Raw genomic sequence first — 57,671 nt, 5'->3', positions numbered from 1 at the left:
GTTGACCTCGCGGCGCCGGCGCGACAGCAGCACGCCGTTGGCGCGGTTGCGTTCGGCCAGTTCCTGCAGCTGCTCGCCTTCTCCGACCGGCGGCGCGCCTTCCAGCGCACGCAGCGCTTCCAGCTTGGCGCCAGTGGCCCGGATCAGGGCGTGCACGTCGTGCTCGACCAGGGCCTGGCGTTCAACGTCCAGGGCTTGGGCAAGACGCTGCAGCGGCTCGCTCATCGCCGCAGTCATCCGTGCAGCTGCTGGTCCAGCTCGAGCATGCGCGATGCGATCGCGTCCGGATTGATCTTGTAGGTGCCGTTCTGCAGCGCCTCGCGCACGGCGGCCACGCGCTGGGCGTCGATTGCCGGGGCGGTGGTCAGCTCACGCTCGATTGCCTGCAGATTGGTGGCCTCGCCGGTCAGGCGCAGGCTGTCGGCCGCCTCGACCGGGCGTGCCGCCGCATCGGTGCTTACACCGGGCTTGTTGGCCGGGGTCGTCACGCTGCGCAGGGCCTGGGGGACCTGCAGGTTGCCGTCGATTTTCTGGCTCATGGGGTGTCCTGGAGTTGCCGTTCACATGGGATAACGGCCGCAGGGCCGTGATCTTTAGGGATATTCTGCGGTAATTCAACGCGCCACGATTACGTCACCGGCGGCGTCGACCGTGCCCTGCACGATCCGCCGCGAGGACAGGTTCTCGACCGAGACCCGCTCGTTCTCACCCGCGTCACCCATCGCACGGCCTGCAATACGGACCTCGACCGAGCCGCGACGCGAGACCAGCGCCACATTGTCTCCTCGCTTGATGAGACGCTGCACCACCAGATCGTTGCTCGACAGCAGGGCCCCGGCCTGCAACGGACGGCGGGCGATGCGGCCGATCGCTGCGTTGGGATCGGCCAGCACCGCACCGGCAATCCGGGCAGCGTCACGCTGGGCAGTGGTGATATCGGCGGCAGTGAGGGTTTCTCCAGTGCCGATTCCGCGGTTGAGCACCAGTACGGTCTGGTTGCGCCGCACTTTCACTGGCACGAACAGGCGCCAGCCACCGGCGTCGGGACAGCTGACTTCCACCGTGGTGTTGGCGGTGGGCTGCACCTGCAGCGCGCCGCCACACTTGGGCAGGCGCAGCGCATCGGCCACCTGCGCCTCCCCCTCGCTGCCGGCAGGCAGCGTCGACAACGCCGCCGCGCGGATGCTGGCAACCGGCTGCCACTCTGCAGCGGCTGCCCATGGCGCGGCCGCGGCGAGCGCGATGGCCAATAGAGTTGTGACCCGGCGCATGGCGCCTCCTGTCGATGGAATCTGGCCCATCTGCGTGCAAGGTGTGTGCCAGAGACGAGGTCTCGGGATGGGGATGTGTAGAGTCGACTGTTAGTCGACTTTCGCGTCAGTCGACTTTCGCGCGAAGCGCGGGGTTTCCCGCGACCGGATAAGAGCAGTCGACCGCGAAGAGCAGTCTGCTAGAAGAGCAGTCTGCTAGAAGAGCAGTCGACTAACAGTCGACTCTACAGAAGCGGTGTGGAGCGCAGGCGGCAGAGCGCCCTCAAGTTTGGCGCCCAACACGCCGATACAGCAGCCATGTCCCATGACCTGCTCAACCGGATCGACCAGCGGACCCGCCTGGCCGGCCACAACCGCCTGGCGCTGCTGCTGTTCCGTCTCGGCGGACGTCAGCTTTTTGGCGTCAATGTCTTCAAGGTGCAGGAAGTCCTGCGTCGCCCGGAGCTGTTCCAGGTGCCCGGACTGCCCAGCCAGTTCTCCGGCGTGGCCGACGTGCGTGGCCGCTCGGTGCCGGTGCTGGACCTGGGCCTGGCCATCGGCCACCCCGAGCGCGAGCCCGATGCGGACACCTCGCCCGGCTATCTGGTCGTCACCGAATTCAACCGTTCGATCCAGGGCTTCCTGGTCAGCGGCGTGGAGCGCATCGTCAACATCGCGGTGGAAGACATCCACCCGCCGCCGGAACTGGGCGCCGAATCGAGCTACCTGACCGCGGTGACCCGCTTCCAGGGCGAGCTGATCCAGGTGATCGACGTGGAAAGCGTACTGGCCGACATCGCCCAGGTCCGTGGCGAAGCGGTGCTGGACCCGACCATGGCAATGCCGGCCGACGGCCCGCAGCTGCAGGTGCTGGTGGTGGACGACTCGCGCGTAGCCCGCCAGCAGATCCGCAGCGTGCTGGACCAGCTGGGGGTGGGCGCCACCCTGCTCTCCGATGGCAAGCAGGCACTGGACCACCTGCTGCAGATCCATGCCTCCGGCGAGAACCCGGCCGAGCGCTACGCCATGGTCATCTCGGACATCGAGATGCCGGCCATGGACGGCTATACGCTGACGACGGAAATCCGGCGCCATCCGGGCCTGGCCGGCCTGTACGTGCTGCTGCACACCTCGCTGTCGGGCGTATTCAACAACGCGATGGTCGAGCGCGTCGGCGCCAATGCCTTCGTCGCCAAGTACTCGCCGCACGAACTGGCTGACTTCGTGCTGGACCGCCTGCGCAAAGTCGCGATGGCGGCCTGACGTCCACTGATCCGGTAGTGCCGGCCGCTGGCCGGCAACCGCAGATCCATCGGGGAGCCGGCCAGCGGCCGGCACTACCCTCTCGAATTTGGCACACCCCTTGCAGCTTCCCGGGCAACGTTCCCGTGGGAGTGCACCGTGCGCAACCTGATTACCGACTACCTGGGCGTCCATGCCCAGGCCATGCCGTTGCGCGAACAGCGGATGAAGCTGATCGCCAGCAACCTCGGCAATGCCGATACTCCCGGCTACAAGGCCCAGGACCTGGACTTCGACGCCGCCCTGCGCCATGCCCAGGGGCAGGATGCCAATGGCCTGATGGCCACCACCCATGAGCAGCACTACGAAATCAGTAGCGGCCTGAACCCGTTCCAGATCGCGCGCGAAGGCGTGCAACCCAGCCTGGACGGCAACACCGTCGATCCCGATGCCGAGCGTGCGGCCTATGGCCGCGCCGCGCTCGAGTACCGCGCTTCGCTCAGCTTCGTCGAGAGCAAGGTGCGTTCCATGTTGACCGCGATCACGGGGCAATAAGCCATGAGCAACCTGCCGATCTTCGATATCGCCGGCTCCGCGCTGCAGGCGCAGTCGGTGCGCATGAGCACCATCGCCTCCAACCTCTCCAACGCCGATACCGTCGCCGGTTCCGTCGACGCGGTGTACAAGCCGCTGGAGCCGATCTTCCAGGCCGTCACCAGCAAGAACGATCCGAACATCACCTCGGTGAAGGTGAAGGAAATCACCCAGAGCGATGCGGCGCCGATCAAGCGCTATGAGCCGGGCCACCCGCTGGCCGATGGCGATGGCTACATCTACCAGCCCGACGTCGACCCGGTGGCGCAGATGGTCAACCTGATCTCGACCTCGCGCAACTACCAGGCCGGCGTGGAGATGCTGACCACCGCCAAGGAACTGGCCCTGGCCACCCTGACCATGGGCCGCTGAGGCCCGCAGTACCGGATACCGCCATGACCACCGCCGTCAACAACCAGACCAACCAGGACGTCTATACCGCACTTGGTCTGAACGCCCCGAACAGCAACGCCACCAAGAAGAAGAACACGCTGGACCAAGCCGATTTCCTGCGCCTGATGACCGAGCAGCTGCAGCACCAGGACCCGCTGAAGCCGATGGACAACACCCAGATGGTCGCGCAGATGGCGCAGATGTCCACCGTGCAGGGCATCACCGATCTGAACAAGACGGTGAAGGGCTTCCAGGAATCGATGGCCAGCGACCAGGTGCTGCGTGGCGCGGCACTGGTCGGCCACCAGGTGCTGGTGCCGTCGGAAAAGCTGGTACTGGAGAAGGAGGGCAGCGTCGAAGGCACGGTGGCCGCGCCGTCGGCCGGCATCATCACCGTGGACATCACCGATGCCAACGGCACCAAGGTCACCTCGCTGAGCGTGGAAGCCAAGGCCGCTGGTGAAACCGCGTTTCAGTGGGACGGCAAGGACGCCAACGGCAAGCGCATGGAACCGGGCAAGTACTCCATCGTCGCCAACCACGTCGACACCACAGGCAAGAGCACCAAGTTGTCCACCTTCGTGCAGGCCCCGGTGGAGAGCGTGACCGTCGGTTCCGACGGCCTGTACCTGAACCTCAAGGGCCTGGGCACGGCCCCGATCGACTACGTGCTCCGCGTCAGCTGAGCCGCACATTCCGCATCAACCAGGAGCATCCCATGGGCTTCAACGTCTCGCTGTCCGGCATCAATGCCGCCAACACCGACCTGAGCGTCACCGCCAACAACGTCGCCAACGTCAACACCGCCGGCTTCAAGCAATCGCGCGCCGAATTCGCCGACCTGTTCGCCTCCACCAGCTACGGCCTGTCGAAGAACCAGACCGGCTCGGGCGTCCGTGTTTCCAATGTCGCCCAGCAGTTCATCCAGGGCCACAATGAACAGACCGGCCGCAGCCTGGACATGGCGATCTCCGGTGAGGGCTTCTTCACCATGAACATGAACGGCTCGCGCGTGTACTCGCGTGCCGGCAATTTCCAGACCGATTCCGCCGGTTACGTGATCAACCCGCAGGGCGCGCGCCTGCAGGTGTTCGCGCCGAATGCCGATGGCACCAACTTCGATGCAGGCCGTCTGGTCGACCTGCAGCTGCTGACCACCGACAGCCCGCCGAAGCAGACCAGCGAAGTGAAGGTCGGCTTCACCCTGCCGGCCAACGCCAAGCAGCCGACGGTCGCAAATTTCGATCCAACCGACTCCAACAGCTACAACCATTCCAGCGGTGGCATCACCGTGTACGACTCGCTGGGCGTCAGCCATATCCAGGTCTCGTACTTCGTGAAGGGCGCCAATCCAAACGAGTGGACCGTGCACAACTACGTGGACGGCCAACCGGCCGGCACCCCGACCGCGGTCGCCTTCGATAACAGCGGCAAGCTGACCACTCCGGCCAACGGCAAGGTCAGCCTCGGCACGTTCACCCCGACCACCGGCGCCGGTCAGCTCAACATGACGCTGGATATCAGCGGCTCGACCCAGTACGGAGAGAAGTTCGCTCTGCGCAACACCCAGCAGGACGGCTACGCCGCCGGCAAGCTCAACGAGATCACCGTGTCGGAAACCGGCGTGGTCTATGCCCGCTATTCCAACGGTGACGACAAGCCCCTCGGCCAGGTCGCACTGACCACGTTCAACAACACGCAGGGCCTGGAGCAGAAGGGCAACAACCTGTGGGTGGAGACGTTCGAGTCGGGTACGCCGCGCACCGGCATGCCGGACACCTCCAACCTCGGCAAGATCCAGGCCGGCTCGCTGGAAGCGTCCACCGTCGACCTCACCGAGCAGCTGGTCAACATGATCACCGCGCAGCGCAACTTCCAGGCCAACGCGCAGATGATCACCACCCAGGACCAGATCACCCAGACCGTCATCAACATCCGTTGATGACGCGCTGACCCTGTCACGGAACTCCCCGCATGGATAAAGCCCTTTACGTGGCGATGACCGGTGCCCGCGCCTCCCTGCAGGCGCAGGGAACGCTCAGCCACAACCTCGCCAACTCGGACACCCCTGGCTTCAAGGAAGCGCTGGCCAACACCGAAGCCTTCCCGATCAAGGGCCCGGGCTTTGCCTCGCGGGTGGATGCGCTGCACGTCGACGCCGGTTTCAACCGCACGCCCGGCTCGCAGCACATCACCGGCAAGCCGCTGGATCTGTCCCTGCAGACCGGCACCTGGCTGGCCGTGCAGTCCAGCGACGGCAGCGAGGCGTACACGCGCGGCGCAGCGCTGTCGGTCACCCCGAACGGCCAGCTGGTGACCTCCAGCGGCCGTCCGGTACTGGATGACAACAACAACCCGATCGCCATTCCGCCCTACCAGGCGATGGAGATCGGTGCCGACGGCACGCTCTCGATCATCCCGCAGGGCGAAGGCCCGCAGACCATGGCACAGATCGGTCGCATCAAAGTGGTGCAGGCACCGGATGAACGCCTGGAGCGTGGCCTGGATGGCCTGTTCCGCAACACCGACCCACGCCAGCCGTTCGTACCGGCACAGGGTACGGCCGTGCACAGCGGCCAGCTGGAAGGCAGCAACGTGGACGCCGCTGGCGCGCTGGTGCAGATGATCCAACTGCAGCGCCAGTACGAAATGCAGGTGCAGGTGATCAAGCACGGCGACGAGAACGCGCGCAGCGCCAACAGCATGCTGCGCCTGGGCAGCTGACGGAATTCCGGCGCCGGCTGATGCCGGCGCTGGCACACCGCTTGCACACCCGCTACCAAGGGCCGCATCGCGCGGCCGGCTTCACCAGACAGGACACCGAAGATGAACCAGGCATTGTGGATCGCGAAAACCGGACTGGATGCGCAGCAGATGCGCATGTCGGTGGTTTCCAACAACCTCGCCAACACCAACACCACCGGCTTCAAGCAGGACCGCGCCAGCTTCGAGGACCTGCTGTACCAGCAGGTGCGCCAGCCCGGCGGCTCTTCGTCGGCGCAGACGCAGCTTCCGACCGGCCTGCAGCTGGGCACCGGCGTGCGCGTGGTCGCCACCGCCAAGAACTTTGAACAGGGCGGCCAGCAGCAGACCGGTCGCGCGCTGGACGTGATGGTCAACGGCCGCGGCTTCTTCGAAGTTCAGATGCCTGATGGCAGCTCGGCCTACACCCGTGATGGCTCGTTCAAGATCAACCAGGACAGCGAGCTGGTCACCAACAGCGGCTACCCGGTGCAGCCGGGCATCCAGATTCCCGAAGGCGCACAGTCGGTGACCATCGGTACCGACGGCACCATCAGCGTGAAGATGGCCGACGGTGCGGCGTCGGTGGAAGTGGGCGCGCTGACCCTGACCGACTTCGTCAATCCGGCCGGCCTGCAGGCCCGCGGCGAGAACCTGTTCCTGGAGACCACCGCGTCCGGTCCGGCACAGAACGGCAACCCCGGGCTCAACGGCCTCGGCACCGTGGTGCAGGGCGCGCTGGAAGGCAGCAACGTCAACGTGGTGGAAGAGCTGGTGTCGATGATCGAAACCCAGCGCGCCTACGAAATGAACGCCAAGGCGATCTCCACCACCGATTCGATGCTCGGCTACCTCAACAACAAGCTCTGACCGGCCAAACCGGGAAACTGCCATGTCGCCCATTTCCAACTTCGCCCGCACTGCCCTCGCCTGCGCCGTGGCCGCCCTGCTCGGTGGCTGCGTGATCGCCGGCGACGTGCGTCCCTACCCGACGATGGCACCGATCCAGCCGATCACGCCGCCGCAGGCACAGCCGACCGCGGGTGCCATCTATGCCGCCGGCCCGACCCTGCAGCTGTATTCGGACCGCCGCGCACGCGATGTTGGCGACCTGCTGACCATCACCCTGCTGGAAAACACCACCGCGCAGACCAGTGCGAATACCGCAACCAACAAGGAATCGAACCTGAGCCTGGGCACGCCGTCCATTCTCGGCGCGCCGGTCACCCTCGGCGGCAAGGACATTCTGAGTGCCACGGCCAAGGGCGCGCGTGACTTCACCGGCAAGGGCAACAGCGCGCAGAGCAACCGCCTGCAGGGCAGCGTCACGGTCACCGTGGTCCAACGCCTGCCCAACGGCAACCTGGTAGTACAGGGGCAGAAGAACCTGCGGCTGAACCAGGGCGATGAACTCGTGCAGGTGCAGGGCATCGTCCGCCCGGGCGACATCAGCCAGGACAACACCATTCCGTCCAGCCGCGTGGCCGAAGCCCGCATCGTCTACGGCGGCCGCGGCCCGGTCGCGCAGTCCAACGCGATGGGCTGGCTGAGCCGCTTCTTCAACTCCGGCCTGACGCCGTTCTGAGTATGGGCATGAAAGCTCTCTTCTCTTCAACGTGGCAGCGACGCATGGCGTCGCTCTACGGATCATTCTTCCTTCTGCTGGCAATGGCGGCCCCGGCCAGCGCCGAGCGCATCAAGGACCTGGCCCAGGTCGGCGGCGTGCGCGGCAATGCACTGGTGGGTTACGGCCTGGTGGTGGGCCTGGATGGCAGCGGCGACCGCACCAGCCAGGCACCCTTCACCGTGCAGAGCCTGAAAAACCTGCTTGGCGAGTTGGGCGTGAACGTGCCGCCGAACGTCAACCCGCAGCTGAAGAACGTGGCCGCCGTGGCGATCCACGCCGAACTGCCGCCGTTCGCCAAGCCGGGCCAGCCGATCGACATCACCGTGTCGTCGATCGGCAATGCGGTCTCGCTGCGCGGCGGTTCGCTGCTGATGGCGCCGCTGCGTGGTGCCGACGGCCAGATCTACGCCATCGCCCAGGGCAACCTGATCGTCGGCGGCTTTGGTGCGCAGGGCAAGGATGGTTCCCGTGTCTCGGTGAACGTGCCCAGCGTCGGCCGCATTCCCAACGGTGCCACGGTTGAACGCGCCCTGCCCGATCCGCTGGCCAACGGCGGTGACATCACCCTGAACCTGCACAACAATGACTTCACCACGGTCTCGCGCATGGTCGCCGCACTCAACAACGCCTTTGGCGAAGGTGCGGCGCGTGCGGTCGACGGCGTGACCGTGGCGGTCACCGCCCCAACCGATCCGGGCGCACGCATCGGCCTGCTGGCGCGCATCGAGAACCTCGAGCTGACCCCCGGCAGCGCGCCGGCCAAGGTGGTGGTCAATTCGCGTACCGGCACCGTGGTCATCGGCCAGCAGGTGCGCGTGGGACCGGCTGCGATCTCGCATGGTTCGCTGACCGTGACCATCCAGGAAAACACCAACGTCAGCCAGCCCAATGCCCTGTCCGGCGGCCGCACCGTGGCCAGCCCGCAGTCGACCATCACCGCCACCAACGACGGCAGCCGCATGTTCAAGTTCAGCGGCGGCACCACCCTGGACGAGATCGTGCACGCGGTGAACGCCGTGGGCGCAGCACCAGGCGATCTCATCGCGATCCTGGAAGCCCTGAAGCAGGCCGGCGCCCTGAGTGCCGAGCTCGAGGTGATCTGACATGCGCATCAATCCCGCATTCGATCTGCACCCGGCGCAACAGAACGATCCGGCCAGGATCGACAAGGTCGCGCGCCAGCTGGAAGGCCAGTTCGCGCAGATGCTGGTCAAGAGCATGCGTGACGCCAGCTTCGGCGACTCGCTGTTCCCCGGCGAAAACAAGATGTTCCGCGAGATGTACGACCAGAAGATTGCCGAGGCGATGACCCGCGGCAAGGGCCTGGGCCTGTCGGGCATCATCAGCCGGCAGCTGTCCGGCCAGGCCGCCGAGGGTCCGGCGCTGGATACCCGCGTGGACCCGGCCAAGGCCAGCCGTGCCTACCAGCTCAATGCACCGGCCAAACCGGCACCGTCGCTGCCGCTGGAAGACGGCAGCCAGGCCGTGCGTCTGCTGCAGCAGATGGCCGCCGGTGCGCAGCAGGGGGCACAGGCGGCTGTCGCGCCGTTGGAGCAGGCCCTGGACCTGATCGCCGGCCGTGAGAGCAGCAGCATGCACCGCTCGCTGGGCACCGAAGATCCCTACATCGGCAGCCTGCAGGGCGAGGACTGGGCTGCCAACAGCGACCAGTGGTCGGCCACCGCCAGCAATCGCGGCACCGCGATCAGCCCGGCCGATGCAATGGCCACCCGTACCGCCGTCGCCCAGCTCGGCGAGCACACACCGGAAGGCTTCGTCGCCAGTATCTGGCAGCACGCGCAGCGTGCGGCCAAGGAACTGGGCGTGGATGCCCGCGCCCTGGTCGCCCAGGCGGCGCTGGAAACCGGCTGGGGCAAGCGCCACATCAAGCACGCCGACGGCAGCACCTCGCACAACCTGTTCGGCATCAAGGCCAATGGCTGGAACGGCCAGCGTGCCGTGGCCGGCACCCATGAATACGTCGATGGCGTGCGCCGCAACGAGACCGCCAGCTTCCGCGCCTACAGTTCGCCGGCCGAGAGCTTCGCCGACTACGTGCGCCTGCTGAAGACCAGCCCGCGTTACCAGCAGGCCCTGCAGGCCGGCACCGACGTGCAGGGCTTCGCCCGCGGCCTGCAGCGCGCCGGCTATGCCACCGATCCGCGCTATGCGGCCAAGATCGCCGCGATCGCCGGCGGACCGACCATCGAGCGCGCCGTCAGCGCCGTCGCCGATGCCGGCTCGCGCCTTGGCCAGACCTTCGCCAGCACCGCAACCGCGGCGCTGGGTATCACTCGTCGTTGAGGAACCCCATGTCCAGCGTACTTTCCACCGGTACCGGTGCCCTGCTCGCCTTCCAGCGTGCGTTGGCGACCACCAGCCACAACGTGGCCAACCTCAATACACCCGGCTACAGCCGGCAGAAGGTCAACTTCGCCACCGCCGATCCGCAGAACTACGGCTATGGCACGGTCGGCAACGGCACCCGTATCACCGACATCCGCCGCACCGCCGACCAGCTGGCGATCTCGCGGCTGCTCGACAGCAGCGGTGAACTGGCGCGCCTGAAGCAGCTTTCCAGCATGGCCGACCGCGTCAACGCGCTGGTCTCCGATCCTGCCACCAACGTCTCCGGCGTCTGGTCGAACTTCTTCGATTCGGTCAGCGGCCTGTCCTCCAATGCCTCCGGCACCGCCGATCGCCAGAACATGCTCGACGGCGGCAAGGCCCTGGCCAACCGCTTCGTGCAGCTCAACACCCACCTGAACAACCTCAACAGCGAGGTCAACAACGGTCTGCTGGCCGGTGCCACCGAGATCAACCGGCTTGCGCAGGAGATCGCGCAGATCAACGGCGCCATCGGCACCAACATCGCCACGGCTGCACCCGACCTGCTCGACCGCCGTGACCAGCTGATCACCCAGCTGATCGGCTACACCGGTGGCACGGCGGTGATCCAGGACGGCGGCATCATGAATGTCTACACCGCCGGCGGCAACGCCCTGGTGGTAGGCACCACGGCAACCAAGGTCACCACCGTGGCCGACCCGTACCAGCCCGAACGCCTGCAGCTCGCCCTGGAGACCCAGGGCAACACGATCCGGCTCGACCCGAAGGCGGTCGGCGGCCAGATCGGTGGCCTGATGGAGTTCCGCGACACCGTGCTGACCCCGGCCCAGGCCGAACTGGGCAAGCTGGCCGTGGGCCTGGCCGAGACCTTCAACCAGGCCCACCACCAGGGTGTTGACCTGTACGGCAAGATGGGCGGCGATTTCTTCAACATCGGCAACCCGCGCGTCACCGCCAACAACAGCAATACCGGCACTGCCAGCCTCAGCGCGACCTATGGCGACCTGGGCAAGCTGGACGCGCAGAACGTGGTGCTGCAGTTCGATGGCACCAACTGGAAGGCCAGCCGGGCCGACACCGGCGCCAGCGTGCCGCTGACCGGTTCCGGCACCGCTGCCGACCCGCTGATGATCAACGGCGTCAAGCTGGTGGTCGGCGGCACGCCATCGGCCAATGATCGCTTCCTGCTGCAGCCCACTGCAGGCGTGGCCGGCAGCATGGAGATGGCCATCACCGATCCGTCGCGCATTGCCGCTGCGGCTGCGGTCAAGGGCGCCGCCGCGACGGCCAACACCGGTACCGGCAAGCTGAGCGGCGTGACCGTGACCGATGCGAGCAACGCCAACCTGCGCAACCCGGCGGCCATCGTGTTCACCTCGGCCACCACCTACACCATCGATGGTGGCCCGCCGCAGACCTACACCCCCGGCCAGACCATCAGCGCCAACGGCTGGAGCTTCGTGCTGGACGGTGCGCCGAAGGTCGGCGACACCTTCAACATCACCCCGACGCCGGCCGGCTCCTCGGACAACAGCAATGCCGCCAAGCTGGCCAAGGTCGAGAGCGCCAAGGCGTTCAACGCTGGCACGGTGACGCTGAACGGCGCGCTGGGTGGCCTCACCACCCAAGTCGGTGCCGCGGCCCGTTCTGCCGAGTACTCGCTGGACGCCCAGCTGGTGATCAACGACAAGGCGCAGGAAGCGCGCGATGAAGTGTCCGGCGTCAACTTGGACGAGGAGGCCGCCGACATGCTGCGCCTGCAACAGGCCTACCAGGCGGCCTCGCAGCTGATCTCCACCGCCGACAGCATGTTCCAGACCATCCTGGGAGCCGTCCGCCGATGAGCAGCCGCATCTCCACCAGCATGATGTACAACCAGTCGGTGTCGCTGATGATGGCCAAGCAGGCCAAGCTCAGCCACCTGGAGCAGCAGATCGCCACCGGCAGCAAGATCGTCACCGCCAAGGACGATCCGGTGGGCGCCGGCGCTGCGGTCGGACTGGACCGCAGCCTGGCCGCACTGGACCGCATGAAGCTCAACGCCGGCAACGTGCAGAACCGCCTGGGTGTGCAGGAAAACACCCTGGCACAGGTCAACGATCTGATGGGGCGGGTCAACGACCTGACCATCCAGGCCAGCAACCCCGCGTTGAGCGCGGCCGACAAGAAGATGCTGATCACCGAGCTGAACCAGATCCGCGACGGCCTGCTGTCGCTGGCCAACGCCGAGGACGGCACCGGCCGCTATGTGTTCGGCGGCACCAACGATGGTGATCCTCCGTTCGCCAAGATCGACGGCAAGGTGGTCTACCGCGGTGACCAGACCCAGCGCCAGATCGAGGTTGGCCCCGACACCTACGTCCGCGATGCCCTGCCCGGCAGCGAGATCTTCATGCGCATCCCCACCGGCGATGGCTTCGTCGATGGCGGTGCCGCCGCCGGCAACACCGGCAACGGCGTGCTGACCAACATCACCCGCGATGGCAGCGACAGCTGGAACAGCCAGAGCTTCAGCGTCCGCTTCACCGCCGCCAACCAGTACGAAGTGCTGGATGGTGCCGGCAATGTGACCGGCACCGGCACCTACAAGGCCGGTGATGATCTGGAAGTGAACGGCGTACGCCTGCAGATCACCGGTGCGCCTGCCGCAGGCGACAGCTTCAACGTGAAGCCGGCGAGCAGCCGCGACATCTTTGACACCATGGACAAGCTGATCGCCGCACTGGATGCCGACACCGGCACCACCGCGAAGATGAGCGCCCAGCAGAACGAACTGCAGAGTGCATTGCGTGACGTGGCGCGCGCGTCGGAGCGGATGATCGATTCGCGTGCGGCCGGTGGCGCGCAGCTGAAGGCACTGGACAACGCCGCCGACATGCGCGAAGCCAACAGCGTGACGCTGAAAACCACGCTGTCGCAGATGCGCGACCTGGACTACGCCGATGCGCTGAGCCAGTACCAGTTGCAGAGCACCGCGCTGCAGGCGGCACAGACAATCTTCTCGCAGATGCAGTCGATGTCGCTGTTCAACAAGATCGGCTGACAGCGCCCCCGCCTCAGCCCCGAAAGGCCGCGATGCTTGCATCGCGGCCTTTTTCGTTTCCGTGGCCCGTTGCCGCGAAGCATTCCAGACAGCGCTCGGCGGATTTTCCGTGATTACCCATCAAGCCCGGCCCACCCCGCCGATACCTTCATCAGCGCTGGTTGGGCCTGCCCAACCGCCCCTTCCGGGGGCGCCTTCACGCCCTTCGGGGTTGGAAAACCCCGGAAAAACAGCCTCCGGCAACGAATTACGACTTCAACGGAATTCACGGCTAAAGGTTGTTGACAAAGCGCCGTTATTCATTTGGCAACGGCGAAGCACACAGCCACACAAAAAAACCGGCGGCGCTTCGTTTCATTCACCAACGGGTTCCATATAAGAGGAGACGACCCCATGGCACAGGTAATCAACACCAATACGATGTCGCTCAACGCTCAGCGCAACCTGAGCACCAGCGGCAACTCGCTGGCCACCACCATCCAGCGCCTCTCGTCCGGCCTGCGCATCAACAGCGCGAAGGACGACGCCGCCGGCCTGGCGATCTCGGAGCGCTTCAGCACCCAGATCCGCGGCCTGGACGTGGCCATCCGCAACGCCAACGACGGCATCTCGCTGGCCCAGGTCGCCGAAGGCTCGCTGAGCGAAGTCGGCAACAACCTGCAGCGCATCCGCGAACTGGCCGTGCAGGCCTCCAATGCCACCAACTCCAGCAGCGACCGCAAGGCCCTGCAGGCCGAAGTGACCCAGCTGGTCAGCGAAATCGATCGCGTCGCCAAGCAGAGCGACTTCAACGGCACCAAGCTGCTGGACGGCTCGTTCACCAGCCAGCTGTTCCAGGTCGGCGCCAATGCAGGCCAGGCCATTGCGATCAACAGCGTGGTGGATGCAAAGGCTGAATCGCTGGGTGCCACCACCTTCGTCGATGCCGGCAGCGCCGCCCTTGCTGACGCAACCGTCGATACCGCGGCCGGCAAGCTGGCCAACATCACGGTTGGTGGCGTCAGCATCGGCGACGTCACGTTCGACTACACCGCCCCGCCGGGCGCACCGGCCACCCCGGCCGAGATCGCTGCGGTGCGCAAGGTCAATCAGGACAACGCCACCAAGGCATTGGCTGCCGCCCTGAACGGCAAGATCGGCGAAACCGGCCTACACGCTGCGCAGTCCACCACCCCCGGCGAAGTCACCCTGACCTCGGTCAAGGCCGACAACACCGTGGCTGGTGTCACCGTGAAAATTGGGCCGACCGCGACCGCAACCGCCCTGAACGCCCCCGCCGCCGGCACCACCGCCTCTCACGTAGCAGATATCAAGATCGACACCGTTGCCGGCGCACAGCAGGCACTGGAAGTTGTCGACAAGGCTCTGGAATCGGTCAACAGCGTGCGCGCCGACCTCGGCGCAATCCAGAACCGCTTCACCTCGGTGGTGGCCAACCTGCAGACCTCCTCGGAGAACCTGTCGGCCTCGCGCAGCCGCATCCGCGATACCGACTTCGCCAAGGAAACCGCCGAACTGACCCGCACCCAGATCCTGCAGCAGGCCGGTACGGCCATGCTGGCCCAGGCCAACCAGGTACCGCAGAACGTGCTCAGCCTGTTGCAGCGCTGACATGAGCCGCCCCCGGGGCACGTCGGGGGCGTCTAACCCAACTCACGTGCAACCGCTCAAGGACCTCTCCTCATGGCACAAGTCATCAACACCAACACGATGTCGTTGAATGCTCAGCGTAACCTGAGCACCAGCGGCAGCTCGCTGGCCACCACCATCCAGCGCCTGTCCTCCGGTTCGCGCATCAACAGCGCCAAGGACGACGCCGCTGGCCTGGCGATCTCCGAGCGCTTCGGCACCCAGATCCGCGGTACCGACGTGGCCATCCGCAATGCCAACGACGGCATTTCGCTGGCCCAGGTCGCCGAAGGTTCGCTGACCGAGATCGGCAACAACCTGCAGCGTATCCGTGAGCTGTCGGTGCAGTCGTCCAACGCCACCAACTCGGCCAGCGACCGCAAGGCGCTGCAGGCTGAAGTGACCCAGCTGGTCAGCGAAATCGACCGCGTTGCCAAGCAGTCCGAATTCAACGGCACCAAGCTGCTGGACGGCTCGTTCTCCAGCCAGCTGTTCCAGGTGGGTGCCAACGCTGGGCAGGCCATCGCCATTGACAAAGTGGTTGATGCAAAGAGCGACTCCATTGGTAACTCTGCCTTTGCTGCCGATGGCTCGCTGACCATTGCAGCAGCTATGGATCTTTCCTCTGGCAAGATCTCCGGACTGGAAGTTGGCGGCATCAAATTGGGCGATGTTACGTTCGATCAGGGGACCGGAGCCGATGCGACCGCTACCCAAGCTGCTACCGTCCAGAATGCTCTGACCGCTGTTTCTGCTGCCATCAACTCGAAGATCGGTGAAACTGGCGTGCATGCTGCCCAGGCTACTGACCCAGCAACTGGAGCAGCGGTCGCAGGCAAGATCACCCTGACTTCTGTCAAGGCTGATCTTGATGCCGCTGGCCTGGCAAAGACTGCCGTGTCTGGCACACCCACGGATATCACTGCCGTTCAGATTGGCGCAACGGGCAGCACGGATACCAAGATGACTCTGTCGAGCCTCGATATTGGCAGCGTCGTTGGCGCCCAACGTGCTCTTGAAGTTGTTGACAACGCTCTGGATTCAATCAACAGCACCCGCGCCGACCTCGGTGCCATCCAGAACCGCTTCACCTCGGTCGTCGCCAACCTGCAGACCTCGACGGAAAACCTGTCGGCCTCGCGTAGCCGCATCAAGGATACCGATTTCGCCAAGGAAACCGCCGAACTGACCCGCACCCAGATCCTGCAGCAGGCCGGTACGGCCATGCTGGCCCAGGCCAACCAGGTGCCGCAGGGCGTGCTCAGCCTGCTGCGCTGATCTGCACCTTGATCGACCACCGGGCGGCGGCTGAACTGCCGCCCGGCTCCTGAAATACGTACCACCTTCGCCAAAGGAAAAGCACCATGGCACAAGTCATCAACACCAACACCATGTCGTTGAACGCTCAGCGCAACCTGAGCACCAGCGGCAGCTCGCTCGCCACCACCATCCAGCGCCTGTCCTCCGGTTCGCGCATCAACAGCGCCAAGGACGACGCCGCAGGCCTGGCGATCTCCGAGCGCTTCGGCACCCAGATCCGCGGTACCGACGTCGCCATCCGCAATGCCAACGACGGCATTTCGCTGGCCCAGGTCGCCGAAGGTTCGCTGACCGAGATCGGCAACAACCTGCAGCGTATCCGTGAACTGTCGGTGCAGTCGTCCAACGCCACCAACTCGGCCAGCGACCGCAAGGCGCTGCAGGCTGAGGTGACCCAGCTGGTCAGCGAAATCGACCGCGTTGCCAAGCAGTCCGAATTCAACGGCACCAAGCTGCTGGACGGCTCGTTCTCCAGCCAGCTGTTCCAGGTGGGCGCCAACGCTGGTCAGGCCATCGCCATCGACAAGGTTGTTGATGCCACCACCGCAAAACTCGGCGCGTCCACGTTCGCAACAGGTACGCTGGCCTCCGGTGGTGCCGCCGCGATTGCGGCCGACACCACTGTCAGCGGAACCATCAAGGTTGGCACTGCGACCATCAAGCTGGATTCCGTCGAGGTCAAGGCTGGCGCAACCGAAGCTGAGCGCAACAAGGCCGCAGTTACCGCCATCAACTCCAAGCTGGGCGAGACCGGTATCCTCGCGGAGATCGACAAAACTGGCGCGATCAACGTCACGCAAGTGAAGGAAGGTGTTGCGCTTGCTGATGCTGATATAGCTCTGAAGCTTGGCACGGCGGATGCATTTGACCTCACAGCGACCACACCCGCTCCTGCCGCAGAACACCTGCAGGATCTCGATGTGTCCACCGTAACCGGCGCACAGAAGGCCATGGCAATGGTCGACAAGGCACTGGATTCGATCAACAACACCCGCGCCGACCTCGGTGCGATCCAGAACCGCTTCACCTCGGTCGTCGCCAACCTGCAGACCTCGACGGAAAACCTGTCGGCCTCGCGTAGCCGCATCAAGGATACCGATTTCGCCAAGGAAACCGCCGAACTGACCCGCACCCAGATCCTGCAGCAGGCCGGTACGGCCATGCTGGCCCAGGCCAACCAGGTGCCGCAGGGCGTGCTCAGCCTGCTGCGCTGATCCACGGCAAGAAGGTGCTGCTACCGTCGGGTCAAACCGACGGTAGCAGCAACCCGGAAGTCACGATGCACGAAGGCGCGGGCCATGCCCGGCCCGGGACCACTCCCGAACCGGCTTGGCATCGCCCGCTCCTGCGGACCTCTCTTTCAGCGCTGTACCTTTGACTGTACGTACCGGGCGGCTTCGTCTCCCCCCGATTGTCAGTAGCCTGTGCCCTCCCCTGCATTGGGGGAGGGTTTTTTGCAGACTCCCGGCAGCCCGCGGTGATTCCCCCCGCACTCTGCCCCAACCCTCCTGCAACCTGCGTGCCAGAACCTGCGCCAGAGCATTGGCACGGCGCATGCATCAACGAAGTCCTCAAGACCCAGCGGCGCAGGCCGCTATTTTCGTTGACGACGGGCCAGCGCCTAGCGGCCAGGCCCGATACCAGGAGAATCACATGGCAAGCTTTGGATACGGTGGCATCGGCTCGGGCCTGAACATTTCAGACATCGTCAGCCAGCTGGTGGCGGCCGACCGCAAGCCCGCCGACAACGCGCTGAACCTGCAGCAGTCCAAGGCCAAGATGCAGCTGTCGTCAATCGGCACCGTCACCTCAGCCTTTGACAAGCTGAAGACCGCATTGACCGCACTGAAGGCCACGACAGCTTTCGACACCCGCACCGTAACCGCCACCGGCAAGGCCGGCCCCAACAATGCCGATGATGTGCTGTCGGCGTCGGTGGCACTGTACGACCAGGGTTTGACCAAGGCGGCAGCCGCCAACGGCACGCACCAGGTAGAGGTGAAATCCCTCGCCACGGCACACAAGCTGATTGCCAACGCCTCGGTGCCCAAGACCGACACCTTCGGCGCCGGAACCTTGACGCTGACCGTTGGCGTGGGCGACAAGGCAAAGACGATGAAGGTCGAGGTGGAGGCCGGCGATACGCTGACCACCGTGCGCAATAAGATCGACGCCGCAGGCCGCAAGGAAGGCGTGCAGGCGACTCTGATCGCTTCGGGTGACAACCAGTACCTGTCGATCGCCCAGGAGAAGACCGGCGCCGCCAATGCGATCAAGCTCGAATACGGTGGCAGCGACCCGAAGTTGAGCGCACTGGTTGGCAGCCTTCAGGAGAACACCGCGGCCGCCGATGCCGAGCTGACCATTGATGGCGTCACGGTAATCAGCGACAGCAACACCGTGACCGATGCCGTACCAGGCCTGACCCTGAACCTAAAGGTCAAGGGCAAGAGCACGGTCGTGATCAGTACCGACACCACTGCAGCCACCAAGGTGATGCAGGACTTCGTCAAGGCGTACAACGATGCGATCGCCGCCATCAATACGGAGACCAAGTACGACGCCAAGACCAAGGAAGCGGCGACGCTGACGGGCGATGCGCAGATGCGCGGCGCATCCAGTCAGCTGCGTTCGATGATGGGCGCTGTACTGAAGGACCTGTCCGCGGATGGATTGGATCCGAAGAAGCTCGGCCTGCAGACCCGTGGCTATCCCAATGCCGACGGCAGCCTGGTGCTGGACGCGACCAAGTTCGCCGCAGCGCTCGCCAGCCAGCCTGAGAAGATCCGCTCTGCGATCACTGGGGATACCGGCGGTGCCGGCAAGCTCTACACCATGGTCGATGGCTACGTCAGCACGACCACGGGCAAGGAAGGCGCCTTCGTCGCCCGTACCAAGGGCCTGAACACCACGCTGGACAACATCGACAAGCGACGCAAGGACCTGGACGTCCGCATGAAGAACGTCGAGGAGCGCTACAAGAAGCAGTTCCTGGCCCTGGACAGCCTGATGGGCAAACTGCAGCAGAGCAACACCGCATTGCAGCAACAGCTGGCACAGCTGAACCGCTAAAGGACTGCGTGCAACGCTCAAGTTTGGCGTGTAACGCACCGATAACGGACGCAACAGCAATCAACGCCGCACCGCCGGCCACGGTCCCCACGACCACCCGACGGCACCCAGCGCAAGGAGAATCACGAATGTACGGTTCCAGCCGTCAATATGCCGAGCAGTACCGCCAGGTGGGAGTGACCAGTGCGGTTGCCGACGCCGATCCGCACAAGCTGGTGGCGATGCTGCTGGCGGGCGCGCTGGAGCGCGTACGCCGTGCCCAGGCCAGTCTTGAGCGTGGCGACCAGGCCGGAAAGGGCAAGGCGATCGGCGAAGTCTGCGCGATTGTCGGCCACCTCAACGGCTCGCTGGATCACGAAGCCGGCGGCGAGATCGCCGGCAATCTGTCGGCACTGTACGACTACGTGTTGCAGCGCCTGACCGAGGCCAACCTGCACAACGACCGTGCCGCGCTGGATGAATCGCTTCAACTGCTGGGCGAGATCGACAGCGCCTGGAATGCGATCCCGCAGGAACAGCGCCGCCCGGCCGCGGTGGCGCCATGAGCCTGCACGAACTGCACGCCCAGCTGGATGCCTTCGAGAAGGCCCTGGGCGAAGAGTCCCTCGACCAGGCCGACAGCCTGCTCGACGGCCACGACAGCACGCTGCATGCGCTGCTCAGCCAGCCGCTGGCCGCCACCGACCACGCACCGCTGGCTGCGCTGTTCGATCGCCAGCAGAATCTGCTCGGCCTGCTGCGCCAGCGCCGTGATGCGGTGGCAGCACTGATGAATGACGGTCAGCGTTCCCTTCGCGCAGCGCATGCCTACCTGCAGGCAGAATCGCTGGCATGACCCAATTGCCGACCACGTCACTGCACCACCCGGCTGAAAGCGAGCTGTTCGACGAGACGCTCAGCTGCGAGCTGGCCCTGCCGGCCGAGTTCCAGGCAGGCAGCGCGGCCGGTCGCACCAGCAGCGCCGAAGGCCTGCTGCGCAGCCTGGCGCTGGTTGAAGACAGCCGCGTTGACGAACATGACGACCGCAATGAGGCCAGCCTGCAGTTGCAGCGGCTGGAGGCCAAGCTGGATCTGGCGATGGTGCTGCTCGGCCGGCTGGTACGCCAGCAGGGCCAGGAACTGACCCTGCGCCCCGTGCGCTGGTCGCGCCGCGGCATCCGCCTGCAGCTGGGCCCACGCAGTGGCGCCAGCCCCGGCCAGGCCGGCGTGGTGCGCCTGCAGCCCAGCGATTGGCTGCCCGACCATATCGACCTGCCGGTGGAAGTGATCGCCGAAGCGGCGGACGGTGGCGGCGGTCACTACCTGTGGCTGCGTTTCCAGCGTCTTGGCGATGGCCTTGAGATGGCAATGGAGCGGCACTTGTTCCGCCTGCACCGCCGCCAGGTGGCCGAGGCGCGCCGCGCCCGCTGAAACCTGCCACCATCACGCTTTGCGGGCAAGCCTTGGCGCGCCCGTTCAGCTAAGTTAAGGTGGACTCCCCTACACGGATCTGTTGCGTGCCTGTGCGAGTTCTCATCGTCGACGATCACACCCTCGTCCGCGCCGGCCTGGCGCGGCTGCTGCAGGGGTTTGCCGACGTGCAGCTTGTTGCCGAGGCCAGCAACGCCGAGCAGGCACTGCAGCTGGCCCTGCAGCAGGCACCGGATGTGGTGCTGATGGACCTCTCGCTGCCGGGCCGCACCGGCCTGGAAGCACTCAGCGACATCCGCCTGCGCGCGCCCGGTACCCGGGTGGTGATGATGACCATGCACGACGATGCCGCTCACGTGCGCGATGCGCTGGATCGGGGCGCGGTCGGGTTCGTGGTCAAGGATGCAGCACCGCAGGAGTTGGAACTGGCGCTGCGCGCCGCGCACGCCGGCCAGGTGTTCCTGAGCCCGCAGATCTCCGCCAAGATGCTGGCCCCCATGCTGGGCCGCGAGAAGCCCACCGGCATCGCCGCGCTGTCGCCGCGCCAGCGCGAGATCCTGCGCCGCATCGGCAAGGGTGAGAGCAACAAGGAAATCGCCGCCGACCTCGGCATCAGCGTCAAGACGGTGGAGACCCACCGCGCACGCATGATGGAATCGCTCGGCTGCCGCCGCGCCAACGATCTGCTGCTGCTGGCCGCGCGCCACCAGCACGAGCTGGAGTAAGCGCGAGCCTCGGCGGCGCGAAACGATGGCTGGGTAGAGTGGGCTGTTGGTAGAGTCGACTGCCAGTCGACTTGCGCGCGGAGCGCGGGACTTTTCCTTGGCCTGATCGGAGAGCAGTCGACTGACAGTCGACTCTACCGGTGATCGTCTCTATCGACAGCCGACGCAGCCAACCCGCACCCAGCGACGAATTCCCGTCACCCTGACACTCCCCGGCAGGAATCCGTACACGGCGCAGCCCGATCAATCCGGGCCTTGCACCGGAAATCAGCAACTTAGCAGCGATCATCGTCAACAATCCGCGTCGATGTAGGGAATGCCCCTACACCCCGTCAGGACATTCACCAAGCCCCTCAGGAACCCCCTGATTCCGCCCCCGCCGGATCAAAAGCAAGATGCGTTCCACAAGGCGCCGGGGAGCGGCGCCGGGGAACCACGATGAAGGCTGCACTCTCGACCCAGCTGGGCCAACAACTTCACCTCACCCCGCAGTTGCTGCAGTCGATCCGGCTGCTGCAACTCGACGGCCTGCACCTGGAGCAGGAAATCCAGCGCCTGCTGGACTCCAATCCGCTGCTGGAGATCGAAGAGGCCGAGGCGCCGGCTGCCGACGCCACCGAAGCCAGCACCCCCACGATCGATACCGCCGCCTTTGACGAGCTGCCCGAGCCGTCGATGTGGGACGTGGCCGGTGCCAGCTGGCAGGACGGCGACGACGACCGCATGGCGCGCATCGCCGCCGGCGAGTCGACCGACCCGCAGCTGCGCGTGCTGCAGCGCCTGTCGCTGGACATGGATGATCGCCAGTTGGCGGTCGCCGCCTTCTGGCTGGACCAGTGCGATGAGGCAGGTTACCTGCAGGCGCCGCTGGCACAGCTGCAGCTGCTGGCCAGTGCCCAGTTCGACATCGCTGCCGACGGTGTGGAAGCCATCCGCCAGCAGCTGCTGCACGGCGAGCCCGCAGGCATGGCCGCCCAGGACCTGCGCGAAGGCCTGCAGGCGCAACTGCGCAGCCTGCACGGCGTCGTGCCGGCCCGCCACCTGGCCACCCGCATTCTCGATGGCGCGCTCGAAGCGCTGGCCGCGCACGACTACCCCGCCCTCGCCCGCCTGCACGATGCCGAGATCGACGACGTCCGCGAGGCTGTGCGCCTGATCCTCTCGCTGCAGCCGCGCCCGGGCGACAGCCTGCTGCCCGAACGCAACGCGGTGGTGGTGCCGGACGTCGTCGCCTGGCACGCCGACGGGCAGTGGAAGGTCGCCCTGAACCCGGCCACCAGCCGCCGCGTGTCGATCAACAGCCAGTACGAACAGGTGCTGGCCGAAACCAGCGACGCCGCCCCGGCGCTGCGCGAGATGCTGCAGGAGGCGCGCTGGTTCAGCCGCGGCCTGTCGATGCGCTACGACACCCTGCTGCGCACCGCGCGGGTGATCGTCGAGCGCCAGGCCGCCTTCCTGGTGCGGGGCGAAGAGGCCATGGCGCCGTTGACCCTGAAGGAAGTGGCCGAGGAAATCGGCATGCATGAGTCCACCGTCTCGCGCATCACCACCGGCAAGTTCCTGCAGACCCCGCGCGGCACCTTCGAGCTGAAGCACTTCTTCGCCGTGCGCCTGGAGGGCGCCAGCGTCTCCGGCCAGGCGGTGAAGGCCATGGTCCGCCGCCTGATCGACGCCGAACCGGCCGGCCGCCCGCTGGCCGACGAGGCCATTGCCGGCCTGCTGTCGCGCCAGGGGGTGAACATTGCCCGCCGAACCGTCGCAAAATACCGAGAACAACTGGATATCGCCCCGGCCCGCGAACGGCGCCGGCTCAGCGCCAGGCAACCCCAGCTGGCCCGGGTGGGCTGAAAAGGATGTTGGACATGAACAAGCTCACGGTCCTGCTGGTCGATGACCACGAGGGCTTCATCAACGCGGCGATGCGCCATTTCCGCAAGATCGACTGGCTGCAGATCGTCGGCAGCGCCGGCAACGGCCTGGAAGCGATCGAGCGCTCGGAAACGCTGCGCCCGCAGGTGGTGCTGATGGATCTGGCCATGCCGGAAATGGGGGGGCTGCAGGCCACCCGCCTGATCAAGTCGCAGGACGATGCGCCGTACATCGTGATCGCCAGCCACTTCGACGACGCCGAGCACCGCGAACACGCGCTGCGCGCCGGCGCCGATAACTTTGTCAGCAAGCTGTCCTACATCCAGGAAGTCATGCCGATCCTGGAAGGCCTCAGGGAGGAACAGTCGTGAGCGAATCGCGCATCCTGGTGCTGGACAACGACGCCGTGCGCGCGGAGCGCACCGTTGCCCTGCTGGAATTCATGGACTTCAACCCGCGCTGGGTGTCCGACGCAGCCGACTTCGACCTGGGCCGACAGCGCCAGAACGACTGGATGGCGGTGATCGTCGGCAGCCTGGACGACAGCCCCGCCAGCACCGCGCTGTATCACTGGCTTGGCGGCAGCAGCCTGCCGCCGCCGGTACTGCTGGCCGACGGTGATGCCGCTGCGTTCGCGCAGCAGCATGGCCTGCACGAAGCCAACATCTGGCCGCTGGAAACCCCGCTGCGCCATGCGCAGATGGAAGCGCTGCTGCGCCGCGCCAGCCTCAAGCGCCTGGATGCCGAGCACCAGGCCGGTGCCGCGCAGGAGCAGGGACCGACCGGCAACGGCCCGGCGGTCACCGCGCTGCGCACCATGATCGAACAGGTGGCCGCATTCGACACCACCGTGCTGGTGCTGGGCGAATCCGGCACCGGCAAGGAAGTGGTGTCGCGCGCGATCCACCAGCGTTCGCCGCGCCGTGATGGCCCGTTCGTGGCGATCAATTGCGGCGCCATTCCGCCTGACCTGCTGGAAAGCGAGCTGTTCGGCCACGAAAAGGGTGCCTTCACTGGCGCACTGACCGCGCGCAAGGGCCGTTTCGAAATGGCCGAAGGCGGCACCCTGCTGCTCGACGAGATCGGCGACATGAGCCTGCCGATGCAGGTGAAGCTGCTGCGCGTGCTGCAGGAACGCAGCTTCGAGCGCGTCGGTGGCAACCAGACCATCCGCTGCAACGTGCGCGTGGTGGCCGCGACCCACCGCGACCTGGAGACCCGCATCGCCGAGGGCAAGTTCCGCGAGGATCTGTTCTACCGCCTCAACGTGTTCCCGATCGAAGTGCCCGCGTTGCGCGAGCGCCGTGAGGACCTGCCGGCGCTGGTGGAAACCATCGCCGCGCAGCTGGCCCGCACCGGCCGTGGCGAAGTGCGCTTCACTCCCGAAGCGCTGCAGGCGCTGTCCAGCTACGAATGGCCGGGCAACGTGCGCGAGCTGACCAACCTGGTCGAGCGCCTGGCGGTGCTGCATCCGGGCGGTTCAGTACGCGTGCAGGACCTGCCGGCCCGCTACCGTGGCGATGCCGCACTGGCAGCGGTGGCTGCACCGGCACCGGCAGCTACGGTTGCCAACGAAGAACGACTGGACCTGCGCAGCTTCTCGTTCCACACGCCCGGCAGCGGCAACCAGCCGGCGCTGGAGCACGGCATCGCCGTCAATCGCCCGGCGGCACCGGCGGCACTGCCCGACGACGGCCTGGACCTGCGCAACCACATGGCCAACATCGAACTGGGCCTGATCAACGAAGCACTGGAACGCACCCAGGGCGTGGTTGCCCACGCCGCCCAGCTGCTCGGCCTGCGCCGCACCACCCTGGTGGAAAAGCTGCGCAAGTACGGCATCGAGCGCGAGCAGGCCGAGCTGGCCGGCTGAACCGCGGTATCAGCATGAAGGGGGCACGAACGCCTGGGCTTGCCCGGGCGTTGGTGTTTCTGGCGCCGCTGCACGACGTCAGTAGATCCACGCCATGCGTGGATAGAGACCGTGACCGCGCGCTGACAACGCCGCGCATTTGCACAAGTTCCTACAGACAACGTTGCCGCGTTCCGGAGGATGGAGTGAGACCTCCCAACGAGGCTCCACCATGCATCGCCTCACCCTGCTCGCCGCCCTGCTCTGCCCCGGCATTGCCGCCGCCACCGGCTGCGCCCTGCCCAATCCAGATGACTGAAAGCCACCCAGCCGGTCCCGCCCACTACACCCTTCTGCTGACCTGCCAGACAGACCGCCAGGGCCCTTTCATGTACACCCAGCACGACGGCCCCATCGCACCGCGCCAGCGCCAGAATTCCGGCCGCTGGACCCTGCAACCATAGGCCAGAAAACCGACGCCGGTTAAATGGCGCCACCAATGGGGTCAGCGCCCGTTGCGTTGCAACGGGATCCGACCTCGTGCCGACCAGGGGTCGGCACCCACCATCAGCAGCAGGTTCCAACAGATCGCGGCCAACTGTCTAAGGCGCGGTGGGTCCGGTTGCGGGGGCGTAAGCGCCATGGATGGCGCGACCGAGCCTCCATGGACGGATTTACGGCGTCCCCCGTAACCGGACCCACCCCGCCACCCCACGGATAGCCCGATTTTGACGTTGATGTTGACGTGCCGTCGGCGGGTGCAGGGCGCAGCCCTGCCAGCACCCCCAACCCTCACTTCACTGAATCGAAAACCGGTTTCGGCACGGCACTTGCACTGGCTACAGCAGACAACCCCATCCCTGTTTCTGGAACCGTTGCAGATGTCCCACTCCGTCACTTCGATCCTTTCGCAGATCCGCTCCTATCAGACCCAGATGGGACAGCCGGCGCTCAACCCGCTGGGCGAAACGCCTCGCAGCAATGCCCTGCCGGGCACGGTGCTGGATGCACCGCAGGCCCAGCCGGCCAGCTTCACCGAAACCCTGCGTGGTGCGATTGCCGGCGTCAACGATGCGCAACAGAAGTCCGGCGCCCTCGCCAAGGCCTTCGAAATGGGCGACCCCAGCGCCGACCTGGCCAAGGTGATGGTCGCCTCGCAGCAGTCCCAGATCGCCTTCCGCGCCACCGTGGAAGTCCGCAACCGTCTCGTCCAGGCTTACCAGGACGTGATGAACATGCCGCTGTAAGGAATAGAGACGCATGGCACTGACGCTCTCCAAGGACAGCCTGAACGCCGAAAAGGCCGGGCAATGGTTCGACCGCCTGCAGAGTCTGCAGATCACCCGTCGGCTGGGCCTGATGGCGATGATCGCGGTGGCGGTGGCGGCAGGCCTGTCCGTGTTCTTCTGGTCGCAGAAGCCGGGCATGGTCCCGCTGTACACCGGCCTGGACCAGAAGGCGACCGCTGAAGCGACCGACCTGCTGCGCGCCGCACAGATTCCGTTCGCACTCGACCCGGCCACGGGTGGCATCACCGTGCCGGAAAAGAACCTGCACGACGCGCGCCTGAAGCTGGCCGGCTCCGGCCTGACCGACAGCGGCAAGCTCGGCTTCGAGCTGATGGAGCGCGACCCGGGCTTCGGCGTCAGCCAGTTCGTGGAAAGCGCGCGCTACCAGCATGCGCTGGAAACCGAGCTGTCGCGCACCATCAACACGCTGCGCCCGGTGCGCGATTCGCGCGTGCACCTGGCCATTCCCAAGCCCAGCGCCTTCACCCGCCAGCGTGACGTGGCCAGCGCCTCGGTGACCCTGGAACTGCGTGGCGGCCAGCAGCTGGAACGCAGCCAGGTGGACGCCATCGTGCACATGGTCGCGGCCAGCATCCCGGATCTCGCCCCGGAACGGGTGACCGTGGTTGACCAAAGCGGGCGCATGCTCAGCGTCAGCGACCCGAACAGTGAGGCGGCGGTCAACGCTGCCCAGTTCGAACAGGTGCGCCGCCAGGAAACCTCGTTCAACCAGCGCATCCGCGAACTGCTGGAACCGATGACCGGCCCCGGCCGGGTCAACCCGGAAGTGAGCGTGGACATGGATTTCTCGGTGACCGAGGAAGCCCGTGAGCTCTACAACGGTGAACCGCAGAAGCTGCGCAGCGAGCAGATGAGCGAGAACACCACCAGCACCCCGGGCCCGCAGGGCGTGCCGGGTGCCACCAGCAACAGTCCGCCGGGCCAGCAGGCCGCGCCGGCCACCGCGCAGGCCCCGACCGAAAGCAGCAAGAACGCCACCCGCAACTACGAGCTGGACCGCACCCTGCAGCACACCCGCCAGCCGGCCGGCCGCATCAAGCGCGTGTCGGTGGCGGTACTGGTGGACAACGTGCCGCGCGCCGGTGCCAACGGCAAGGTCAGCCCGCAGCCGCTGTCGGCCGCGGAACTGACCCGCGTCGAGGCGCTGGTGAAGCAGGCCGTCGGCTTCAACGCCGAGCGTGGCGACACCGTGTCGGTGATGAATGCACCGTTCGTGCGTGACACCACGCCGGTCGAAGGGCCGGCCTGGTGGGAACTGCCATGGGTGCACGATGCCGGCCGCATGCTGCTCGGCGCGGTGGTGGTGCTGGCGTTGTTGTTCGGCGTACTGCGCCCGGCGCTGCGCGCGATCACCGGCCAGAACAGGAAGGACGACCCGCAGGCACTGGAGCCGCACACTGCGGACGTGCAGCTGGTGGATGACGATGGCATGCCGCTGCCGGCGCTGGGCGCCGACCGGGCGAGCCTGGCCGGGCCGGAGGCCCTGGCCCTGCCGGTGGATTCATATGAGGAACGACTGCGGATGGCGCGTGAAGCCGTAAAGACCGACTCCAAGCGCGTGGCCCAGGTGGTCAAGGGATGGGTGGCCAATGACTGAGGCACAACTGACCGGTGTACAGCGCGCGGCCGTGCTGCTGCTGTCCCTGGGTGAGCTGGACGCGGCCGAAGTGCTGCGCCACATGGAACCCAAGGAAGTGCAGAAGATTGGCATCGCCATGGCCACCATGACCGACATCACCCGCGAGCAGGTGGAACGGGTGATGGACCAGTTCGGCCAGGAGCTGGGCTCGAAGACCTCGCTGGGCGTGGGCTCGGACGACTACATCCGCAACATGCTGGTGCAGGCGCTGGGCAGCGAGAAGGCCGGCAACCTGATCGACCGCATCCTGCTGGGCCGCAACACCACCGGCCTGGACGCGCTGAAATGGATGGACCCGCGTGCGGTGGCCGACCTGGTGCGCAACGAGCACCCGCAGATCATCGCCATCGTGATGGCGCACCTGGAAACCGACCAGGCCGCCGACGCGTTGAAACTGCTGCCGGACCGTACCCGCGTGGACGTGCTGCTGCGCATCGCCACCCTCGACGGCATTCCGCCGAACGCACTCAATGAACTCAACGAGATCATGGAGCGCCAGTTCGCCGGCAACCAGAACCTGAAGTCGTCGAACATCGGTGGCGTGCAGTGCGCGGCCAACATCCTGAACTTCATGGACAGCGGCCAGGACCAGGCGATCCTGGGCGAGATCGCCCGCATCGATGCGCCGTTGAGCAACCGCATCCAGGACCTGATGTTCGTGTTCGACGATCTGGTCGACCTGGATGACCGCGAAATGCAGCTGGTGCTGCGCGAAGTGAGCGGCGAGCGCCTGGGCCTGGCCCTGCGCGGCGCCGACATCAAGGTGCGCGACAAGATCACCCGCAACATGTCGCAGCGCGCGGCCGAGATTCTGCTGGAAGACATGGAGGCCCGTGGACCGGTGCGCCTGTCCGACGTGGAAGGCGCCCAGCGCGAGATCCTGGCCATCGTCAAGCGCATGGCCGATGAAGGCACCGTCACCATCGGCGGCAGCGCGGAGGCCATGCTGTGAGCAACGTCGTGCGCTGGCTTGCCCCGGACCTGCTGGCCCAGCCCGAACCGGCGCTGGAGCAGGAGGATGCATTCGAACTCACCGAGCCGGACCCGGAGCATGAACCCGAGCCACCGCTGCAGCTGCCGACGCTGGAGGAAATCCAGGCAATACAGGACAGCGCCGAGAAGGAAGGCTTCCAGCACGGCCATGCCGAAGGCTACGGCCAGGGCCAGGCCGAAGTGCGTCGCCTCGCCGCGCAGATCGAAGGCATCCTCGACAACTTCAGCCGACCGCTGGTGCGGCTGGAGAATGAAGTGGTCGGCGCGCTCGGCGAACTGGCGGTACGCATCGCCGGTGCGCTGGTCGGCCGTGCCTACGAAGCTGAGCCGGCACTGCTGGCACAGCTGGTCGGTGAGGCGATCGACGCGGTGGGTGGCAGCACCCGCGAGGTCGAAGTGCGGCTGCACCCCGACGACATTGCCGCGCTCGCCCCGCTGTTGAGCCTGCCGCCACAGCAACGCCTGGTGCCGGACACCAGTCTCAGCCGCGGCGATCTTCGCGTGCACGCCGAAGCGGTGCGCATCGACGGCACCCTGGAAGCGCGCCTGCGCGGCGCGCTGGACGCGGTGATCCGCCAGACCGGAGCCAATACATGAATCCCGATCCGCAGCCGACGCCGCCACCGGCCGACTGGGCCATGGCCCGCAACCTGCGCCTGGCCCGTCGGCTCGACGGCCTGCGCGTGGATACCGCCCATGGCCGTGGCCTGATCCGCGAAGGCGTGCTGCGCCGCGCGGTCGGGCTTACCCTGGAAGCGGTCGGCTGCGAAGCGCCGCTGGGTGCCAGCTGCAAGGTGGAAGTGGTCGATGGTGGCTGGGTCGATGCCGAAGTGGTCGGCTTCGCCGGCGAGCGCACTTACCTGATGCCCAGTGCCGAGCTGCATGGCCTGTTGCCCAACGCCCGCGTGGTGCCGTCGGCGCGCCGCGGCGGCGTTGAAGTGGGCGAAGGGCTGCTCGGCCGCGTCATCGACAGCGACGGCGTGCCGCTGGACGGCAAGGGCCCGATCCGCGCCGAAGGCCACGTTGGCATGGCCGGCGTGTCGATCAACCCGCTGGCACGTGAACCGATCACCCAACCGCTGGACGTGGGCGTGCGCGCGATCAACGCGCTGCTGCCGATCGGCCGCGGCCAGCGTGTCGGCCTGTTCGCCGGCTCCGGCGTCGGCAAGTCGACGCTGCTGGGCATGATGACCCGCTACACCGCCGCCGATGTGATCGTGGTCGGCCTGATCGGTGAACGTGGCCGCGAAGTACGCGATTTCGTCGAGACCACGCTGGGCGAGGAAGGCCTGCGCCGCGCGGTGGTGGTGGCCAGCCCCGCCGACCGGCCACCGTTGGCACGCCTGCACGGCGCCTACCGCGCCACCGCCATCGCCGAGTGGTTCCGCGACCAGGGCCTGAACGTGCTGCTGCTGATGGACTCACTGACCCGCTTCGCCCAGGCGCAGCGCGAGATCGGCCTGTCGGTCGGCGAGCCGCCGACCACCCGCGGTTACCCACCGTCGGTGTTCGCCAAGCTGCCGGCACTGGTCGAACGCGCCGGCAACGGCGCCAAGGGACGTGGCTCGATCACCGCGTTCTACACGGTGCTGACCGAAGGCGATGATCCGCAGGATCCGATCGCCGACGCCGCGCGCGCGATCCTCGACGGCCACATCCTGCTCTCGCGGCGCGTGGCCGACAGCGGCTTGTACCCGGCCATCGACGTCGAATCGTCGGTCAGCCGCGTGGTCACGGAAATCGCCGATGAACCTTGGCGCCTTCGCATCCGCAAGTTGAAGCGACTGGTCTCGGCCTACTCGGCCAACCGTGACCTGATCGCCATCGGTGCCTACCAGCGCGGCAACGACGCGGCCACCGACGAAGCCCTGGAACGCTGGCCGGAAATCATGGAGTTCCTCGGCCAGGACGTTGCCAAGGCCGCAGATCTCCCGCACAGCCAGGCGGCGCTGCAGCGCCTGGTGGAACAAGAGAGTTAAGCCATGAACCAGTCCAAGCGCATCGATCCCCTGCTCAAGCGGGCCCAGGAACACGAGGACGCGGTCGCCCGCGACCTGGCCGAACGCCAGCGCGTGCTCGACACCCATCTATCGCGACTGGACGAACTGCGCCGTTATGCCGAGGAGTACGCCAACGCGCAGATGGCGGCGACCAGCCCGGCGCAGCTGCTCAACCGGCGTGCATTTCTCGACCGCCTCGACAGTGCGGTCGAGCAGCAGCAGGCCACGGTCAACGGCAACCGCGAGAAGGTGGAGGCCGAGCGCGCCCGCCTGATCCTGGCCAGCCGTGACAAGGCCGTGCTGGAACAGCTGGCGGCCAGCTACCGGGCGCAGGAGAAAGTGGTCACCGACCGCCGCGACCAGCGCGAGATGGACGACATCGGTGCGCGCCGTGCGCGTCTGGTGCAGGCCGAAGACCAGGATGGCACCGAGCAGGGAGGCCGCCCGTGATGCCCACCCCGCTCGCCAGCAGCGCCAACGCGCAGGCACAGACTGCCGGCGGCGCTGCAGCGCGCACGCCACGCAGCGAGGCCAGCAAGGATTTCAGCCAGCTGTTGCAGGGCGGCGCGCCGGACGCGCCCGCCGGCGCCGCCACGTCACCGCCCACCTCGGCACCGAAGCCGCAGACAAGCGCCGATGGAAATGGCCAGGCGCCGGAGGAACGCAGCATGGATGCGGCGGCGACGGGAAACGAGACGTCGCCCTTGCCGCCGCAAACTCCGCCTGCGGGTGATCGGGCGACGGACAAGGACACGCCGGTGGCGACCGAGGACGCGCCGTGGCCGCCGCTGGGCCTGGCCGGCCTGGTCCTGGCGATGCCGGCCACTGCTCCTGCTGCAACGGGTGCGGGCGCGGCGCCGCCGGCCACTGCCGGACCGGGACTGCCTGCCCCGACGCCGACCCGGGCGCCGGGCGCAGCCGTCGCATCCATAACTGACAGCACGCCGCCGGCCGCCAGCGCCGGCGATGCCACGACCCTGCCACTACCGGAGACGGTCCTGCCCGGCAGCAAGCATGGCGACCGCGACAGCAACGACGTGACCGCGATCGGCGACCGTAGCGCTGCCCCATTCCTGCACGCCCCGGCCCCGGCGGCCCTGCAGGACCTCAAGGCTGCGCTCGCCACCGGCACTGCGGTCTTCAACGGCGAACCGACGCCCCGGCCCGTGTTCGGCGACGATGGTTTCGACCAGGCCGTCGGCGCGCGCCTGGGCTGGCTGGCCGACCAGAAGATCGGTCACGCCCACATCCGCCTGAGCCCGGACGACATGGGCCCGGTCGACGTGCGCCTGCAGTTGAACGGCGACAAGGTGCATGCCAGCTTCAGCAGCCCGCACGTGGACGTTCGGCAAGCGCTGGAAAGCAGCCTGCCGCGCCTGCGCGAGCTGCTGGGCGAACAGGGCTTCCAGCTGGCCCACGCCGACGTCGGCCACCAGGCACCGGGCGGTGGCGGCAATGCGCCGGGCCAGCCCGGTGGCAGCGGCATCATCGGCGACGGAGAACCGACGCCGGGCGACGCCAGCGTGTCGTCGGCGCAGTTGATCCGCCAGCGCGGACTGCTGGACGCTTACGCCTGACAGGCGTGCCGACCAAGGTTGGCACCTACCGGCACAGGTTTCCGACGGAATTCCGTCGCGCCCGCTGCCCGGCCTTCGGCACACCCCTTGCATATCCCGGTGAAGCAACCCTCAGGAGCTTCACCCCGTGGCCGCAGCCGCTGACAAAACCAAGAAGACCGCCGAGAAGGACAAGGCCGCCAAGCCGCGCAGTCCGATCCTGATCACCGCACTGGTGGCCGTGCTGGCCGCCGCTGCCGCCGGTGGCGGCGTATGGTTCTTCACCCAGTCCAAGCACGAAGACAAGACTGCGCAGGCGCCGAAGAAGAGCGCCACCCCGGCCCCCGCGCAGTACTTCGCGCTGGACCCGGCGTTCGTGGTCAATCTCAATGGCCCGGTCGATGGTCCGCGCTACCTGCAGCTGGAAGTACAGCTGATGACCCGTGACCCGGCTGCGCTGGAAGCGATCAAGACCCATGCACCCGCCATCCGCGCACGCCTGCTGATGCTGTTCTCGCAGGTCAGCCCGGACCAGATCGCCGATGTCGCCGGCAAGCAGAAGCTGCAGGCTGCGTCGCTGGCCGAAGTGCAGAAAGTGCTCAAGGCCGAGACCGGCAGCAATGGTGCCGACGACCTGCTGTTCACCAGCTTCGTGACCCAGTAAGGGCCCACCGATGAATGATCTGTTGTCCCAGGACGAGATCGATGCCCTGCTCCACGGCGTGGACACTGGCGCGGTCGAAACCGATCCGGAACCGCCGTCAGGCGAAGCGCGCTCGTACGACTTCGCCAGCCAGGACCGCATCATCCGCGGTCGCATGCCGACCCTGGAAATGGTCCACGAGCGTTTCGCGCGCCTGTGGCGGATCGGCCTGTTCAACCTGATCCGCCGCTCGGCCGAGCTGTCGGTGCGCGGCATCGAACTGATCAAGTTCAACGACTACATGCACTCGCTGTATGTACCGACCAACCTGAACCTGATCCGCTTCAAGCCGCTGCGCGGCACCGGCCTGATCGTGTTCGAGCCGACCCTGGTGTTCGCCATCGTCGACAACTTCTTCGGTGGCGACGGGCGCTACCCGACCCGCATCGAAGGCCGCGAGTTCACCGCCACTGAAATGCGGGTGATCCACCTGCTGCTGAAGCAGACCTTCGCCGACCTGCGCGAGGCCTGGGCGCCGGTGATGGACGTGGACTTCGAGTACATCAACTCGGAGATCAACCCGCACTTCGCCAACATCGTGACGCCACGCGAATACGTGGTGGTGTGCCGCCTGCACGTCGAACTCGACGGCGGCGGCGGCGACATCCACGTGACCCTGCCGTACTCGATGCTGGAGCCGATCCGCGAACTGCTCGACGCCGGCATCCAGAGCGACCGCAACGATCGCGACGAAAGCTGGGGCCAGACCCTTCGCGAACAGCTCAACATCGCCGAGGTGACCCTGTCCAGCGTGCTGGCCAGCAAGCGCATGACCCTGCGCGACCTGACCCAGCTGAAGGTCGGCGACATCCTGCCGATCGAACTCAGCCCGCAGGTGCCGTTGTGCGTGGAGAACATCCCGGTGTTCACCGGCGAGTTCGGCATCGCCAACGGCATGAACGCCGTGAAGATCACCGCTACCCATCCGCCGGGCACCCGCCCGCGCGTACCCGTCATCCAGGAAGACCCGCAATGAACGATATCGACGCCCTCGAACCCACCCCAGCCCAGTTCAGCAGCCTGCAGGCCGATGAGGCGAACGGCCCGGACCTGAACCTGGACGTGATCCTGGACGTACCGGTGACCCTGTCGCTGGAAGTCGGTCGTGCCCGCCTGCCGATCCGCAACCTGCTGCAGCTCAACCAGGGCTCGGTGGTGGAACTGGAGCGCGGTGCCGGCGAATCGCTGGACGTGTTCGTCAACGGCACCCTGATCGCCCATGGCGAAGTGGTGGTGATCAATGACCGCTTCGGCGTGCGCCTGACCGACGTGGTCAGCCCGAGCGAGCGGATCCGGAGACTGCGTTGAGCCTGCTGGCCTCCACCCTGCTGGCGGTCGGCAAGACCGCCGCGCCCATCGGGCCCCAGGTCGGCCAGCATGCGGCCGCCGCACCCAGCCTGTTCGGCGCGGTGCTGGCGCTGCTGGCGGTACTGGCCCTGGTGATCGGCCTGGGCTGGCTGCTCAAGCGCATGCCCGGCAGCGGCTTCCGCCCGGCCGAAGGCATGAAGCTGGTGGCCAGCCTGAGCGTGGGCGCCAAGGAGCGCGTGGTGGTGGTCGAGGTCAATGGCCAGCAGCTGCTCTTGGGCGTCACCGCCGGCGGCATCAACACCCTGCACACCCTGCCCGAACCGCTGCCGCCGCCCGCGCCCGTGCGCGTGCCGGACTTCAAGAATCTTCCGAATTTCGCCCAGCTGCTGCAGCAGCGGCTGCGCAAGGACCCCTGACATGCGTGTCACCCGTACCCGTCTTGCCACCCTGATGCCGTGGCTGCTGATGCTCGTCCTGTGCCTGTTGCCGGCACTGGCCTTCGCTGCACCCGGCGCACCGACCACGCCACTGCCGGACATCAACGTCGGCAAGATCGGTGGTGCGCCGGTCAGCCTGCCGCTGCAGACCCTGCTGCTGATGACGGCGATCACCCTGATCCCGTCGATGTTGCTGGTGCTGACCTCGTTCACCCGCATCATCATCGTGCTGGGCCTGCTGCGCCAGGCGCTGGGTACCGGGCAGACCCCGTCCAACCAGGTGCTGCTGGGCCTGGCCCTCTTCCTCACCGCGATGGTGATGATGCCGACCTGGGACAAGGCCTGGAGCGCCGGCATGGCGCCCTACCTCAACGGCGACATCGACTTCCAGACCGCCTGGACGCTGACCACGCAGCCCCTGCGCGGGTTCATGCTGGCGCAGATCCGCGAGACCGACCTGATGACCTTCGCCGGCATCGCCGGGCATGGCACCTACGCCAGCCCCGACGCGATCCCGTTCCCGGTGCTGGTCGCCTCGTTCGTCACCAGCGAACTGAAGACCGCCTTCGAGATCGGCTTCCTGATCTTCATCCCGTTCGTGATCATCGATCTGGTTGTCGCCAGCGTGCTGATGTCGATGGGCATGATGATGCTCTCGCCGATGCTGGTGTCGGCACCGTTCAAGATCCTGCTGTTCGTGCTGGTGGATGGCTGGGTGCTGACCGTGGGTACGTTGGCAGCCAGCTTCAATCCGGCTTGATATCCCGCGCAAAGCGCAGTCGAGCATGGCTCGACTCTACAAGAACAGATGGACCCCCGAATGTCTCCCGAACTTGCCCTGACTGAACTGCGTGGCGGCCTGATCACCGTGTTGTGGGTGGCTGGCCCGCTGCTGCTCACCGTGCTGGTGGTGGGCGTGGTGGTGGGCGTGGTGCAGGCCGCGACCCAGCTCAACGAACCGACCATCGCCTTCGTTGCCAAGGCCGCGGCACTGACCGCGGTGCTGTTCGCGCTGGGCAGCCTGCTGATCGGCCACCTGGTTGAATTCACCACGCTGCTGTTCCAGCGCATTCCACACCTGATCGGCTAGGACACGCGCTTCGATGGACGCCGCCACCCAGATGGCTGCCGACGGCCTTCAGGCCTTCGGCATGATCGGCACCGTACTGTGGACCATGCTGCGCATCGGCGCTGTGGCCATGGCCATGCCGATGGTCGGGACCCGCGCCGTCCCGTCACGGGTGCGCGTGGTGCTGGCTGGCACCCTGGCCATCGCACTGGCCCCGCTGCTGCCCCCGGTGCCGGACTGGACCGGCTTCGACGCCGCCACGGTGCTGACCATCGCCCGCGAGCTGGCCATCGGCGTCTCCATCGGCTTCCTGCTGCGGCTGGTGTTCGAAGCCGGTGCGATGGCGGGCGAACTGATCGCGCAGGGCACCGGCCTGGCCTTCGCGCAGATGAGCGACCCGCTGCGCGGTGGTACCTCCGGCGTGATCGGACAGTGGTTCTATCTGCTGTTCGGGCTGCTGTTCTTCACCGCCAACGGCCACCTGGCGCTGATCTCGCTGCTGGTGGACAGCTATCGCGCGCTGCCGATTGGCGCCCCGCTGCCTGATCCCCATGCCTTCTTCAGCATCGCTCCGACCTTCCTGCTGACCGTGCTGCGCGGTGCGCTGACCCTGGCCATCCCGCTGACCGTGGCGATGCTGGCGGTGAACCTGGCCTTCGGTGTCCTGGCGCGAGCCGCCCCTGCGCTGAACCCGATCCAGCTGGGCCTGCCGGTCTCGTTGCTGCTGGGTCTGTTCCTGCTGGCGCTGCTGGCCGGGGAAATGGGCCCGCCGGTACAGCGCCTGTTCGATGCCGCCTTCCAGGCTGCGGACGCGGTCACACACTGACCTGATCATCACGTTTTACTGCTTGCCATGCCTTTGTTTCTGTAGAGCCGAGCCCATGCTCGGCTGTCTTCGGCAGGAGCGGCAGCCGAGCATGGGCTCGGCTCTACGGGGCGCAATTTCACGTTTTACTGCTTGCCCTTCCCCCGGGTCTGCGCGTTAGAGTGAATGCGCGGCAACCGGGGGGATGCCGCACGTGGCCGCCGCCCTGCGTCGGCCTGCCTCATGCATGCCCCACCGTGGTTTCCGTCGACAGGCAGGTCCGGGAGACTGACGAATGCTGGTAGGCACGTACAACCCGTGGCTGGTCGCAATCTCGCTGCTGGTAGCCGTGATGGCTTCCTACACTGCACTGGCAATGGCCGGGCGCACGATTACCGCGCCCGGCAAGGCCGCGGCCTGGTGGTGGCGCCTCGGTGGTGGCTTCGCCATGGGCCTGGGCATCTGGTCGATGCACTTCATCGGCATGCTCGCCTTCGATCTGCCCATTCCGCTCGGCTACGACCTGCCGATCACCCTGCTCTCCCTGGCCCTGGCCATCGCCTCATCGGTGTTCGCGCTGTGGCTGGTTTCGCTGCGCACCCTGCCCCATCCGCGATTGGCTGGCGGTGCCCTGCTGATGGGCACCGGCATTGCCGGCATGCACTACGTCGGCATGGCGGCGATGCGCATGCAGCCCGGGATCGACTACGACCCGGGCTGGCTGCTGCTCTCGCTGGTGGTGGCGGTGGCCGCGTCGTGGACCGCGCTGTACGTGGCGTTCCGCCTGCGTGGGCAGCGCACCCGCGTCGGTGACCGGTTGGCGGCCGCCGGCCTGCTTGGCCTGGCCATCGTCGGCATGCACTACACCGGCATGGCCGCCGCTCGCTTTCCGGAGGGCAGCATCTGCGGCGCAGCCGTCGGCGACGGCTTGCAGAGCGAATGGCTGGCCATGCTGGTGGTGGTGCTGTCCGTGGCGATCCTCGCGGTGGTGCTGGTGGTGTCCTGGCTGGACCAGCGGGTGGAGGCGCAGCTGCTGCGACTGCGCAACTCCATGCTGAGCACCTCGTTGACCGATGCGCAGCAGGAACTGACCCAGGCCGCACTGCATGATCCGCTCACCCGCCTGCCCAACCGCCTGCTGCTGCAGCGTCGCATCGTGCAGGCACTGGCCGAGGCCGAGCAGGGCGGCAGCCGTTTCGCCGTGATGTTCATGGACCTGGACGGCTTCAAGCAGGTCAACGATGCCTACGGCCACCAGGCCGGCGATGCACTGCTGGTGGCGGTGGCCGAGCGCACCCGCCAGCTGCTGCGGCCCAACGATATGCTGGCACGACTGGGCGGTGACGAGTTCGTGCTGGTGGTACGCATCGAACACGACGAGGACCTGCCCACCCTCGCCCGGCGCATCCTGCAGGCGGTGGGCAGCGGCCCGTTGCTGCCGGACAACGAACTGCAGGTAACCGCCAGCATCGGCGTGGCGATCTGCCCCGACCACGCTGCCAGCGAACGGCAGCTGATGGCGTTTGCCGATGCGGCGATGTACCAGGCCAAGGAATCCGGACGCAACGCCTTCGTGCTGTTCGCCGACTGGATGAATGACAGCGCCGAACAACAGTTCCGGCTGCTGGCCGACCTGCGCCGGGCCATTGGCAGCGAGCAGCTGTTCCTGCACTACCAGCCCAAGATCCGCGTGGCCACGCAGAAGGTGGCCGGTGCCGAAGCGCTGATCCGCTGGCACCATCCGGAGCATGGCCTGATTCCGCCCGATCGGTTCATCCGCCTGGCCGAGCGCAGCGGCGCGATCAACGAGATCGGGCGCTGGGCGCTGGACCAGGCCTGCCTGCAACTGCGGCGCTGGCACGATGCCGGTCACGAAGGCTGGACGATGTCGGTGAACCTGTCGCCGGTGCAGTTCAGTTCGCCGCACCTGCTGCAGGATGTGCGCGCGGTGATCGAACGCCACAACATCGCTCCGCGCCACCTGGTGCTGGAAATCACCGAAAGCACGGTGATGCGCGATACCGACACCAGCCTGCGCCTGCTGCAGGCGCTGTCGGCGCTGGGCGTAGGCATATCCATCGATGACTTCGGCACTGGCTATTCCAGCCTGCTGTACCTGAAGCGGCTGCCGGCCACCGAGATCAAGATCGACCATGCGTTCGTGCGCGACCTGGAACACAGTGCAGAGGACGTGGTGATCGTCTCGGCGATCGTGGCGCTGGGCCATGCGCTGGACATGGACATCGTCGCCGAGGGCGTGGAGACGGCCGCCCAGCGCGCCTACCTGGAGCGGCTGGGATGCGATTACCTGCAGGGCTACCTGCTCGGCCGCCCGGTCGACGCGGCGCGCTTCATGCAGCTGCACGACCTGCCCCGGCCGCGGGTGGAGCTGGCGCAGAGCCCACCGTCCAGCGACAACGCTCCCCTGTAGAGCCGAGCCTGCGCTCGGCTGCTCTTCGCGCCCGATCCAAACATGGCCGAGCATGGGCTCGGCTCTACAAATAGATCCGCGCCGCGCGTGGATAGGCAACACCCCATCACGGAACAGTTCTTGCACGCACCCCGGCAACCCCTGCCGCAGTGCCCGTGATGTCCGAGAACGAATCCGCCGGCGAAAAGACCGAACAACCCACCGAAAAACGCCTGCGCGACGCCCGCGAACAGGGCAACCTGCCGCGCTCGCGCGAACTGGGCACGGCCGCCGTGTTCGGCGCCGGCGTGCTGGCGGTGATGGCCATGAGTGGCTCGATCGGACGCGGTGCCAGCGCCTGGATGAAGCAGGCGCTGAGCCCGGAACAGAGCCTGCGGCAGAACCCGAAGGAACTGTTCGGCCACTTCGGCGACCTGCTGCTGCAGTTCATGCTGGTGATCGCACCGCTGGTGCTGGTCTGCCTGCTGGCCAGCTTCGTCGCCCCGCTGGTGATGGGCGGCCTGCGCTGGTCGCAGAAGGCGTTGATGCCCGACATCAACCGCATGAACCCGATGAGCGGGCTCAAGCGCCTGTACGGCCCGGAGGCCATTGCCGAGTTCACCAAATCGCTGCTGCGCGTGGCCTTCGTCGGCGTCGCCGCCGGGCTGGTGGTCTGGACCGGCTTTGACACCCTGCGCGGCCTGATCCACCGCCCGCTGGAGACGGCCATCACCGACGGCCTCGGCTTCACCCTGCGCCTGCTGCTGGCCACCGCCGGCGCGATGCTGGTGCTGGCCGCCATCGACGCGCCGTACCAGCGCTGGAACTGGATGCGCAAGCTGAAGATGACCCGGGAAGAGCTGCGCCGGGAAATGAAGGAAAGCGAGGGCAGCCCCGAGGTCAAGGGCCGCATCCGCCAGCTGCAGCAGCAGATGGCCAACCGCCGGATGATGGAAGCGGTACCGACGGCGGACGTGGTGGTGGTCAACCCCACCCACTACGCGGTGGCCCTGAAGTACGAGGGCGGCGCCATGAACGCCCCCACCGTGGTCGCCCTGGGCGTGGACGAGACCGCCCTGCGCATCCGTGAAGTGGCCGACGGCAACAAGGTCGCGATCGTCTCTGCCCCACCTTTGGCACGCGCCTTGTATCGGGAGGGCCAACTCGGAAAGGAAATCCCCGTGAGACTGTATTCGGCCGTCGCCCAGGTCCTGTCCTACGTCTACCAGCTGCGCGCGTGGCGCACTGGCCCGATGCCGGACGCCCCGCACATCCAGGTGGATGAATTCGGCAAGGGAGGCCGCCCGTGAGCGCCCAGCCCTCCACCGGCTTCAACACCCGCCGCGCCCTGGAAATGATCCGCCAGGGTCTTGGCGCGCCGCTGATCGTGCTGGCCCTGCTGGCCATGGTCGTGGTGCCGCTGGCCGCGCCGGTGCTCGATGCGCTGTTCACCTTCAACATTGCCATCTCGCTGATGGTGCTGCTGGCGGTGGTCTACGTGAAGCGCCCGCTGGACTTCACCATCTTCCCGATCGTGCTGCTGATCACCACCATGCTGCGGCTGGCGCTGAACGTGGCCTCCACCCGCGTGATCCTGCTGAACGGCCAGAACGGCCACGATGCCGCGGGCAAGGTCATCGCCGCCTTCGGCGAATTCGTGATCGGCGGCAACTACGCGGTCGGCATCGTGGTGTTCGCGATCCTGACCATCATCAATTTCGTGGTCATCACCAAGGGCGCCGGCCGGGTCTCGGAAGTGACCGCGCGCTTCATCCTCGACGCGATGCCCGGCAAGCAGATGGCGATCGACGCCGACCTCAACGCCGGTTTGCTGACGCGTGAAGAAGCCAAGCTGCGCCGCGAAGAAGTCCGCGAGGAAGCCGACTTCTACGGTGCGATGGACGGTGCCAGCAAGTTCATCCGCGGCGACGCCATCGCCGGCATCCTGATCCTGTTCATCAACATGCTCGGCGGCCTGGCCGTGGGTGTGCTGCAGCATGGCATGCCCTTCGGTGAAGCCGCTGCCACCTACACCCTGTTGTCGATCGGTGACGGCCTGGTGGCCCAGCTGCCGGCGCTGCTGGTCTCCAGTGCGGTGGCGATGCTGGTCACCCGCGCCTCGCGCTCGCAGGACATGGCCCAGGCCATGACCGGCCAGGTGTTCGGCCAGTACCGGGCGCTGGCGATCACCGCCGGCATCATCGGCCTGGTGGGCCTGGTGCCGGGCATGCCCAACGTCGCTTTCCTGACGCTGGCGTCGATCCTCGGCTTCATTGCCTGGAAGCTGTACCGCAAGACCCAGGCCCCCGCCGCCGATGCCGCCGCAACGGGCAAGGACCCGGCGGCGCTCAGCGCCCTCGGCCGCCCGGCCGCGCCGGCGCCCACCGCCGAACTGAGCTGGGACGAACTGCGCCCGGTCGATCCGCTGGGCCTGGAGGTCGGCTACCGGCTGATTCCGCTGGTGGACAGCAACCAGGGCGGCGAACTGATGGCGCGCATCAAGGGCGTGCGCCGCAAGCTGACCCAGGATGTCGGCTTCCTGATTCCATCGGTACACATCCGCGACAACCTGGAACTGCCCGCCAACGGCTACCGCGTGCTGGTGCACGGCGTGCCGGTGGCCACCGCCGAGATCCACCCCGACCGCGAGCTCGCGCTGGACCCGGGCAGCGCGCTTGGCACGCTGGAAGGCATCGCCGGCAAGGACCCCGCGTTCGGCCTCGATGCCACCTGGATCCAACCGCACCAGCGTGCCCAGGCCGAAACGCTGGGCTACACGGTGGTCGACCCGGCCACCGTGGTCGCCACCCACCTTTCGCACCTGATCCGCGAGCACGCACCTGAGTTGCTCGGCCATGAGGAAGTGCAACACCTGCTGGCCAACCTGGCCAAGAGCGCGCCCAAGCTCGTCGAAGATCTGACGCCGAAGGCGCTGCCGCTGTCGGCGGTGGTGCGCGTGCTGCAGAACCTGCTGGTCGAGCGCATTCCGATCCGCCAGCTGCGCAAGATCGCCGAGGCACTGGTCGAACATGCGCCCAGCAGCCAGGACCCGGCCGTGCTGACCGCCGCCGTGCGCACCGCCCTGGGCCGCTTCATCGTGCAGGAGATCGCCGGAATGTCGGCGGAGCTGCCGGTGTTCACCCTCAACCCGCAATTGGAACGTGTCTTGCAGGAGTCCACGCAGGGCAACGGCGCCGCGCTGGAACCCGGACTCGCTGAGCGACTGCACCAGAGCCTGGCCGAATGTGTCAGCAAGCAGGAAGCCCGCAACGAGCCCGCGGTCGTGCTGGTACCTGGCCCGGTGCGCGCCGCGCTGGCACGCCTGGTCCGCCACAGCGTTCCGTCGCTGTCGGTCCTGGCCTACAGCGAGGTGCCGGAGGACAAGCGCCTGAAGCTGGTCGGAACGATCAGCTGACGCCGCCCGCCGACGCGCCAGAAAACAGACACCACCTTCGAACCAACGCAACAGACAGATACCAAGGGGAACCCGCACCGTGCAGACCACCGACCACCCGAGTTCCCCAGCCGCCACTCCGCCGTCTTCGCCTCGTGACCACAGCATGAAAATCAAACGATTCGTCGCCGCCGACATGCGCTCGGCCATGAACCTGGTGCGCAAGGAACATGGTCCTGACGCCGTGATCCTGTCCAACCGCCGGATCGAGGAAGGCGTCGAGATCGTCGCCGCGGCCAACTATGACGAGAGCGCCGTGCAGCGTGCACTGGAAGCCTCGCGCCGTGATGTCGCACCGCCGCCGGCACCCAAGCCGCGCACCGCTGCTGACGCGGTGATCGCCGCGGTCACCCGCCGCCGCAGCAGCACCCCCGCGCCGGAACCGGTCGCCGCCACCACCTCGGCCGTGGCCGCCCTCGCCCGTGCGGCCGTTGGGGCCACCGGCCGTACCCTGGACAGCGCCGACGAGATCGTGCCGACCCGTGGCAGCACTGGCTTCGCCGCCACCCTGGCGCGCGCCGCCGTCAACGAACCGGCGCTGCCCGAACAGAGCTTCGCCCCGTTCGCCGAGGCCATCGTTGCACCGGCCGCCACCGTGCCGGCCAACCGCGCCCGCTTCCAGATCGACCCGCCGCGCGACATGCATCACGAAAGCGTGGCCCCGGCCGTGCAGCCGCCGCCGCTGCCGACCGCTGCCGTGACCGAAGCGCAGCTCGGGATCGCCGCCAGCGAACCGGCAGCGGCCGAAGCCGCCGGCGAAGCCAGCCCGGCCCCCATGCTGGCCCCGGCACCGACGCTGACCGTGGTTGCCCAGGACGACGCCGAGATCCGCCAGCTGCGCCAGGAAGTGGCCGGCATGCGCCAGGTGATCGAGCGCGAGATGAACCGCTTCACCGACGAGCGCCTGCGTGGCAGCCCGGTGCGCGCCACCGCGCTGGACCTGATGGACGAGTACGGTTTCGACGCCGGGCTGGCCCGCGACGTGGCCATGCAGATCCCGCTGGAGACCGAAGCCCATCGTGGCCGCGGCCTGATGCTGGGGCTGATCTCGCGCAAGCTGCCGATCGCCCCGGTCGACCCGCTGGAAGAAGGCGGCGTGATCGCCCTGGTCGGCCCGACCGGCGCCGGCAAGACCACCACCATCGCCAAGCTGGCCTCGCGCTTCGCCGAGAAGCATGCGCCGCGCGACGTGGCCCTGGTGACCACCGATACCACCCGCATCGGCGCCCGCGAGCAGCTGTACGGCTACGGCCGCCAGCTCGGCATCGCGGTGCACGAGGCCAACAGCGGCACCGACCTGGACCAGCTGCTGGAACGCCTGAAGGACTACAAGCTGGTGCTGATCGACACCGCCGGCCTGGGCCCGCGCGACCGCGCGCTGGCCGCGCAGCTGCAGTGGCTGCGCGCCGCCCGGCAGGTACGCACCCTACTGGTGCTGCCGGCCAACACCAGCTTCGGCGACATGGACGAGGTGGTCCGCCGCTTCGGCGCCGCCAACCTGCAGGGCCTGGTGCTGAGCAAGCTGGACGAGACCGGCCGCTTCGGCAACGCCCTGTCGGTGGCCGTGGACCACGCCCTCCCGATCACCTGGGTGACCGATGGCCAGGACGTTCCGGAGGACCTGCACCGGGCCAGTGCGGCCAATCTCGTACTTCGCCTTGAAGATTTGCGCCGCGCGGCCGATATGCCCTGCAACCCGGAGTTGAACCATGCCGTCGCGTGAGTACGCCAAGCTGACCAAGACCTTCCCGCTGTCGGCCACCCGCAGCGAGCCGCTCGGCCCTGTGCGCACCATCGCGGTAACCGGCGGCAAGGGCGGCGTGGGCAAGACCAACGTCTCGGCCAACCTGGCTGTGGCGCTGGCGGGCATGGGCAAGCGCACGCTGCTGCTGGACGCCGACCTGGGCCTGGCCAACATCGACGTGATCCTGGGCTTGAACCCCACCTTTACGCTGGCCGACCTGGTGGCCGGCCGCTGCTCGCTGGACGACGTCATCGTCGAAGGCCCGAACGGCGTGCTGGTGGTCCCGGCCGCTTCCGGCCGCCGGCACATGGCCGAGCTGGCCCCGGCCGAGCATGTCGGCCTGGTCAACGTGTTCTCCGAACTGGAACGCGAGCTGGACATCATGGTGGTCGATACCGCCGCCGGCATCACCGACGGCGTGCTGACCTTCTGCCAGGCCGCGCAGGACACCGTGGTGGTGGTCTGTGACGAACCGGCCTCGATCACCGACGCCTACGCACTGATCAAGGTGCTTTCTCGCGAACGCGGCGTGGACCGCATCCAGGTAGTGGCCAACATGGTGCGCGACCCCAACGAGGGCCGCGTGCTGTACGAAAAGCTGACCCGCGTCTGCGAGAAGTTCCTCGCCGATGTCTCGCTGAACTACCTGGGCTGCGTGCCGCAGGATGACTGGCTGCGCCTGTCGGTGCAGCGCCAGCAGCCGGTGGTGAAGGCCTATCCGTCCAGCCCGGCCGCGCTGGCGATCACCGAGATCGCGCGTCGCACCGCACGCTGGCAGGCGCCGACCGAACCGCGTGGCGGCGTCGAGTTCTTCCTCGAGCGCATCCTCAAGCAGCGCGGGGTGGCCGCATGAAAGGCGCAGCCCAGTACAGGGAAGTCCAGCGCTCGGCGGCCAACGAGGTCATCGCCCAGCATTCGGACCTGGTGCGGCGCATCGCCCACCACCTGGCCGCGCGGTTGCCGGCCAGCGTTGAAGTGGACGACCTGATCCAGGCCGGCATGATGGGCCTGATCGAAGCGTCGCGCAGCTACGACGCCGACCAGGGCGCCTCGTTCGAGACCTATGCCTCGATCCGCATCCGCGGTTCGATGATCGACGAGATCCGCCGTGGCGACTGGGTGCCGCGCTCGGTGCACCGCCGTGCACGCGATGCCGCCGCCACCATCCGCCGCCTGGAACAGAGCACCGGCCGTGCCGCCAGCGCCACCGAAGTGGCCGCCGCGATGGAGATGCCGCTGCCCGAATACCTGCGGTTGATGGAAGACGCCGCACGTGGCCAGGTGCTGAGCCTGGAGTCGCGCATCGAGGACCAGGGCGAGCTGGACACCGTCGCCCAGGGCGGCCCGACGCCGCAGCAGGTGCTGGAGCGTGGTGAATTCGGCCGCGAGCTGGGCAAGGCCATCGGCCACCTGCCCGAGCGCGAACAGCTGGTGCTCTCGCTCTACTACGAGCAGGAACTGAACCTGAAGGAGATCGGCGCGGTGCTCGGCGTGAGCGAGTCGCGGGTCTGCCAGATCCACGGCCAGGCGGTGCTGCGCCTGCGTGGCCGGCTCAAGATTTTCGAGGCGGCGGACGCCGGCCTGGAAGAATGAACATGCCCGAGGCGGCTGCCCCCGGCCGCCCGGAATGAACAACAAAGGAACTCTGCTTTGAACAAGAACATGCGCATCCTGATCGTCGATGACTTCTCGACCATGCGTCGGATCGTCAAGAACCTGCTGGGCGATCTGGGCTTCACCAATACCGCCGAAGCCGAGGACGGGCATGCCGCGCTGTCGCTGCTGCAGAGCCAGCCGTTCGATTTCGTGGTCACCGACTGGAACATGCCGGTGATGACCGGCATCGAGCTGCTGAAGGCGATCCGTGCCGATGCCAAGCTGAAGACCCTGCCAGTGCTGATGGTCACCGCCGAAGCCAAGCGCGAACAGATCATCGAAGCCGCCCAGAACGGCGTGAACGGCTACATCATCAAGCCGTTCACTGCGCAGACGCTGGAAGAGAAGCTCGGCAAGATCTTCGAACGCCTGGCGGCCAGCGCCTGATGGATACCACGGTCGACAAGAGCGCCCTCGCCCTGCGCCTGCAGGAAGCCCTGGACGCACTCGAGTCCGGTGACGAGGCCGCCTGGCGGCAGCGCATCGACGGACTGGTCGCGCTGCGTACGCAGCCGATGATGAGCGGCCTCTCGCGGCTGGCCCGCGAGCTGGGGCAGGCACTGGGTGAGCTGCCGACTGTGCCCAGCGAGGCCGGTGAGCTGGACGACGCCTGCGCACGCCTGGACCACGTGGTGGCGATGACCGAACAGGCCACCCACCTCACCCTGGACCTGGCCGAGGAATGCCGCAGCCTGACCGAACAGCTGCGTGCCGAAGGCCTGCAGCCAGGCCAGGACGCGCAGCTCGAGCGCATCCGCCACAACCTGACCGAGATCGCCCTGACCCAGAGCTACCAGGACCTGACCGGGCAGATCATCCGTCGCGTGGTCGGCATCGTCCGCCGCGTGCACGAGGGCTTCGGCGCACTCGGCCTGCCGCCGGAACAGCATCGCACCGACCCGGCACTGGCCGGGCCGGCACTGAAGGGACTGGACCGCCACGCGGTCTCGCAGAACGACGCCGACGACCTGTTGTCGGATCTGGGGCTGTAAGCATGAGCGCGGTATCCGACGACATCACTGCCGATTTCATCATCGAGGCGCAGGAGATCCTGGACCGCCTCGGCGAACAGCTGGTGTCGCTGGAGCAGGCACCGCAGGACAGCGACCAGCTCAATGCGGTGTTCCGCGGCTACCACACGCTCAAGGGCGGCGCCGGCTTCCTCGGCGTCACTGCCATGGTCGAGCTGTGCCACGCCGCTGAGGAGGCGCTGGGCGCGGCGCGCGCCGGCCAGGCCGTGCTGCAGGCCCACCACTTCGACGCGGCCCAGCAATCACTGGATTACCTGCAGTCGATGCTGGACGCCGTGTCGTCCGGCACCGAGCCGGGCTATGCGCCGCCGGACCTGATCGCCCAGTTCGACGTGCACGGGGGGGCCGTGGCTGCGCCCGCCGCCGCAGCAGCACCCGCCGCGGGGGGCAGCGACCTGATCACCGACGACGAATTCGAGGCGCTGCTCGACCAGCTGCACGGTGGCAATGCTCCGACTGCGATCGCGCCGGCAAAAAAAGCCGACGACGGCCTGATCAGCGAGGACGAGTTCGAAGCCCTGCTCGACCAGTTGCACGGTGGCGCCGCACCGGGTGCCAAGCCTGCTGCAGTCCTGGCACCGGCGCCGGCGCCCGCGCCGCGCCCGGTCGCTGCACCGGCACCCGTGGCCAAGCCGGCGGCCAAGCCGCTGGCCGAGGCCGAACACACGGTGCGCGTTGATACCAAACGCCTGGACGCGATCGTCAACCTGATCGGCGAACTGGTGCTGTCGCGCAATCGGCTCAAGACCCTGCGTGCACGCCTGCGCGATGAAGAGCTGGACCGCGCCGTGTCGACGCTGGATATCGCCACCGCGCGCCTGCAATCGGCGGTGATGCGCACCCGCATGCAGCCGGTGGGCAAGGTCTTCTCGCGGTTCCCCAAGGTCGCCCGCGACGTTGCCCGCTCGCTGAAGAAGGAAGTGGACCTGGAGCTGATCGGTGCCGAGACCGAGCTCGACCGCAACCTGGTCGAGGCCCTGGCCGACCCGCTGGTGCACCTGGTCCGCAACGCCATCGACCACGGTGTGGAAATGCCCGACCTGCGCGAGGCGCAGGGCAAGCCGCGGATGGGCCATGTACGCCTGTCGGCGCAGCAGGAAGGTGACTACGTCAGCATCGAGGTGCAGGACGATGGCGCCGGCATCGACCCGGAGAAGCTGCGCGCGAAGGCGCGTGAGAAAGGCCTGATCGATCCGGAAGCCGCCGCCCGCCTGAGCAGCGAGGAATGCCTGCACCTGGTGTTCCTGCCCGGCTTCTCGACCAAGCAGCAGGTCACCGACATCTCCGGCCGTGGCGTCGGCATGGACGTGGTGCAGTCGCGCATCCGCGAACTGAGCGGCCAGATCCAGATCCAGTCGGAACTGGGTCGTGGCAGCCGCTTCCTGATCCGCGTGCCGCTCACCCTCGCGATCCTGCCGACCCTGCTGGTGCAGGCCGGCGAGGACGTCTACGCGCTACCGCTGGCACGCGTGATGGAAGTGCTGCACGCGCCGCGCACCTCGCTGGGCTGGTTCGATGGCCGCGCCGTGCTTGATCGCCGCTCGCACACCCTGCCGCTGGTCGACCTGCGCCAGTGGCTGGATGTGACGCCGGCCGCGTCAACCCTGCTGACCATCGTGGTGCTGCAGGCCGGCGAAGCCCGCTTCGGGCTGGTCGTGGACCAGGTGCGCGGGCGTGAGGAAGTGGTCATCAAGCCACTGCCGAAGGCCCTGCGCGGCCTGCGCGGTTATGCCGGTGCAACCTTGATCGGCGACGGTCGCATGGCCCTGATCCTGGACGTGGACGGGCTGCGTTGAACCCCGCCAGGGCCATGCCCGGCGACCCGAAAAACTGTGACTACCGTCTGTACGCGATCTACCGGTGTCTCAAGTCCCATTCATACACGCCGATACCGGAACCATGGATAGACTCAGCCTCATTGGACTCTTTCTCGCCCTGGCCTCGCTGGTCGGCGGCAGCATCCTCAAGGGCGCCGGCCTGGCGTCGTTGTGGTCGCCTGCGGCGTTCGTGATCGTCATCGTCGGCACCGTTGCCGCGATCCTGCTGCATACCTCGCCGGCGGTGTTCAAGCATGCGTTCAAGATCGTGCGCTGGGTCGTGCGCCCGCCGCACAGCGATCGCCGTGAACTGATCCAGCAGATCGTCGAGTGGAGCAACATCGCCCGCCGCCAGGGCCTGCTGGGCCTGGAATCGCAGGTGGAAGCGCAGCAGGACCCGTTCCTGCGCAAGGGCCTGCAGCTGCTGGTGGACGGCGTCGAGCCCGAATCGATGCGGCACATGCTGGAAATCGAACTGGGCAGCCAGGAACACCAGGACCAGGCCGGCGCCAAGGTCTTCGAAGCGATGGGCATCTACGCCCCGACCCTCGGCATCATCGGCGCCGTGCTCGGCCTGATCGCGGTGATGAAGAACCTGGCCGACCCGAGCAAGCTCGGCCACGGCATCGCCGCAGCATTCACCGCCACCATCTACGGCATCGCCTCGGCCAACCTGCTGTTCCTGCCGGTGGCTGCCAAGCTCAAGAGTGTGATCTCGCACAACACCCGCGACCGCGAAATGGTCATTGAAGGCCTGATTTCCATCGCCCAGGGCGAGAACCCGCGCAACATCGAAACCAACCTTTCCGGCTTCCTGCACTGACATGGCCCGCCGCAAGCACCACGAAGAGCACGCCAACCATGAAGCATGGGCGATCCCCTATGCCGACCTGATGACGCTGCTGCTCGCCTTCTTCGTGGTCATGTACGCGATCTCCTCGGTCAACGAGGGCAAGTACCGGATCATGGCCGACGCGCTCACCGATGCCTTCGGTGGCGCACCGCGCACCATCAACCCGGTGCAGGTGGGGAACAAGCAGGTGCAGGGTGGCGGCTGGGACAGCCCTTCGGTGATCAAGTCCGGCACCAAGATCGGCCCGTCCGCGCCGGCGCCGTCGCACGACCCGACCCTGCTGCCGTCGATGGCCTCGCAGATGCGCATGCCGGTCTCCGTGCACAACCAGGAACAGATCGCCCGTGCCGAGCGCCAGCTCAACAGCATCGCCGACCGCCTCACCGCTGCATTGGCGCCGCTGATCGACCGCGGCATGATCAGCGTGCGCCGCACCGAGTTGTGGATTGAAGTGGAGATCAACAGCGACATCCTGTTCCCCACCGGCTCGGCCGCGCTGGACGTGCATGCACGGCAGACGCTGGCCAGCCTGGCCGAGGTGCTGCGTGACGTGCCCAACAGCGTGCGCGTGGAAGGCCATACCGACAACGTGCCGATCGCCACCGCCACCTTCCCTTCGAACTGGGAACTGTCGGCCGGCCGCGCGGCCAGCGTGGTGCACCTGTTCGCCGACCAGGGCGTGCAGCCGTCGCGGCTGGCGATGGTCGGCTATGGCCAGTTTCGTCCGCGCGAAGAGAACGACAGCGCGCAGGGGCGCAACCGCAACCGCCGGGTGATGGTCATCATCCTGGCCGACACCTCGCATTCGGTGGATCCGCTCGGCCAGCGCCTCAATGCGGCCACCGGCCCCGTCGACAACAGCACCACCGAACAAGCCGCCGCAACTCCGGCCAGCGCCCCCACCTCCCCCATCGCACCGGTGAAGTTGCCGCCGGTGCCGGCTGGCAGCCGCGTCGGCGCCGCCGTTCCCCCGGCAATGAAGGAGTAAACCGATGCGCATCTGGGCAATCGCCAACCAGAAGGGCGGAGTCGGCAAGACCACCACCACCCTCGCCCTCGGCCGCGGCCTGGCCGCGCTCGGCCATCGCGTGCTGCTGATCGATCTCGATCCGCACGCCTCGCTCAGCCGCGCCTTCGGCGTACCGGTGGATCCGCCGCCGGCCGGCGTGCTGGAACTGTTCGGCGCTCCGCCGGTCGATCTTTCCAGCCTGTGCCATGCCAGCAGCATCCAAGGCCTGGACTATGTCTGCGCGCAGTCGGCGCTGGCCACGCTGGAGCGCCGCAGCGCCAACCAGCCCGGCCTCGGCCTGGCCCTGCAGAACGCACTGGCGCGCCACCAGGGCCAGCACGACTACATCCTGCTGGACTGTGCCCCCACCCTTGGCCTGTTGATGATCAACGCGCTGGCCGCTGCCGACCGCCTGATCATCCCCACCCAGGCCGAGCCGCTGGCCCTGCATGGCCTGGACGGCATGGTCCGCACCGGCGAGATGGTCGAGCGCTCGCGCCGCCGCCCGCTGCCGATCTCGATCCTGCCGACCCTGTTCGACCGCCGCACCCGCGCCGGCAACGAGTCGCTGCGCACCATGCAGGATCGCCATGGCACCCGCGTGTGGGAAGACGCCATTCCGATCGACACCCGCATCAGCAATGCCGCAGGCCTGACCCTGCCCAGCGTTGGTGAGGAGTACCCGGGCCGCGGCCTGGCCGCCTATCGCCGCGCACTGAACTGGATCCTCGCTCAGGATGCCCGCGCCCTGGAGCAGGCCGCATGAACAGCACCGGCGTACTGGACGACTATCTGGACGAACTGCTGGGCGAAGCGATCGCTCCGGCCGTCGTGCTTCCAACGCCGGACAGCGTCGCCCCGGCCCCGGCCAGCATATCGCAACCGGAACATGAGCCGACCTGGGATGACCTGCCGGCCGAGGTGATCTACGAAACCGACACCGTCGCCGCGGCGCCTGCCGCGGACAACGCCGCGCTCGAAGCCGCCTTCGAGGCCGCCGCAACGGCCGGCCGCGAACCCACCTGGGACGATCTGCCTGCCGAGGTGATCTACGAAACGGAGACTGTTGCCGTTGCACCGGCAGAGGACGACGCAGCACTGGAGGCCGCCTTCGAGGCCGCCGCAATGCCGGTCGCCGCTCCCGAGCGGGAACCGACCTGGGATGATCTGCCTGACGAGGTGATCCACGAGACGGCCCCGGCCAAGGCCGGCCCGGAGCCCACCTGGGACGACCTGCCCGACGAAGTGATCTACGAGACCGACGCGGCCGACAGCCATCACCTCGCCCACACTGACAGCCCCGGCCTGCAGGCTGCGTTCGAGGCCGCTGCCGGCGGCGCGGATGTCCCCACGCCGCCCCCGGCCGTGGTAGCGCGCCCTGCACCCGCGCCTGCCCCGGCTGCGCCCGCTGCCGTCGCGCCGCCGCCCCGCGTTGCCGTGGATGCCCCGGCCACCAACCGTCCCGGCACCTGGCAGGAACTGCAGGCACAGGCTCTCCAGCCCGCCAGCAGCCCGCATCCGCAGAACCGCCGCGCCGGCGAGCGCACCTCGCGCTGGCTGCGCCTGCGTTGCGGCACCCAGGCTTATGCGCTGGAACTGCTGAAGGTGCAGGAAGTGGTGCTGCCAGTTCCCCTGCTGCCATTGCGCGGCACCGCACCAGCGATGCTCGGCATCATGAACCTTCGGGGCCAGGTGGTACCGGTGATGGATCTCGGCCTGCACCTGGGTGCGGCCGCTGCCGAAGACGATTCGCAGACCCGCATCGTGGTGCTGGAGGAAGACGGCGAAACCATCGGCCTGCGCGTGTCGGCGGTGGAAGATGTCGCCAACCTTACCGACTCGCAGATCGAGCCGCCTGATACCGCGCGCATCTGCCAGATTTCCAACGACCTGTTCCGTGGCGTCGCCCGGGTCAGCCAGCGTCCGATGATCCTGCTCGACGCCACACGGCTGTTGAGTTGAGTCGGCGCTTTGCGCCGACGCGGTGCCTGTCGGGGACTGCAGGTGCCGATGCGCAGCATTGGCATCTCCCGTCCCCGAACAACACCGCATCGGCGCACCGCGTCGATTCCCCTAAAGAACCCTGCCGGGGTGCCGTTATGGATCACGGAACCGTTTGTCCGGAGCAACGATGAGCACTGTCGAACTGGGTGGGGATCTCGGCATCGAGAGCAGCACCGAGCTCAAGAACCGCCTCGCCCCGCTGGTGGCGCAGGCAGGCGAGCTGACCCTGGATGCAAGCCAGGTCGCCCGCATCCACACGGCCGCCGTGCAGGTGCTGTGTGCATTCGTGCAGGCCCGCCGCGAGGCAGGCCTGGGCACCGGCTTCCACGGTTGCACCGCAACCTTCCGTGACGCCGCGCGCCTGCTGGGCGTCACCCAGGCCCTGGGCCTGGACGCAACCCATGACAACCTGAAATCTGTGGAGAACGCTGCATGAGCGCACGTATCTTGGTGGTGGACGATTCGGCGTCGATGCGCCAGATGGTTTCCTTCGCCCTCACCTCGGCCGGTTTTGCCGTCGAAGAAGCCGAAGACGGCGCGGTCGCGCTCGGTCGCGCCAAGGGCCAGCGCTTCAATGCGGTGGTCACCGACGTCAACATGCCGAACATGGACGGCATCGCGCTGATCCGCGAACTGCGCCAGCTGCCGGACTACAAGTTCACCCCGCTGCTGATGCTGACCACCGAATCGGCCGCCGACAAGAAGTCCGAAGGCAAGGCCGCCGGTGCCACCGGCTGGCTGGTCAAGCCGTTCAATCCCGAACAGCTGGTCGCCACCGTGCAGAAAGTGCTGGGCTGATCGCCCCGCACCGCTCCCCTTCTTCGCTTCCGGAACGCCACTGCCATGAGCATGGACCTGCAACGCTTCCACGCCACCTTCTTCGAGGAGAGCCGCGAAGGCCTCGACGCGATGGAGGCTGGCCTGCTGGCCCTGGAATCGGGGCAGCAGGACGCGGAGATCATCAATTCGGTGTTCCGCGCCGCCCATTCGATCAAGGGCGGCGCCGGCACCTTCGGCTTCGATGCCATCGCCGGCCTGACCCACGTGCTGGAAACGCTGCTCGATGAGCTGCGTGCCGGCAAGCGGGCGCTGGAAGGCCATGCCGTCGACGCCATGCTGTCTTCGGTGGACGTGCTTCGCGCCCTGCTGCGCGAAGCCGAACACGGCCAGGCTGCCGACCCCGCCGCTGTCGCCGCAGTGAAGGCGCGCCTGGAAGCCGTTCTCTCCGGCCAGGCCGCATCGAGCGCTCCGGTCGCGGCAGCGGCCAAGGTGGACGATACCCCCGAAGCCTGGCAGATCGGTTTCACTCCAGCGCCGTCGCTGTTCATGAGCGGCAACGACCCGCTGCGCATCATCCGCGAGCTGGAACACCTCGGCTCGCTGCAGGTCGCCGCGCGCATGGAACGCCTGCCCGGCTTCGCCCAGCTCGACCCGCTGGAGGCCCACCTGGCGTGGGATCTGGGCCTGGTCGGCAAGGTGCCGCGCAGCAAGATCGAAGACACCTTCGCCTGGGTGCTGGACGACTGCGAACTGGACATCCGTCCGGCCGCGCCGCCAAGCCTGGCCACCCAGGCCCCGGCGGCAGCGGCCCCCGCTCCGGTCGCAGCGGCACCGTCGGCACCGGCCGTGCCTGCCGCCAGCGGTGGTGCCAGCCAGGAAGCGGAAACCTCGATCCGCGTCAGCGTCGACAAGGTCGATGCGCTGATCAACCTGGTCGGCGAACTGGTCATCACCCAGGCCATGCTCAAGCAGGTCTCGCACGCGCTGGACCCGGTCCACGCCGAGAGCCTGTTCGCCGGCCTGGACCAGCTTGAACGCAACACCCGCGACCTGCAGGAAGCGGTGATCGGCGTGCGCATGCTGCCCGTCGATGCGGTGTTCCGCCGCTTCCCGCGCCTGGTCCGGGACCTGTCCAGCCGCCTCGGCAAGCAGGTCCGCCTGCGCACCGTCGGCGAAGGCACCGAACTGGACAAGGGCCTGATCGAGAAGATCGCCGATCCGCTGGTGCATCTGGTACGCAACTCGATCGACCACGGCCTGGAAATGCCCGACGTCCGCCGCGGTGCTGGCAAGGACGAGACCGGCACGATCACGCTGGCAGCCTCGCATCAGGGCGGCCATATCGTCATCGAAGTCAGCGACGATGGCCGTGGCCTGGACCGCGCCAAGATCCTGGCCAAGGCTCACGAACGCGGCCTGGCCGTGCCGGACAACCCGACCGATTCACAGGTCTGGGACCTGATCTTCCAGCCAGGCTTCTCCACGGCCGATGCGGTCACCGACCTGTCCGGGCGTGGTGTCGGCATGGACGTGGTCCGCCGCAACATCCAGGCACTGGGCGGCGAGGTGCAGATCGAAAGCAGCCTCGGTACCGGCACCCGCACGCTGATCCGCCTGCCGCTGACCCTGGCCATCCTCGACGGCATGACCGTAGCGGTGGCCGGCGAAACCCTGATCCTGCCCCTGGCGTACGTGCTGGAGGCGCTGCAGCCGCAGGCCGAGGACATCCGCAGCATGGCCGGCGAGGGCCGCGTGCTGCGCGTGCGTGGCGAGTACCTGCCGATCCTCTCGCTGAGCGAGTACTACGGCTACGGCAACCGCGCACCCGGCAGCGAATCGCTGGTGGTGGTGGTCGAAGGTGATGGCCAGAAGATCGCGCTGGAGGTGGACGAACTGGTCGGCCAGCAGCAGGTCGTGGTGAAGAACATCGAGAACAACTACCGCCGCATCGGCGGAGTATCCGGCGCCACCATCCTCGGCGACGGCCGGGTCGCGCTGATCGTCGACATCGGTGGGTTGGTGCGCTCGCTGCGGATGCCGCAAGCGGCCTGATCCACGCTGCATGCGAACCATGGACCGCCGCCCCTCGGGGCGGCGGTTTTCGTTTGTGTTCGGCCTGCCAGGGGGGGTCAGATTCCCTTCCGCAGGAACGGAATCTGACTGCGGGACGGCACCCCGAAACCAAATCGTGAACTCCGTCGGCACGCTAGTTGCTGTCGCAACCACTTTATCCAATCGAAAACCGCGTCGCTGCAACGCTTCCGTGCTGCCCTCCCTACGCATCCGAATGTGATCTGCGTCCATAAAGTCCATCGAAACTGCGCCGCTATTTCGCATTGACGGCCGTCACCGAACCCCACCGGGAACCACCGTTCGCTCTGCAACCACCCCCAAACCGGCGCACAGACGCCGGCACTCTGCCCACCTGGAGCACCCTGCATGAAGTGGTTCCAAGATCTGCCCATCGCCCGCAAGCTGGCTGTGGGGTTCACCCTCACCACGTTGATGACCCTGATCCTCGGCGCGTTCGCCCTGCTGCGACTGAGCGAAGCCAACGCGCAGCTACGCGACATGGCTGGCAACGATATCCCCTCGGTCCAGCACCTGGGCGAGGCGCGCTCGCAGCTCGGGGAGTTCCGCACCTACGAACTGGCCCAGCTGAGCATGCTCGACCAGCCGGAAAAGGTGGCCGACTACAACAAGCGCATGGACGACACCGCCAAGGCCGTACATGACGAACTGGCGGCGTACGCGGCGCTGCCGGCGCTGGACAAGGAGCGTGAACTGTATCGCGCAGCCAGCGCGCAACTGGATCGCTACTTCGCCGCCAACAAGGCGATGCGCGACGCCGTGACCGCCGGTGACGGCGTCCTGGCGCGGCAGATCTCCGACGAGCAGTCACGCCCGGCGCGCCGCGACCTGTTCGCTGCGATGAAGGCACTGGGCGCCCATATCGCCGGGCAGATGGACGGCAAGATCGCCGACGCCAACGCCACCCATCGCAACAGCATGATCGCCATCATCGGCTGCATCATCCTGCTGTCGCTGGTGGCCGCCGCGCTGGCCATCGTCATCTCGCGCGCGGTCACCGGCCCGCTGGGCAAGGCCGTGCATGCCATCCAGGCGGTCGCCCGCGGCGATCTCAGCGTCAGCACCCAGGCCACCAGCAGGGACGAAGCCGGCAGGATGCTTACGGCCACGGCCGAAATGACCGCAATGCTGCGCCGTTTCAGCGAGCAGACGCAGCTGATGGCACAGATGCATGCCGGCCCGGACATCAGCCACCGTATTCCGGAAGACTTCCCGGGCGTCTACGGCCAGCTGGCCAGCGGCATCAACACGGTGATCTTCGAACACCTCGATGCGATCGTCGATGCCATTGAAGTGCTCAACCAGTACGCCATCGGCAACCTTGCTCCGGACGCCCGCCGCCTGCCAGGCAGCCGCGCGATCCTGCACGAATCGATGGACGCCGCCAAGGCCAGCCTGCTGGCCATCAACACGCAGATCCAGCACCTGGCCTCGGCCGCCGCTGCGGGCGACTTCAGCCAGCGCGGTGACGCGCAGCGCTTCGATCACGATTTCCGCGTGATGATCGAGCAGCTCAACAGCATGATGCAGGTCGCCGACGGCAACCTCGGCCAGCTCTCGCAGCTGCTGCAGTCGATCGCCGCCGGCGACCTGACCGCACGCATGGACGGCCAGTTCAACGGCGTGTTCGCGCGCATGCGTGACGACGCCAACACCACCGTCGCACAGCTGACCCAGATCGTCAGCCAGATCCAGGCCAGTGCCTCCAGCATCACCCTCGCCGCTGGCGAGATCGCGTCCGGCAACAGCGACCTGTCGCGCCGTACCGAGCAGCAGGCCGCCAACCTGGAAGAGACTGCCGCCTCGATGGAGGAACTGACCTCCACCGTGCGCCAGAACGCCGAACACGCCCGCCAGGCCAACCAGCTCGCCATCGGCGCCCATG

At 67.1% G+C, this 57,671-nt stretch carries 57 protein-coding genes (1 of these 57 running past the window's edge); 54 read left to right on the top strand and 3 right to left on the bottom strand.

Features of this window, described 5'->3' with window-relative positions:
* The 3 genes from BN1263_RS05420 to flgA all read right to left on the bottom strand — a co-directional run.
* Positions 1–237, bottom strand: the 5' portion of a protein-coding gene (locus tag BN1263_RS05420; RefSeq protein WP_010485882.1) for a flagella protein. The gene continues 102 nt to the left of window position 1, outside the view; 237 of the gene's 339 nt are visible here — the first part of the coding sequence; it begins with the start codon at positions 235–237; its stop codon lies off the left edge, out of view.
* Complete coding sequence (gene flgM, locus BN1263_RS05415) at positions 234–539, bottom strand: flagellar biosynthesis anti-sigma factor FlgM (RefSeq protein WP_019659624.1); 306 nt, start codon at positions 537–539, stop codon at positions 234–236. The genes BN1263_RS05420 and flgM overlap by 4 nt, the downstream gene beginning before the upstream one ends.
* Before the next feature lie 75 nt (positions 540–614).
* Positions 615–1,271 carry a flagellar basal body P-ring formation chaperone FlgA gene (gene flgA / locus BN1263_RS05410; protein ID WP_058980051.1) on the bottom strand — a complete coding sequence of 219 codons (657 nt, stop codon included), beginning with the start codon at positions 1,269–1,271 and terminating at the stop codon, positions 615–617.
* A 297-nt stretch (positions 1,272–1,568) separates the two neighbouring features.
* Here flgA and BN1263_RS05405 point away from each other — a divergent pair, with 297 nt between their 5' ends.
* The 54 genes from BN1263_RS05405 to BN1263_RS05140 all read left to right on the top strand — a co-directional run.
* Positions 1,569–2,513: a chemotaxis protein gene (locus BN1263_RS05405; protein ID WP_010485887.1), complete on the top strand. Its 945-nt coding sequence runs from the start codon at positions 1,569–1,571 to the stop codon at positions 2,511–2,513.
* 138 nt (positions 2,514–2,651) lie between these two features.
* Positions 2,652–3,047: a flagellar basal body rod protein FlgB gene (flgB, locus tag BN1263_RS05400; RefSeq protein WP_005409576.1), complete on the top strand. Its 396-nt coding sequence runs from the start codon at positions 2,652–2,654 to the stop codon at positions 3,045–3,047.
* Positions 3,048–3,050: 3 nt separating this feature from the next.
* The gene (gene flgC, locus BN1263_RS05395) at positions 3,051–3,458 is read left to right on the top strand and encodes a flagellar basal body rod protein FlgC (RefSeq protein ID WP_058980048.1); all 408 of its coding nucleotides are present in this window, start codon (positions 3,051–3,053) and stop codon (positions 3,456–3,458) included.
* Between the two features lie 23 nt (positions 3,459–3,481).
* Positions 3,482–4,165, top strand: coding sequence for a flagellar hook assembly protein FlgD (locus BN1263_RS05390; RefSeq protein WP_058980046.1), 684 nt, complete (start codon positions 3,482–3,484; stop codon positions 4,163–4,165).
* 32 nt (positions 4,166–4,197) lie between these two features.
* Positions 4,198–5,421 (top strand): flagellar hook protein FlgE, encoded by a 1,224-nt coding sequence (gene flgE, locus BN1263_RS05385; RefSeq protein ID WP_043395607.1) that lies wholly within the window; start codon positions 4,198–4,200, stop codon positions 5,419–5,421.
* A gap of 32 nt (positions 5,422–5,453) precedes the next feature.
* Positions 5,454–6,203, top strand: a complete 750-nt coding sequence (locus BN1263_RS05380; RefSeq protein ID WP_058980044.1) for a flagellar basal-body rod protein FlgF — start codon at positions 5,454–5,456, stop codon at positions 6,201–6,203.
* A 102-nt stretch (positions 6,204–6,305) separates the two neighbouring features.
* A complete protein-coding gene (gene flgG, locus BN1263_RS05375) occupies positions 6,306–7,091 on the top strand; it encodes a flagellar basal-body rod protein FlgG (RefSeq protein WP_005409571.1) in 786 nt (261 codons plus the stop codon).
* 22 nt (positions 7,092–7,113) lie between these two features.
* The gene (gene flgH, locus BN1263_RS05370) at positions 7,114–7,806 is read left to right on the top strand and encodes a flagellar basal body L-ring protein FlgH (RefSeq protein WP_058980042.1); all 693 of its coding nucleotides are present in this window, start codon (positions 7,114–7,116) and stop codon (positions 7,804–7,806) included.
* 2 nt (positions 7,807–7,808) lie between these two features.
* Positions 7,809–8,951: a flagellar basal body P-ring protein FlgI gene (locus BN1263_RS05365; protein ID WP_144435327.1), complete on the top strand. Its 1,143-nt coding sequence runs from the start codon at positions 7,809–7,811 to the stop codon at positions 8,949–8,951.
* A 1-nt stretch (position 8,952) separates the two neighbouring features.
* On the top strand, positions 8,953–10,152 hold the full coding sequence (gene flgJ / locus BN1263_RS05360; protein WP_058980040.1) for a flagellar assembly peptidoglycan hydrolase FlgJ: 1,200 nt from the start codon (positions 8,953–8,955) through the stop codon (positions 10,150–10,152).
* 8 nt (positions 10,153–10,160) lie between these two features.
* Complete coding sequence (gene flgK / locus BN1263_RS05355) at positions 10,161–12,041, top strand: flagellar hook-associated protein FlgK (RefSeq protein ID WP_049436366.1); 1,881 nt, start codon at positions 10,161–10,163, stop codon at positions 12,039–12,041.
* Positions 12,038–13,240, top strand: a complete 1,203-nt coding sequence (flgL, locus tag BN1263_RS05350) for a flagellar hook-associated protein FlgL (RefSeq protein WP_058980038.1) — start codon at positions 12,038–12,040, stop codon at positions 13,238–13,240. The genes flgK and flgL overlap by 4 nt, the downstream gene beginning before the upstream one ends.
* Positions 13,241–13,633: 393 nt before the next feature.
* Entirely contained in the window at positions 13,634–14,851 is a 1,218-nt protein-coding gene (locus BN1263_RS05345) for a flagellin (protein ID WP_058980035.1), read from the top strand.
* A 72-nt stretch (positions 14,852–14,923) separates the two neighbouring features.
* Positions 14,924–16,147, top strand: coding sequence for a flagellin (locus tag BN1263_RS05340; RefSeq protein WP_058980034.1), 1,224 nt, complete (start codon positions 14,924–14,926; stop codon positions 16,145–16,147).
* 86 nt (positions 16,148–16,233) lie between these two features.
* Positions 16,234–17,403: a flagellin gene (locus BN1263_RS05335; protein WP_058980032.1), complete on the top strand. Its 1,170-nt coding sequence runs from the start codon at positions 16,234–16,236 to the stop codon at positions 17,401–17,403.
* A 439-nt stretch (positions 17,404–17,842) separates the two neighbouring features.
* Positions 17,843–19,261: a flagellar filament capping protein FliD gene (gene fliD / locus BN1263_RS05330; protein WP_010485908.1), complete on the top strand. Its 1,419-nt coding sequence runs from the start codon at positions 17,843–17,845 to the stop codon at positions 19,259–19,261.
* A gap of 128 nt (positions 19,262–19,389) precedes the next feature.
* Complete coding sequence (gene fliS / locus BN1263_RS05325; protein ID WP_021201753.1) at positions 19,390–19,806, top strand: flagellar export chaperone FliS; 417 nt, start codon at positions 19,390–19,392, stop codon at positions 19,804–19,806.
* Entirely contained in the window at positions 19,803–20,096 is a 294-nt protein-coding gene (locus BN1263_RS05320) for a hypothetical protein (protein WP_021201752.1), read from the top strand. Before fliS ends, BN1263_RS05320 begins: the two co-directional genes overlap by 4 nt.
* A complete protein-coding gene (locus tag BN1263_RS05315) occupies positions 20,093–20,671 on the top strand; it encodes a PilZ domain-containing protein (RefSeq protein ID WP_019659609.1) in 579 nt (192 codons plus the stop codon). Before BN1263_RS05320 ends, BN1263_RS05315 begins: the two co-directional genes overlap by 4 nt.
* A 92-nt stretch (positions 20,672–20,763) precedes the next feature.
* Positions 20,764–21,396 carry a response regulator gene (locus BN1263_RS05310; RefSeq protein ID WP_058980080.1) on the top strand — a complete coding sequence of 211 codons (633 nt, stop codon included), beginning with the start codon at positions 20,764–20,766 and terminating at the stop codon, positions 21,394–21,396.
* Between the two features lie 438 nt (positions 21,397–21,834).
* Positions 21,835–23,244 carry an RNA polymerase factor sigma-54 gene (rpoN, locus tag BN1263_RS05305; RefSeq protein ID WP_058980030.1) on the top strand — a complete coding sequence of 470 codons (1,410 nt, stop codon included), beginning with the start codon at positions 21,835–21,837 and terminating at the stop codon, positions 23,242–23,244.
* A gap of 14 nt (positions 23,245–23,258) precedes the next feature.
* On the top strand, positions 23,259–23,636 hold the full coding sequence (locus BN1263_RS05300; protein WP_005409556.1) for a response regulator: 378 nt from the start codon (positions 23,259–23,261) through the stop codon (positions 23,634–23,636).
* The gene (locus BN1263_RS05295) at positions 23,633–25,138 is read left to right on the top strand and encodes a sigma-54 dependent transcriptional regulator (RefSeq protein WP_058980028.1); all 1,506 of its coding nucleotides are present in this window, start codon (positions 23,633–23,635) and stop codon (positions 25,136–25,138) included. The genes BN1263_RS05300 and BN1263_RS05295 overlap by 4 nt, the downstream gene beginning before the upstream one ends.
* An 860-nt stretch (positions 25,139–25,998) precedes the next feature.
* The gene (gene fliE / locus BN1263_RS05290; RefSeq protein ID WP_005409552.1) at positions 25,999–26,364 is read left to right on the top strand and encodes a flagellar hook-basal body complex protein FliE; all 366 of its coding nucleotides are present in this window, start codon (positions 25,999–26,001) and stop codon (positions 26,362–26,364) included.
* 13 nt (positions 26,365–26,377) lie between these two features.
* Positions 26,378–28,024: a flagellar basal-body MS-ring/collar protein FliF gene (gene fliF, locus BN1263_RS05285; protein ID WP_058980026.1), complete on the top strand. Its 1,647-nt coding sequence runs from the start codon at positions 26,378–26,380 to the stop codon at positions 28,022–28,024.
* A 7-nt stretch (positions 28,025–28,031) separates the two neighbouring features.
* Positions 28,032–29,018 carry a flagellar motor switch protein FliG gene (gene fliG, locus BN1263_RS05280; RefSeq protein ID WP_024958226.1) on the top strand — a complete coding sequence of 329 codons (987 nt, stop codon included), beginning with the start codon at positions 28,032–28,034 and terminating at the stop codon, positions 29,016–29,018.
* Positions 29,015–29,656: a FliH/SctL family protein gene (locus BN1263_RS05275; RefSeq protein ID WP_021203864.1), complete on the top strand. Its 642-nt coding sequence runs from the start codon at positions 29,015–29,017 to the stop codon at positions 29,654–29,656. The genes fliG and BN1263_RS05275 overlap by 4 nt, the downstream gene beginning before the upstream one ends.
* On the top strand, positions 29,653–31,038 hold the full coding sequence (locus BN1263_RS05270; protein ID WP_005413257.1) for a FliI/YscN family ATPase: 1,386 nt from the start codon (positions 29,653–29,655) through the stop codon (positions 31,036–31,038). The genes BN1263_RS05275 and BN1263_RS05270 overlap by 4 nt, the downstream gene beginning before the upstream one ends.
* Before the next feature lie 3 nt (positions 31,039–31,041).
* Positions 31,042–31,509 carry a flagellar export protein FliJ gene (gene fliJ, locus BN1263_RS05265; RefSeq protein WP_021203862.1) on the top strand — a complete coding sequence of 156 codons (468 nt, stop codon included), beginning with the start codon at positions 31,042–31,044 and terminating at the stop codon, positions 31,507–31,509.
* Positions 31,509–32,636 (top strand): flagellar hook-length control protein FliK, encoded by a 1,128-nt coding sequence (locus tag BN1263_RS05260; RefSeq protein WP_058980024.1) that lies wholly within the window; start codon positions 31,509–31,511, stop codon positions 32,634–32,636. Before fliJ ends, BN1263_RS05260 begins: the two co-directional genes overlap by 1 nt.
* A gap of 127 nt (positions 32,637–32,763) precedes the next feature.
* Entirely contained in the window at positions 32,764–33,279 is a 516-nt protein-coding gene (locus tag BN1263_RS05255; protein ID WP_019659602.1) for a flagellar basal body-associated FliL family protein, read from the top strand.
* A 10-nt stretch (positions 33,280–33,289) separates the two neighbouring features.
* The gene (gene fliM, locus BN1263_RS05250) at positions 33,290–34,294 is read left to right on the top strand and encodes a flagellar motor switch protein FliM (RefSeq protein ID WP_021203860.1); all 1,005 of its coding nucleotides are present in this window, start codon (positions 33,290–33,292) and stop codon (positions 34,292–34,294) included.
* Entirely contained in the window at positions 34,291–34,626 is a 336-nt protein-coding gene (fliN, locus tag BN1263_RS05245) for a flagellar motor switch protein FliN (protein ID WP_005409543.1), read from the top strand. Before fliM ends, fliN begins: the two co-directional genes overlap by 4 nt.
* Positions 34,623–35,042 carry a flagellar biosynthetic protein FliO gene (gene fliO / locus BN1263_RS05240; protein ID WP_014037105.1) on the top strand — a complete coding sequence of 140 codons (420 nt, stop codon included), beginning with the start codon at positions 34,623–34,625 and terminating at the stop codon, positions 35,040–35,042. Before fliN ends, fliO begins: the two co-directional genes overlap by 4 nt.
* A gap of 1 nt (position 35,043) precedes the next feature.
* On the top strand, positions 35,044–35,823 hold the full coding sequence (gene fliP / locus BN1263_RS05235; protein ID WP_058980020.1) for a flagellar type III secretion system pore protein FliP: 780 nt from the start codon (positions 35,044–35,046) through the stop codon (positions 35,821–35,823).
* Positions 35,824–35,883: 60 nt separating this feature from the next.
* The gene (locus BN1263_RS05230; protein ID WP_005413254.1) at positions 35,884–36,153 is read left to right on the top strand and encodes a flagellar biosynthetic protein FliQ; all 270 of its coding nucleotides are present in this window, start codon (positions 35,884–35,886) and stop codon (positions 36,151–36,153) included.
* Between the two features lie 13 nt (positions 36,154–36,166).
* The gene (fliR, locus tag BN1263_RS05225; RefSeq protein ID WP_049397365.1) at positions 36,167–36,958 is read left to right on the top strand and encodes a flagellar biosynthetic protein FliR; all 792 of its coding nucleotides are present in this window, start codon (positions 36,167–36,169) and stop codon (positions 36,956–36,958) included.
* Positions 36,959–37,232: 274 nt separating this feature from the next.
* Positions 37,233–39,368 carry a putative bifunctional diguanylate cyclase/phosphodiesterase gene (locus tag BN1263_RS05220; RefSeq protein WP_058980018.1) on the top strand — a complete coding sequence of 712 codons (2,136 nt, stop codon included), beginning with the start codon at positions 37,233–37,235 and terminating at the stop codon, positions 39,366–39,368.
* Between the two features lie 158 nt (positions 39,369–39,526).
* Positions 39,527–40,657, top strand: coding sequence for a flagellar biosynthesis protein FlhB (gene flhB, locus BN1263_RS05215; protein ID WP_058980016.1), 1,131 nt, complete (start codon positions 39,527–39,529; stop codon positions 40,655–40,657).
* A gap of 44 nt (positions 40,658–40,701) precedes the next feature.
* Positions 40,702–42,762, top strand: a complete 2,061-nt coding sequence (gene flhA / locus BN1263_RS05210; RefSeq protein ID WP_180832666.1) for a flagellar biosynthesis protein FlhA — start codon at positions 40,702–40,704, stop codon at positions 42,760–42,762.
* Positions 42,763–42,907: 145 nt separating this feature from the next.
* Positions 42,908–44,524, top strand: coding sequence for a flagellar biosynthesis GTPase FlhF (flhF, locus tag BN1263_RS05205; RefSeq protein ID WP_058980013.1), 1,617 nt, complete (start codon positions 42,908–42,910; stop codon positions 44,522–44,524).
* On the top strand, positions 44,511–45,398 hold the full coding sequence (locus tag BN1263_RS05200; RefSeq protein ID WP_005409532.1) for a MinD/ParA family ATP-binding protein: 888 nt from the start codon (positions 44,511–44,513) through the stop codon (positions 45,396–45,398). Before flhF ends, BN1263_RS05200 begins: the two co-directional genes overlap by 14 nt.
* Positions 45,395–46,138, top strand: a complete 744-nt coding sequence (locus tag BN1263_RS05195) for an RNA polymerase sigma factor FliA (protein WP_058980011.1) — start codon at positions 45,395–45,397, stop codon at positions 46,136–46,138. The genes BN1263_RS05200 and BN1263_RS05195 overlap by 4 nt, the downstream gene beginning before the upstream one ends.
* A gap of 57 nt (positions 46,139–46,195) precedes the next feature.
* Complete coding sequence (gene cheY / locus BN1263_RS05190; RefSeq protein WP_005413247.1) at positions 46,196–46,588, top strand: chemotaxis response regulator CheY; 393 nt, start codon at positions 46,196–46,198, stop codon at positions 46,586–46,588.
* A complete protein-coding gene (locus tag BN1263_RS05185; protein ID WP_058980009.1) occupies positions 46,588–47,193 on the top strand; it encodes a protein phosphatase CheZ in 606 nt (201 codons plus the stop codon). The genes cheY and BN1263_RS05185 overlap by 1 nt, the downstream gene beginning before the upstream one ends.
* A 2-nt stretch (positions 47,194–47,195) precedes the next feature.
* A complete protein-coding gene (locus BN1263_RS05180) occupies positions 47,196–49,028 on the top strand; it encodes a chemotaxis protein CheA (protein ID WP_026346971.1) in 1,833 nt (610 codons plus the stop codon).
* 103 nt (positions 49,029–49,131) lie between these two features.
* Positions 49,132–49,872: a flagellar motor protein gene (locus BN1263_RS05175; RefSeq protein WP_010482457.1), complete on the top strand. Its 741-nt coding sequence runs from the start codon at positions 49,132–49,134 to the stop codon at positions 49,870–49,872.
* A gap of 1 nt (position 49,873) precedes the next feature.
* Positions 49,874–50,890: a flagellar motor protein MotD gene (gene motD, locus BN1263_RS05170; protein ID WP_058980007.1), complete on the top strand. Its 1,017-nt coding sequence runs from the start codon at positions 49,874–49,876 to the stop codon at positions 50,888–50,890.
* Positions 50,891–50,894: 4 nt separating this feature from the next.
* The gene (locus BN1263_RS05165) at positions 50,895–51,677 is read left to right on the top strand and encodes a ParA family protein (RefSeq protein WP_058980005.1); all 783 of its coding nucleotides are present in this window, start codon (positions 50,895–50,897) and stop codon (positions 51,675–51,677) included.
* A complete protein-coding gene (locus tag BN1263_RS05160) occupies positions 51,674–52,873 on the top strand; it encodes a chemotaxis protein CheW (protein WP_058980004.1) in 1,200 nt (399 codons plus the stop codon). The genes BN1263_RS05165 and BN1263_RS05160 overlap by 4 nt, the downstream gene beginning before the upstream one ends.
* A 169-nt stretch (positions 52,874–53,042) precedes the next feature.
* Entirely contained in the window at positions 53,043–53,351 is a 309-nt protein-coding gene (locus tag BN1263_RS05155) for an STAS domain-containing protein (RefSeq protein WP_019659587.1), read from the top strand.
* A complete protein-coding gene (locus tag BN1263_RS05150) occupies positions 53,348–53,713 on the top strand; it encodes a response regulator (protein ID WP_005409521.1) in 366 nt (121 codons plus the stop codon). Before BN1263_RS05155 ends, BN1263_RS05150 begins: the two co-directional genes overlap by 4 nt.
* 45 nt (positions 53,714–53,758) lie before the next feature.
* Positions 53,759–55,747, top strand: coding sequence for a chemotaxis protein CheA (locus BN1263_RS05145; RefSeq protein ID WP_058980002.1), 1,989 nt, complete (start codon positions 53,759–53,761; stop codon positions 55,745–55,747).
* Positions 55,748–56,134: 387 nt separating this feature from the next.
* Positions 56,135–57,671, top strand: a 1,537-nt coding sequence (locus BN1263_RS05140; protein ID WP_144435326.1) for a HAMP domain-containing methyl-accepting chemotaxis protein, incomplete at its 3' end; no start/stop codon positions are given.

The sequence above is a fragment of the Stenotrophomonas thermophila genome, assembly GCF_001499715.1.
GTDB classification, from domain to species: domain Bacteria; phylum Pseudomonadota; class Gammaproteobacteria; order Xanthomonadales; family Xanthomonadaceae; genus Stenotrophomonas; species Stenotrophomonas hibiscicola.
The sequence above is the reverse complement of the archived record's forward strand: the minus strand, read 5'-3'. Positions and strand labels throughout refer to the sequence as shown.

Coding starts and splice junctions, on each gene's coding strand:
- flgM (WP_019659624.1), bottom strand. CDS start 539: ATGAGCCAGAAAATCGACGGCAACCTGCAGGTCCCCCAGGCCCTGCGC.
- flgA (WP_058980051.1), bottom strand. CDS start 1,271: ATGCGCCGGGTCACAACTCTATTGGCCATCGCGCTCGCCGCGGCCGCG.
- BN1263_RS05405 (WP_010485887.1), top strand. CDS start 1,569: ATGTCCCATGACCTGCTCAACCGGATCGACCAGCGGACCCGCCTGGCC.
- flgC (WP_058980048.1), top strand. CDS start 3,051: ATGAGCAACCTGCCGATCTTCGATATCGCCGGCTCCGCGCTGCAGGCG.
- BN1263_RS05390 (WP_058980046.1), top strand. CDS start 3,482: ATGACCACCGCCGTCAACAACCAGACCAACCAGGACGTCTATACCGCA.
- flgE (WP_043395607.1), top strand. CDS start 4,198: ATGGGCTTCAACGTCTCGCTGTCCGGCATCAATGCCGCCAACACCGAC.
- BN1263_RS05380 (WP_058980044.1), top strand. CDS start 5,454: ATGGATAAAGCCCTTTACGTGGCGATGACCGGTGCCCGCGCCTCCCTG.
- flgG (WP_005409571.1), top strand. CDS start 6,306: ATGAACCAGGCATTGTGGATCGCGAAAACCGGACTGGATGCGCAGCAG.
- flgH (WP_058980042.1), top strand. CDS start 7,114: ATGTCGCCCATTTCCAACTTCGCCCGCACTGCCCTCGCCTGCGCCGTG.
- BN1263_RS05365 (WP_144435327.1), top strand. CDS start 7,809: ATGGGCATGAAAGCTCTCTTCTCTTCAACGTGGCAGCGACGCATGGCG.
- flgJ (WP_058980040.1), top strand. CDS start 8,953: ATGCGCATCAATCCCGCATTCGATCTGCACCCGGCGCAACAGAACGAT.
- flgK (WP_049436366.1), top strand. CDS start 10,161: ATGTCCAGCGTACTTTCCACCGGTACCGGTGCCCTGCTCGCCTTCCAG.
- flgL (WP_058980038.1), top strand. CDS start 12,038: ATGAGCAGCCGCATCTCCACCAGCATGATGTACAACCAGTCGGTGTCG.
- BN1263_RS05345 (WP_058980035.1), top strand. CDS start 13,634: ATGGCACAGGTAATCAACACCAATACGATGTCGCTCAACGCTCAGCGC.
- BN1263_RS05340 (WP_058980034.1), top strand. CDS start 14,924: ATGGCACAAGTCATCAACACCAACACGATGTCGTTGAATGCTCAGCGT.
- BN1263_RS05335 (WP_058980032.1), top strand. CDS start 16,234: ATGGCACAAGTCATCAACACCAACACCATGTCGTTGAACGCTCAGCGC.
- fliD (WP_010485908.1), top strand. CDS start 17,843: ATGGCAAGCTTTGGATACGGTGGCATCGGCTCGGGCCTGAACATTTCA.
- fliS (WP_021201753.1), top strand. CDS start 19,390: ATGTACGGTTCCAGCCGTCAATATGCCGAGCAGTACCGCCAGGTGGGA.
- BN1263_RS05320 (WP_021201752.1), top strand. CDS start 19,803: ATGAGCCTGCACGAACTGCACGCCCAGCTGGATGCCTTCGAGAAGGCC.
- BN1263_RS05315 (WP_019659609.1), top strand. CDS start 20,093: ATGACCCAATTGCCGACCACGTCACTGCACCACCCGGCTGAAAGCGAG.
- rpoN (WP_058980030.1), top strand. CDS start 21,835: ATGAAGGCTGCACTCTCGACCCAGCTGGGCCAACAACTTCACCTCACC.
- BN1263_RS05300 (WP_005409556.1), top strand. CDS start 23,259: ATGAACAAGCTCACGGTCCTGCTGGTCGATGACCACGAGGGCTTCATC.
- fliE (WP_005409552.1), top strand. CDS start 25,999: ATGTCCCACTCCGTCACTTCGATCCTTTCGCAGATCCGCTCCTATCAG.
- fliF (WP_058980026.1), top strand. CDS start 26,378: ATGGCACTGACGCTCTCCAAGGACAGCCTGAACGCCGAAAAGGCCGGG.
- BN1263_RS05270 (WP_005413257.1), top strand. CDS start 29,653: ATGAATCCCGATCCGCAGCCGACGCCGCCACCGGCCGACTGGGCCATG.
- fliJ (WP_021203862.1), top strand. CDS start 31,042: ATGAACCAGTCCAAGCGCATCGATCCCCTGCTCAAGCGGGCCCAGGAA.
- BN1263_RS05260 (WP_058980024.1), top strand. CDS start 31,509: ATGCCCACCCCGCTCGCCAGCAGCGCCAACGCGCAGGCACAGACTGCC.
- fliM (WP_021203860.1), top strand. CDS start 33,290: ATGAATGATCTGTTGTCCCAGGACGAGATCGATGCCCTGCTCCACGGC.
- fliN (WP_005409543.1), top strand. CDS start 34,291: ATGAACGATATCGACGCCCTCGAACCCACCCCAGCCCAGTTCAGCAGC.
- fliP (WP_058980020.1), top strand. CDS start 35,044: ATGCGTGTCACCCGTACCCGTCTTGCCACCCTGATGCCGTGGCTGCTG.
- BN1263_RS05230 (WP_005413254.1), top strand. CDS start 35,884: ATGTCTCCCGAACTTGCCCTGACTGAACTGCGTGGCGGCCTGATCACC.
- fliR (WP_049397365.1), top strand. CDS start 36,167: ATGGACGCCGCCACCCAGATGGCTGCCGACGGCCTTCAGGCCTTCGGC.
- BN1263_RS05220 (WP_058980018.1), top strand. CDS start 37,233: ATGCTGGTAGGCACGTACAACCCGTGGCTGGTCGCAATCTCGCTGCTG.
- flhB (WP_058980016.1), top strand. CDS start 39,527: ATGTCCGAGAACGAATCCGCCGGCGAAAAGACCGAACAACCCACCGAA.
- flhA (WP_180832666.1), top strand. CDS start 40,702: ATGATCCGCCAGGGTCTTGGCGCGCCGCTGATCGTGCTGGCCCTGCTG.
- flhF (WP_058980013.1), top strand. CDS start 42,908: ATGAAAATCAAACGATTCGTCGCCGCCGACATGCGCTCGGCCATGAAC.
- BN1263_RS05200 (WP_005409532.1), top strand. CDS start 44,511: ATGCCGTCGCGTGAGTACGCCAAGCTGACCAAGACCTTCCCGCTGTCG.
- BN1263_RS05195 (WP_058980011.1), top strand. CDS start 45,395: ATGAAAGGCGCAGCCCAGTACAGGGAAGTCCAGCGCTCGGCGGCCAAC.
- BN1263_RS05185 (WP_058980009.1), top strand. CDS start 46,588: ATGGATACCACGGTCGACAAGAGCGCCCTCGCCCTGCGCCTGCAGGAA.
- BN1263_RS05180 (WP_026346971.1), top strand. CDS start 47,196: ATGAGCGCGGTATCCGACGACATCACTGCCGATTTCATCATCGAGGCG.
- BN1263_RS05175 (WP_010482457.1), top strand. CDS start 49,132: ATGGATAGACTCAGCCTCATTGGACTCTTTCTCGCCCTGGCCTCGCTG.
- motD (WP_058980007.1), top strand. CDS start 49,874: ATGGCCCGCCGCAAGCACCACGAAGAGCACGCCAACCATGAAGCATGG.
- BN1263_RS05165 (WP_058980005.1), top strand. CDS start 50,895: ATGCGCATCTGGGCAATCGCCAACCAGAAGGGCGGAGTCGGCAAGACC.
- BN1263_RS05160 (WP_058980004.1), top strand. CDS start 51,674: ATGAACAGCACCGGCGTACTGGACGACTATCTGGACGAACTGCTGGGC.
- BN1263_RS05155 (WP_019659587.1), top strand. CDS start 53,043: ATGAGCACTGTCGAACTGGGTGGGGATCTCGGCATCGAGAGCAGCACC.
- BN1263_RS05150 (WP_005409521.1), top strand. CDS start 53,348: ATGAGCGCACGTATCTTGGTGGTGGACGATTCGGCGTCGATGCGCCAG.
- BN1263_RS05145 (WP_058980002.1), top strand. CDS start 53,759: ATGAGCATGGACCTGCAACGCTTCCACGCCACCTTCTTCGAGGAGAGC.